Genomic DNA, 44708 nt, shown 5'->3' with positions numbered 1-44708 from the left:
CATGAGCGTTTAAAGTCTTAAAGACTTTGTTCCGAAGAACTTGGCAATTAACCTTCAAACGCCCACGCTTATCGGCTGTAAATTTTTAACGAACTCTTTACTCAACATCTTTTGCCGAGTAACTCGCTTTGCTGTGATCAGCGCAGCCTTAGATTATGCCATCGTTTTTTCACACCGGTCAACCATGGAGTGAAAAAAGTTTTCGGTATGCATCGTTGCCCACCGCGCCCCAAGTTCAGTGCCCCTCCGTATCGGCCAAGCGACCGAAAGGCGCACGTAATCAGGAGGCAGGCCGATTCAGCTCTATCGACATACCGTACAACGCCAGCATGCCGAGCGCGTGCCCAATCGCGACGCCCGGCTGACCCGATTCAATCCGTGCGATCGTCTGCACATGCACACCCAAACGAGCCGCGGCCACTGCCTGCGCTTCGCCGGACCTGATGCGTCCATCCTTCGCTGCGACCCCTATGTTCTTTATCGCCATGAGAGCGTCGTCGCTTATATCAACCGAGATTCGCTTGCCTTGAGCCATCGCCACATTGTCCCAGCATGCCGCAACCGTGCACTGAGAGGCAGTCGACGCGAAGCTCGCGTTCGCAAACCATGCTTTCTCTCGCGATGAGCCCTCTGACAACTGTCCGCTGGCGCGCGCTCGTCGGATGGCTATGGCCACATCACTGACCGGCCGATTTGGTGGAAGCTGCGCGGCATAATCGCATCGCAGCTGTCCGTAGCTCAGTTGGATAGAGCACCGACCTTCTAAGTCGGTTGTCGCAGGTTCGATCCCTGCCGGGCAGGCCATGCGGCACAGCGAGCAGCCGCTCCTGTTGTTGCCGTCACGGCTCACGACCAGAGAGCGACACCGTAGCGCGCTCACACTGCACGCACGCAACGTGGCAGTCCGACCGTCTCGCGGCCGCAAACGAATATGTTCGCGATATTTTTTGCAGAGCCGAGCGCTGCCCATCATGTTCGAAGGCTCCTCTCAGAAATCTCATGAAACATGCGATTCATCGACAGCCGTTCGGTCAAATCATGAACTTCCAGAACTACGTTTCGCCGATCGTTCGCGTCATACCCGGGCAGTACGCGGGCTTGCCGTCGCAGTTCGAAGGCCCGACCCGCGTCGCACGATCTGGCTCGCATCGAGCCGATCGAACGCACTGTGAGAGTCTTGCCCCGTTTGGCCTGCGGAGATCGATCTTCATGGGAACCCCCTCAAGTCTTTTTCGGCACAGCCGATATAGATAGTGGTTTCTCCATGGATCTCCTAACCAAAGATCTTTGAGCCCGCGTTGAGCGGGCTCTTTTTTTGGTCAACGCCGAAGCGACGCGGTCCGGCCAGTCGGGTCATGGCGTCGCGACGCCAGCGCGCTGTGCATCGAGGCGAGGTCAAGCGTTACGGTGGCGGACTCGCGGGCCCCGACGGGCTCCAGGAAGCGCAACCTGTAGTCACCAATCACCACGGTGTCGCCATGCTCGAGTCGGCAGCAGACCACTCGCTCGTCGTTGACGAAGGTGCCGTTGCTGCTGCCCAAGTCGCGCACCCACACTGAACTCCCTTCTTTGATCAGCACTGCGTGACGACGGCTCACACGGTTCGAGTCGATGACAACGACGTTGTCGGCATCGCGGCCCAATGTTGTTTTACCGGCGCGCAGCGATACCTGCTTGATGAGGCCGCGGTCGGACATGACGATCATTCGGGGCATGAAGACTCCTCAGGTTTTAATGCTTTGAAATGTAGGCGGCGATTCATCGAGTCAAACGACGAATAAGGCCCGATATTCACACCCAATTGCAATGAACCCAACTCCTGTTCTTCTCCGAAGCATGCATGCCCAGCCGTTGTTGGCGTCGTGCCTTCTGTTGACCGCGCTTATCGCCGGCTGCAGCGTGCCCGTCACAGGCGTCATCCGGCTCTACGACGGGTTGCTGAAGGCGCCAACTCAGCAAGAGGCCGAAGCCTTCTGCGCCAAAGACGGTGCGCCGTTTCGATTGGTCAAGCCCGAAGACGCCGCGCTGGACGCGCAGCAAGGCGTGCTGTTTCGCTGCGACTGAGCAGCGATCTGTCGGCCACGCGCCAGTCGATACCGACCCACAACGACGCATATTCCTACCCCCGCACCTTCACCAAACAGCAGCATGCAAATTCTCAAATCGGAAGGAGCAACCATGCCGAAGGGTGACAAGTCGTCGCATGCGAACAAGCAAAGGCGCCAAGCTGAACAGATCGAACAGGGCTAGGAAGATCGTAGTGAGCGAAACGCGCAGAAGCATTGATGGCAAAGATGGTCTGCACGGAACGTCCGGCTGCCCGCTCTGGTTGAATGCACGAGCGCGGCAAAGGCCCGCTCCACGTTCGACCCCGGAACCCGTATGCAAGTACAAGAAGCAGTCACCAGCCGCCGATCCATTCGCGCTTTTCTTCCCACCCCGGTGGCAGGCGAAGTCATTCGACGCGTAATCGAAATGGCGGGGCGATCGCCTTCCGGCGGAAATATCCAGCCGTGGCATATCGACATTCTGGCCGGCGAGCCGCTGGCCGAACTCAAAGCGACGATGCAGCGACGGCTGCTGGCGGAACATACGCAGACAGAACGGGTGTCCGACGCTGAAGCCCCGGCCTACGAGGTCTATCCGAAGTCGCTGCCTTCACCGTGGCGTGAAAGGCGCTTCGGCATCGGCGAAGCAATGTACGCCCGCCTGGGCATTCCGCGCGATGACAAGCCGGCGCGGCTGCGCTGGTTCGCCAACAACTTCGCTTTCTTCGGTGCGCCGATGGCGCTCTTTTGCTCGGTCGATCGTTTGATGGGACCACCGCAGTGGTCGGATCTGGGGATGTACCTGCAGACCGTGATGCTGCTTCTGCGAGAAGAAGGGCTCGATAGCTGCGCGCAAGAAGCCTGGTCGCTCTATCCGAAAACCGTGGGGCGCGCTTTGAACCTCCCCGCTGAGCGCATGCTATTCACCGGTATGGCGATCGGTTGGCGGGACTCGGCGCACCCTGTCAACGAGTTGGTAGCCGACCGCGCACCGCTGGACGAGTGGGCGCGATTCATCGGCGTGTGATGCTGGCAAGGTCCCACCTGAAGTCCTAGTAGCCTAGATGCCTATGAACGTCGGCGCCCGTCGCTCGATATTGGCCCGCACGGCTTCGCTCTGGTTCGCACTGCCGATCAGCGCCTTCTGCTCGACCGATTCGGCGAGCAGCATCTCGGCCGCGCTGTGGCTCAGTGACGCATTCAGCAGCCGCTTACCGGCGCGGATCGCATGCGGACTTTTGGCGGCGATGTCGTGGGCCATTTGCAGTGCATCGGCCAAAGGCTCCGCCGATAGACGCGTTGCAAAGCCGATTTTCAGCGCCTCTTCGCCACTGAAAATGCGGCCGGTGAACGTGAGCTCGCGCACCACGTCGGTCCGCGCCAGTTCGCGCATGAGCACCATTCCGGCCATGTCGGGCACCAGACCCCATTTGATTTCCATGACCGACATCTTCGTGTCGGGTGCGACGATGCGGATGTCGGCGCCCAGTGCCACCTGCAGTCCACCGCCGAAAGCAACGCCGTGTACCGCAGCGATGACAGGTATGGGTACATCGCGCCAGGTCATCGCCACCTGCTGCGCCGCATTCGAAAGCCCGTGCGTGCGCACCAGCAGATCGGCACCAGCGGCGCCCTCACCCAGCACGTTGACGCTGCCCTGGTCCATGCGCTCGAACGACTGCATGTCGAGCCCGGCACAAAAGGCCTTGCCGCGGCCGGAGATCACGACCGCGCGCGCCTCGGTGTCCTTGCGCAACCGTTCTCCAGCGTCGATGAGCGCGTCAAACATCGCGGAATCGAGCGCGTTCATCTTGTCGGCGCGGGCCAGTTGAAGTTCGACCACGCCATCTGGGTGGCGGGTCCATTCGATGCGTTCGCTCATCACTGTCTCCTTCTTTTGCGGTTGTGACTTTGCCTCAGAGTATCGCGCCGCAGCATTCGTCGGCACGCCCGACCTCGCTCGGCGATGATGTCGGTCCATGACTTTCGACCGCCGCCAATTCCTCCAGTCCGGCGCTGCCGCCGTTGTCGCCCTTCTCGGGCAAGGCTGCGCCCTCTCCGGCACGGCTTCTTCATCCGTGCTCGGCTTCACCTCCGTGCCCGCCACGTTGCACGATGCCGTCACCGTCCCGCCCGGCTACGTCGCGCAGGTCCTCTACCCGTGGGGCTCGCCCACCGGCGTTGCCGGCGCCATGCCCGCCTTTGCAAGAGATGCATCGAACAGCGCCGCTGAACAGGCCGTGCAGGCTGGCATGCATCACGACGGCATGCACTTCTTTCCGCTGGGATCCAGTGGCGACCGCGGCTTGTTGGTGATGAACCACGAGTACACCGACGAACAGTTGCTGCACACCGACGGCGTCACACAGTGGACCGCGGAAAAAGTGCGCAAGTCGCTGCATGCGATGGGCGTGTCGGTAATCGAGATCGAGCGGCGCCCTGAAGGCTGGCGCCAAGTCCTTCCCTCGCCCTACGCCCGCCGTGTGCACGGCAATACTGCCATGCGCATTGCCGGCCCGGCAGCAGGTTCACCACGGTTGCGCACGGCAGCCAACCCGGCCGGCGACCAGGTGTTCGGAACCTTCGCAAACTGCGCGATGGGCGTCACGCCGTGGGGCACCTACCTCACCTGCGAGGAAAACTTCCACGGCTATTTCGGCGGCCCCAAGGAAGCAGCGGCGCGCATCGACGCGGCGCAGCGGCGTTACGGCATCGTCCCGGGATCGCAGTGGGCAGAGTACTGGCGCTTCGACGAGCGCTTCGACATCACGAAGCATCCGAACGAATCGAACCGCTTCGGGTGGGTCGTGGAGATCGATCCGTTCGACCCGACCGCGGCACCCGTCAAGCGCACCGCACTCGGCCGCAAGCGGCAAGAGAGCGCGACCTGCACGACGACCAAAGACGGCCGCGTGGCCGTGTACATGGGCGACGACGCACGCTTCGAATACATCTACAAGTTCGTGAGCCGCGAGAAGATCCGGCAAGGCACCGACGCTGCATCGCGCGCAGCCAACCGCACGCTGCTGGACGACGGCACGCTGTACGTGGCGCGCTATGACGATGGCGGTCGCGGCCGATGGCTGGAACTTGCGCACGGCAAGAACGGAATCGACGCCGCCGCAGGCTTCGCATCGCCTGCCGACGTGCTGGTGCATGCGCGGCTCGCCGGCGACGTGGTCGGAGGCACGAAGATGGACCGACCCGAATGGATCGCGGTGCATCCGCAGTCCGGCGAGGTCTACGTCACCTTGACCAACAACAGCCAGCGCGGTACGCCGGGCCGTCCGCCGGTCGACGCCGCCAACCCGCGCGCAGTCAACATCTTTGGCGGCATCCTGCGCTGGCGCGAAGATGGCAATGACGCTGGCGCGACGTCGTTCGACTGGGACCACTTCGCACTGGCCGGCGACCCCGCCCTGCACGATGCCGAAACGCGTTACCCGAGCAAAGAAGCCGATGCCTTCGGCTCGCCCGACGGCCTGCACTTCGACAGTGGCGGCCTGCTGTGGATCCAGACCGACATCAGTGGGCAGGACATCGGCAAGGGCGCGATGACCGCGCTCGGAAACAACCAGATGCTGTGCGCTGACGTCGCGACCGGCCGAATCAAGCGATTTTTAGTCGGGCCAAACGGCTGCGAGATCACTGGCTGTACATCGACGCCCGACCGGCGCACGCTGTTCGTGAACATCCAGCATCCGGGCGAGCGGCGCGACGACGGCACGGGCGAACCCAGCAGCGCGTGGCCCGATGGCACGGTGCCGGGAACTGTTCGGCCGCGATCTGCAACCGTGGTGGTGCAGCGCGTTGACGACGGCTTTGTGGGAACGTAGTCGGCGCGGAGCGCTGCTGGCTGCACCGGACGTGGCAGGTGTCAGGCCTTGCGAACCATGGACAGCACCGACGCGGCGTCGAGCGACTTGGCCTTGTCGCGCATCTCCGGCAAGTAACGCGTCTGCAGGCCCTGCGCCTCCTGCACGACGTCGGCGTACGCGTCTTTGAGCAGCTGCGTCGACAGCGTGCGGCCGCCGGCGTAATAGCGCTTGGCAACATGGCCGAGCGCATGGGTCGTCGCGAAGCTCATGCCCGAGCTGACCGCCTGATTCGCAGTACCGCTCCAGTGCTTGACGTGGCGGCGGCAGTGGCGGCAGTGGTGGCGATCGGTGCCGAGGCCAGTTCGTCCGCTTGCTGAGTGAATTCGGCCACCGCGCGAGCCTCCAGGCCGAGAGAGCTCGCCAGGTCGGCGAGAAAAAAGCTGCTCGGCGTTGGACTGCGCACCATCGGCATCGCACACGCACACGCACACCACCATTGCAGAAGTTCTTGCGACGTGATGTTCATTCGTCTCTTCCCCTTATTCTTCCTTGCCGCCACCAATGCCCAGCAGTGCCAACACCGAGGAGAACACGTTATAGAGGCTCAGGTAGACGCCCAGCGTGGCGGTGATGTAGTTGGTTTCGATACCGTCCTTTACGCGCTTCAGGTCATGCAGGATGAAGGCCGAAAAGATACCGATCGCCAGCACCGACAGCGTGATCATCAACGCGCTCGACTGGATGAAAAAATTGGCAATGCCCGCGACCAGCAACATGATCACGCCGATGAAGAGCCACTTGCCCATCGAAGACAGGTCACGCTTGATGACCGACGACAGCGTCGCCATGCCGAAGAAGATCGCACCCGTGCCGGCGAAGGCCGTCATGACCAGGCCTGCGCCGTTTGCCAGGCCGAGCACCGTGCCCACCAGCCGCGCCAGCATCAGGCCCATGAAGAAGGTAAACCCGAGCAGTACCGGCACGCCGGCCGCCGAGTTCTTGGTCTTTTCGATCGCGAACATGAAGCCGAACGCGCCGACCAGAAAGACGACCAGGCCGATGCCCGGCGACATCGCGCGCGCAATGCCGGTTTCGATGCCAACCCATGCGCCCAGCACCGTCGGCACCATCGATAGCGCCAGCAGCCAGTAAGTGTTGCGCAGAACCTGATTGCGTTGATTGGTCGTCGACATTCCCGCTTGCGGGGCACCGAAGACTTGAATGTTTTCGTTCATGATTTTTCCTTGGTGGTTGAACAACGCGCTCTCGATAAAGATCGCGCGATGCAGCCACTCTAGGCGCGCGAAGCATTCGGGAAAAGTCGAATTTTTGACACGATCGTTTCGCTTTTTGCTTAACATGACCGATTGATTGCCCACTTCAAAATCGCCTCGCGTCATGAACTTCAAGCATCTCCACTACTTTTGGGCCGCGGCCAAGGCGGGCGGCATCGTGCGCGCCAGCGAGCAGCTGCACATCACGCCGCAAACGCTGTCGGGCCAAATCAAGCTGCTCGAAGAGCGGCTGGGCTGCCATCTGTTTCAAAAGAGCGGGCGCGGCGTCGAACTTACGCCTGAGGGGCACACCGCCCTGAGCTATGCCGACCAGATTTTTTCGCTCGGCGCCGAGCTGGAAAGCGCACTTGGCAATCGCGGCGAGAGCGGCCGGACGCTCAACTTCCGCGTGGGCATTGCCGATGCCGTACCCAAGTCGATCGCCTACCGCTTGCTGGAGCCGGCGCTCGCCATTCCGGAGCAGGTCCGCCTCATCTGCCACGAAGGCAACTTCCGCGATTTGCTCGGTCAGCTGTCGGTGCAGCGCCTCGACCTGGTAATTGCTGACGAAGCCATGGGCAAGCAAACAAGCGTCAAAGCTTTCAACCACACGCTGGGCACCACGGCGATGAGTTTCTTCGCATCGGGCGACCTCAAACGATCTCTCAAAGGAAAGTTCCCGCAGTGCATGGACGGTGCACCGATGCTGATCCAGGGCGCCTCGTCGGCGGTGCGGCAACGGCTGGACTTATGGCTGGCAGAGCACGGCTTGCGACCACGCCTCATCGGCGAGTTCGACGACGCGGCGCTGCTCAAAGCCTTCGGCGGCGAAGGCCGCGGCGTCTTCATGACACCGACCGTGCTCGAAGACGAAACCTGTGCACAGTACGGCGTCGAAGTGATCGGTCGCGCCGCGGAGCTGATCGAAGAGTTCTTTGCCATCTCGGTCGAGCGGCGCATCACGCATCCGTGCGTGGTGGCGATCACCAAGGCGGCACGGGTGAAGTTCTCGCGGAATTGAATACACGAAGGCTGAACAAGGTTCGCGCACGATCCTTGCAAGATGTCGAGCCTGATGATGATGAAAACCAAATTCGACCTTGTCGTGCGCAACGCGCGCGTCGTGACCGCCGCAGACACCTTCGACTGCGACATCGGCATTCATGCCGGACGCATCGTTCAACTGGGCGCCGACCTTGGACCTGCCGCGCGCGAGATCGACGCGGCAGGCCGCACTGTGACGCCCGGCGGTGTCGATGCGCACTGCCATCTCGACCAACCGATGCCGCCGCCGATGCGCAATGCCGACGGCTTCGATTCAGGCACACGCTCCGCGGCTTGCGGCGGCACCACCACCGTCATACCTTTCGCAGCGCAGCACAAGGGTCAATCGCTGCGCGCCGCCGTAGAAGACTATCGGGCACGCGCGGCAGGCAAGGCACACATCGACTATGCCTTCCACCTGATCGTCAGCGACCCGACGCCGACGGTGCTGAAAGAAGAGTTGCCCGAACTCATCCGCGAAGGCTTCACCTCGTTCAAGATCTACATGACCTACGACGACATGAAGCTCGACGACGGCCAGATCCTCGATGTGCTCGATGTTGCGCGCCAGCAGGGTGCGATGGCAATGATTCATGCCGAAAACGCCGACTGTATCGAATGGCTGACCAAGCGACTCGAAGCCGCCGGCCGCACGGCACCGCGCTTCCATGCGCACTCGCGACCCATGCTGGTCGAGCGCGAGGCCACGCACCGGGCCATCGCGCTGGCCGAGCTGGTCGACGTGCCGATCCTGATCGTGCATGTGTCGGGGCGCGAGGCGGTAGAGCAGATTCGCTGGGCGCGTGCGCATGGGCTCAACGTGTTCGCCGAGACCTGTCCACAGTACCTGTTCCTCACTGCCGAAGACCTTGGTATCGACGACAGCTACAAGGGCGCCAAGTGCGTCTGCAGCCCGCCGCCACGCGACAAGGCCAACCAGCAGGTGATCTGGGACGGGCTGAACGATGGGCTCTTCACGGTGTTCTCGTCAGACCATGCGCCCTTCAAGTACGACGCGCCGGAAGGCAAGAAGCCGAACGGCGAAGAGGTCGCGTTCCGCCACATCCCCAATGGCATTCCGGGGCTGGAAACACGCATGGCGCTGCTGTGGTCCGAAGGGGTTTTGGCCGGCCGCATGACCGCCAATCGCTTCGTCGAACTCACCGCCACCGGGCCGGCCAAGGCCTACGGCCTGCACCCACGCAAAGGCACGATCGCCATCGGCGCCGATGCCGATCTGGTGATCTGGGACGAGCGCGAGTTCACGCTGACCAACGCCCAACTGCATCATGAAGTCGACTACACGCCCTACGAAGGCATGCGCCTGAAGGCATGGCCCGGCATGACCTTAAGCCGTGGCGAGGTGGTGTGGGACGGCACCGAATTTCATCCGCGGCCGGGTCGTGGGGAGTTGCTGGTTTGCGGTGAGCCGACCTTGATGCCGAAGAGGCGGTAGCGCAGCAATCAGCTTCGTACGACTAAAGGCCTGCATTCGGCGCCGTTCGGCGGGGTGGCACGCCAATCGCTAAGGGAGAGGGCACGGCACCAAAGTCGTGCGCTCAACCTGAACATGTCACGACCCGACGACCCCTTCGATACCGCTCTGTTGCGCGTCTTCAGCATCCTGATGACGGAGCGGAGCATCGCGCGCACTGCCACGCGGCTCAACCAGTCTCAGCCGGCTGTCAACGCCTCGCTAAAGCGGCTGCGGGAGATCTTCGGCGACCCCCTGCTCACGCGCGACCATCAACTGCTGGTGCCGACCGAGCGCGCACTGCAACTGGAGTCTTCTGTGCGGATAGTGCTGGGCGAGCTCGATGCGTTGCTGGCGCCAGGCGACGCGTTCGACCCGGCTACCACGCAACAAACTTTCCGCATCGGCACGCCCGACTATCTGGCGCCACCGCTGATGGCCGCGGTGGTCAACTACCTGCGAACGACAGCCCCTGGCGCACGCCTCATCCTTCAGCCGCTCGGTGCCGAGTACGACTTCGACACCGCACTGGCCGAAGGCGAACTCGACGTCGTCATCGGCAACTGGCCGCAGCCACCGGAGCACCTGCGCACCACCCTGTTGCTCGAAGACGAGATCGTCTGCCTTATCGATCGCGACCACCCCGCCGCTGGCGACTTCAGTCTGGCCGACTATCTGCAGGGCGCGCACGTGCTGCCGCTGCTCTACAGCACCACGCAACGCGGCGTGGTCGAGACGTATCTTGCGTCGCAAGGCATGACGCGCACGCCGACCGTGACCGTCCCCTACTTCGCAATGGCGCCGCATCTGCTGCCCGGCACCGACTTGATTTTCACGACCAGCCGGCATTTCGCGCAGCACTTCGCGGCCATCCTGCCGCTGGTGGTGGTGCCGTCGCCCATCGACTTTCCGCCGATGCGCTTCTATCAGCTGTGGCATGGGCGCACGCAGCACGCACCGGGTCAGATCTGGTTCCGGTCGCTGCTGTCGGCAGTGGTGCGCACCGCCAGCGCGACCCGGCATTTGCGGACATCGCCCCAGCCGCCTCTTCCGCCGCTTCCGCCGCTTCCGGACCCGCAAGCAGCGGTTCGCGGCTGAGCGTGCCTGCGGGTTCGACTGCATGCCTCCATCGTCATCGGTCGCCGGTGCCCTGCCTGGACCTCGTCCGCTCCCGATCGTCTCGCTTCAGCGCGAGATAGGTCTCGATATCGACCTCGTGCAACTGGCGCGCATAGCGTTCAGCGCCGTTGTACCAGTGATGCAGCCGCCGCTCGAACTGCTGGCCCGGCGGCGCTGCGCGCTCGGCCAGATAAGCATCGAGCGTGAGGAAGTAGCGCATGGCGTTGCGCTCGACCAGGCCGCGCGTGCCGCGAATGTATTCGGGCTCAGACCCTGAGCCTTTGCCGACGATCGTGAAGCCGACCTTGTCACTGCCGAAGGTCGCCAAATAGGCCTGCGTGGCCAGGCGCGCCATCATGTTGTGGTCGTAGCTGTAGCTGAAATGCACGAATGTCTTGTGCTCGTCGATGGCCACGGCCTCGAGCGAGACGCGATAGTTGCTGGTGCCCAGAGGCCCGCTCGGCGCCGACATATCGACCTCGAGATGGTCGGCCTCCGAATGAACGACGCGGTAGGCGAACGGCAGCTCGAAGGCGCTTTCGGGCGCCTGGTCGTAGGCACGCACCACGCTCAACGTGAGCGTCCGGGCGCCGGCCGTGGCCCCGGTCGTTTCGCCGGTCGTCTTGCAGCGCCGATTGTTGATGTGCAGCAGCAGCAACTCACACCAGTGCGACGCGCTTTTCAGTGTTGCGCTCACGTCGGCGATCGGGTGATCGACCACCGCGTAGACGTCGCCCTTCAGCCCGTCCGCTGTCTCCGCCGAGTCAAGCTGCAGCGGTCGACCGAAAGCGTTGTGCGCGAGCTTCTCGCTCATGCGCTGGTAGGTCGCGAGCAAGGGAGGGGACCCCGTCTGCGCGGCTTCAGTCGATGTCGATGCCGATGCCGAAGCCGAGGTCGAAGGCGGCACCCATTCGGTCGGCGCCGCCGCAAGGCAAACCGTCATGCCCGCCGCCGTGCCGACCGCACAAGCCGCGATCCAGGCGTTGCAAATGCGGCGCGACAGGCTCATGCCCCAACCATACAACGTCGGCCGGTTCGATGCTCGGCCACACCGGGGCTCGAAAGAGGGAGAATTCCGGGCCACTTCCACCAGCGCCACAAATTCAATGAACCGACAAGGCACGCTCGTTCGATGGGAGAAAGACCGGCGCTTTGGCTTCATTCGATGCCCCGACATTTCTGCCGACGTCTTCGTGCACCTGCGCGATTTCCACGACCGCGGAGTGAACCCGGTGGTCGGCATGTCGTTGGTCTTCGAAGAGATTCACGTCGGCGGCAAGGGCCCTCGCGCCGTAGCGGTTAGAGCCGTCGGTGCGGCTGCCGTCCGCGCACACGGGGCGCACGACTTGGCGCCAAGGCATCCCGCTCGTCCGACCTCCCGTGCCCGCCCCGCTTCGCCTGCAACGCGCGGAAACCGTACCGGTAGCGGCCAGCGTCGCGGTGGCTCGGGATCGACTTCCTCTGCGCTGCCCGGCGCTGTGTTGATGGTCTGCTACGTGGCTTTGCTGGGCTTCGGCGTCTGGGCCGGACGCGTTCCACTCATCGCGGTCGGCGTGCTTGTGCTCATCAGCCTCTTCACATTTTTCGTTTACGGGTTCGACAAGAGTGCCGCGGAAAACGGACGATGGCGCACCGCCGAAAGCACGCTCCACCTGCTGGCATTGCTCGGCGGATGGCCGGGTGCCTGGTGTGCCCAGCGGCTGTTCCATCACAAGTCCCGCAAGACGAGTTTCATGGTCGGGTACTGGACCACAGTGGTGGCCCATTTCGCCGCGGCAACCGCATGGATCGTTCGGCTGCCGGCCGGGTGGCCCGTGCTCTGAACACTGCGCGTGAGCGCAGGGTGTGACTGGTCCGGTCAGCGCGGCCGGCGAATGCCGCGCGCCGATCGCGGCACCAGCGCGGAGCCGTTGTCGCGCGGCGGCAGGCCGGTGTGCTGCGTCAGCATGCGGCCGGGTGCCGGCTTGACGGCCAGCTTCACCGGTGCGGTGTTCTGCGTGCTCGTCGGCGCCGCACTCGAATTTTTCTTGCGCGCACTGGTGTAGCTGCCGTCGGTCAATGGCTGCCAAGTCGGGATCAGGTGGTGCTTGCCATTGCCGATGAGGTCAGCGCGGCCCATCGACTTCAGCGCCTCGCGCAGCAGCGGCCAGTTGTTGGCATCGTGGTAGCGCAAGAAGGCCTTGTGCAGCCGGCGTCGCTTGTCGCCACGCACGATGTCGACCGTTTCACTGTCACGCGTGATCTTGCGCAGCGGGTTGCGGTTGCTGTGGTACATCGCGGTCGCAGTGGCCATCGGCGAAGGATAGAAGGTCTGCACCTGGTCGGCCCTGAAGCCGTTCTTCTTCAGCCAGATCGCGAGGTTCATCATGTCCTCGTCGCTGGTGCCGGGGTGCGCTGCGATGAAGTACGGGATGAGGTATTGCTTCTTGCCCACCTCCGCCGAGAACTTCTCGAACATCTGCTTGAACTTGTCGTAGCTGCCGATGCCCGGCTTCATCATCTTGGTGAGCGGGCCCTGCTCGGTGTGCTCGGGCGCGATCTTCAGGTAGCCGCCGACGTGATGCTGCACCAGTTCCTTGACGTACTCCGGGCTCTGCACGGCCAGGTCGTAACGCAGGCCCGAACTGATCAGGATCTTCTTGATGCCGCGCAGCGAACGCGCGCGGCGGTAGATCTTGATGAGCGGATCGTGGTTGGTACCGAGGTTAGGGCAGATGCCGGGATACACGCAGCTCGGCTTGCGACACGCCTTCTCGATCTCGGGGCTCTTGCAGCCCAGCCGGTACATGTTGGCCGTAGGTCCGCCGAGGTCGGAGATCGTGCCGGTGAAGCCGGTGACCGAGTCGCGAATGGCCTCGACCTCCTTGATGATCGATTCTTCGGAACGGCTCTGGATGATGCGGCCCTCGTGCTCGGTGATCGAGCAGAAGGTGCACCCGCCGAAGCAGCCACGCATGATGTTCACGCTGAAGCGAATCATTTCCCACGCGGGAATCTTTGTGGCGCCATCGTGGCTGCCGGCTGCGTCGGCGTAGTTCGGATGCGGGCTGCGCGCATACGGCAGGTCGAACACGTGGTCCATCTCCGCCGTGGTCAGCGGGATCGGCGGCGGGTTGATCCACACATCGCGCGCCGTGGCGCCTTCACCGTGCGCCTGAACCAACGCACGGGCGTTGCCGGGGTTGGTTTCGAGATGCAGCACCCGATTGGCGTGGGCGTAAAGGATCGGATCGGCACGGACCTGCTCGTACGACGGCAGGCGAATCACCGAACGGTCGCGCGGCGGTACCTGGATCTTGACCCGCGCGACGAGCGCCGGGTTTGGCATGAATGTCAGCGGTCTGATGGCCGGATTGGCTTCTGCCGCTTTATTAGCTGTTTTGGCCACGGCGTCGGCTTCGTCTTCGCGCGCGCACGTGGCCCCGTTCGCCTTCGCCTGGTCCGACACCATCAAATACGGATTGACATGCGCCTCGACGCGACCCGGCTCATCGACGCTGGTCGAGTCGATCTCGAACCAGCCTTCAGGCGTCTCGCGACGAACGAAAGCGGTGCCGCGCACGTCGGTGATGTCATGCACCGGCTCCCGTGCTGCTAGGCGATGCGCGATCTCGACGATGGCGCGTTCGGCGTTGCCGTACAGCAGCAAGTCGCACTTCGAGTCTGTGACGATCGAGCGGCGCACTTTGTCCGACCAGTAGTCGTAGTGGGCGATGCGTCGCAGGCTTCCTTCGATGCCGCCGAGGATGATCGGCACGTCGTTCCAGGCTTCCTTGCAGCGCTGCGAGAAGACGATGGCCGCGCGGTCGGGACGCTTCCCGCCGATGTCGCCGGGGGTATAGGCGTCGTCGCTCCGGATCTTGCGGTCGGCGGTGTACCGATTGATCATCGAATCCATGTTGCCCGACGTCACGCCGAAGAACAGGTTTGGTTTGCCGAGCGCCTTGAACGGCTCGGCGCTTTGCCAGTCGGGCTGCGCGATGATGCCGACCCGAAAGCCCTGCGCCTCCAGCATGCGGCCGATGACCGCCATGCCGAAGCTCGGGTGGTCGACGTACGCGTCGCCGGTGACCATCACGATGTCGCAACTGTCCCAGCCTAGCGCTTCCATCTCCTTGCGCGACGTCGGCAAGAACTTGGCCGTGCCGAAGCGGGCCGCCCAGTACTTGCGGTAGCTGGTCAGCGGCTTGGCGGCGCGAGCGAAAAAGGAGACGTCGACGGGGGCGTTCATCAGGGGCAAAAAAACTGGGGGCCGGTGCGGCCGGCATGCGGATAGAGAGAAGGTCGCAAACTGCTCGGCGAGCGCCTCCGGGACTTGAGAGGTAGGCCTCAGGCAACCCACTATTGTAAGTCGGCACTCTCTTTTTGTCGCCCTTGGCAACCATAGTCCGGCATTCGGCGGGGCAATGCGCCCGCATCGCAACTACTTGCCTCAGTCAATCGATTTGTTGACAATGGCATGCATGTTCCAGACTTCGACCAGTGTGCCGACCGCCTCCGTCAAAGCCGTGCGACGCTTCAACCGCTTCTTCACCCGCCGCATCGGCGTGCTCGATCCCTATCTGGGCAGCGACCTGTCGCTCACCGATGTGAGGGTGCTCTACGAACTGGCGCACCGCGAAGCACCCGTCGCCAGCGAACTCGCGCGTGACCTAGGGCTGGACGGCGGCTATCTAAGCCGCATCTTGCGGCGCTTCGAACAGGCCGGCTGGCTCACACGCAGTGCCCACGCCAACGACGCGCGCCAAAGCGTGTTGACCATCACCGAAGCCGGCCGCACGGCTTTTGAACCCCTGCAGCAGAGGTCGCGCGACGAGGCGGCTGCGCTGCTGGCATCGCTCGATCCCGCACGCCAGCAGAAAGTGGTGACCGCCATGCAGCAGATCGAAGCCTTGCTGGAACCGCAGGCTGCCGATGCCATCAAGCCCCGCACTGCCCTGCTGCGCGACCCGATTCCCGGCGACATGGGCTGGGTCGTGCAACAGCACGGCGAGATCTACTGGCGCGAGTACGGCTGGAACAGCGAGTTCGAAGCGATGGTGGCCGACATCGCCGCGCAGTACATCCGCAAGTTCGACCCGCAATGGGAGAAGTGCTGGATCGCCGAGCTCGAAGGCGAGCGCGTCGGCGCAATCTTCGTTGTCCGCAAATCGGCCACCACCGCGCAACTACGTATGCTGCTGCTCACGCCCGGCGCCCGCGGGCTCGGTCTGGGCGCTCGGCTCACCGACGAATGCATCGCCTTCGCGCGCGCCAAGGGCTACAGGAAGATCGTGCTGTGGACCAACAGCTGCCTCGTTGCCGCTCGCGGCATCTACGCCAGACGCGGCTTCGAGCTGGTCAAGTCCGCGCCGTATGAAGGCTTCGGACAAAAGCTGGTGGGTGAGACCTGGTCTTTGAAGCTTTAAGCGACCTGCCTGACAGTTACTGCATGAACCAGCCGTGGCTGACGACCAAAGACTGTCCGGTCAACGCATTCGTCTTGAAGCCCGCGAACATCAGCGCTACCTGCGCCACGTCGTCGGTCGTTGTGAACTCGCCGTCGACGGTTTCCTTGAGCATCACGTTCTTGATGACTTCCGCCTCGGTGATGCCGAGCGTCTTCGCCTGTTCGGGAATCTGCTTTTCGACCAGCGGCGTGCGCACGAAGCCGGGGCAGATCACGTTGGCGCGGACGTTGTACTTGGCGCCTTCCTTGGCGACCGTTTTGCACAGGCCGATGAGGCCGTGCTTGGCGGTCACGTAAGGAGCCTTGAGCAGCGACGCTTCCTTCGAGTGGACCGAGCCCATGTAGATCACGCTGCCACCGCGCCCTTGCGCGTACATGTGCTTGAGGCACGCGCGCGTCGTCAGGAAAGCACCATCGAGGTGAATCGCGAGCATCTTCTTCCAATCGGCAAAACTGAACTCTTCGATGGGATGAACGATCTGGATGCCGGCGTTGCTGATGAGGATGTCGATGCCGCCGAAGACCGCAGCGGCTTCTTCGACGCCTGCGTTCACCTGGTCTTCGTTGGTGACGTCCATGCCGACACCAATGGCTTCGGCGCCCGTGGCCTTTAGCTCAGCTGCCGTGGCGTCCGCTGCTTCCTTGTTTAAGTCGGCGATGACGATCTTGGCGCCTTCCTTGGCGAACACGATGGCAATTTCCTTGCCGATGCCGCTGGCCGAGCCGGTGATGAACGCGACTTTGTTTTTGAGTTGCATGAGAATTCCTTAAATGAGTAAAAGTTTAAATGCGGGACGGGGCGGTCTTTGCACTTCGGGAGCTCACGTACTGCCGGAGCGGGCGGTGCCCGCACGCGTGTCCAGGCTGGGCTTGTGCACGCGCAATGCGTCGGGCTCGGTTAGGTCGTAGGTGGTCACGCCGTTCGCGCTGGTCGTCTTCAGCCAGTCCGGATGCGCAAGCGTGTTGTTCATGTCGCGCGCGCCGGCCTCCCAATGCTCGGTGACTGTCGTGCGAGAAAACTCATAGTCTTTCGAGTCGAGTTCATAAGGCCGGTTGCGGTAGATCAGATGAACGATGTCGATCGGCTTGTGCGTCATTTGTGCGCTCAGCGCTTCCACGCTCTTGTCATTGCGCAAGGCGGCAGGAAGCTTCTTGATGAGGTCGGCCAGTGCCTGTTGCAGGTTGACGTTGGCCGACACCGCATCGGTGTTCATCCGCGTGCGGCTCGAATAGATGATGTCTTTTTGCCGTTGCGACACTTCGGCCAGTGTCTGCGGCATGACGCCGCGTGCGCTGAACAGGTCGACCTGAAGCACCACCAACGGCTGCGTGCGCGGATGGACGTCAAGAACATATTGCAGCGGCGTGTTCGACACGATGCCGCCGTCCCAATAGTCTTCGCCATCGATGTGCACCGGCGGAAAACCGGGCGGCAGCGCGCCGCTCGCCATGATGTGTTCCGGAGTGATCTTCTGCGCAGCGTTGTCGAAGTAGATCGAGTTGCCGGTGCGCACATTCACCGCGCCCACGCTGATGCGCATGGCGTCTTTGCGGTTGATGCGGTCGAAGTCGACGAAGCGCTCGAGCGTCGACTTGAGATCCGTCGTGTCGCAGTAGCTGAGCACCGGCGCAGAGCTGCCCAGCAGCATGGCGGGGCCGATGCGCGGCTTGAAAAACCCCGGAATCCCGAAAAACACCGCTGACGCCGCGCTCCACTGATTGAGCATCATGCGGTCGCCAAGAACCGACGGCAGTTGCTGACCCGGTCCCGACGAGAGAAGGTCCCAGAATCCCTTGAGCTTGTCGATGCGTTCATTGGGCGCGTTACCCGCGATGATCGACGCGTTGATGGCACCGATAGAAACACCGGCCACCCAATCGAGAGATTGATAGCGCTCGAACAGTTCCTCGCAGACGCCTCCCTGATAGGCGCCCAGCGCGCCCCCGCCTTGCAGCACGAGCGCCTTGGTGGCCTGGCCCATGTCGGATGCGGGTGCCGGAGCAGACGAAAGCCCCGAGAGCGCTGCGCGGGGAGCGGGCGGATTGCGGGGCTTGGAAGTCTGGCGGGGCGCGGGAACGGGCGAAGGCTTGCTTGTGCTCATTCCCGCATTGGACACCGCGTTTCTGACAGCCGGCAGGCCGGCTCCGAGTTTTTACTTCGGCAACATCTGTCCGCGGATTTCGCCGCCGGGGTTGGCCGCGGTATGCACGTTGGCATACCACTTGCCAGCCATCAGATCTGCCGCTTGAGCCGGGGTGAGCGTTGCGGTTCCTTCGATAGGGGTGGCCGGGCTGGTGAAAGGCACAACCACACCGGCGTTGGCGCCAGCGACTGCGGGACCATGAAAGTGCGCCGCAGTGGCGGGGCCGCTCAGGCCCGAATAGGTGACCTTGTACTTCAGCACATTGGTGCCCTTGTCGAGGGTGGCTTCGGCCATGCCGCTGCCGCGCGTCATGTTCGGAGGCACTTCGCTGGATGCGTTCATGGCGCCGCTGAAGCTGGCAGTGTTGGAATTCATGCCCATCATTCCGCAGCCGGCGAGCGCCATGGTGGCGACGCCTGCGACGAAGGTTGCGCGCAAAAAGGTGCCGTATCGGTTCATTGGTTATCTCCTGGATTTAGTCGAAGTGACTTTCGAGCATAGGCAATTGCGGAGCCGGCGTCATGTCGGCAAAACGCGCGACTTGATCAGAAGGCGATGGACCCCTCAGCCGACTTTTGCCGACCCCAGCGCTTCGCCGCGCGTAGGTGATGGCCGGCCATCGGCCGGCCGCGCCGCTGCGTTCTTGAGCGAACCGAACGTGTGCGCATAGACCCAGGTGAACTCTGCCCCCAGCAAAAAGATCTGCGCCGAGTAGTAGACCCAGACCAGCACAACGACCAGCGAGCCCGCCGCGCCGTAGCCCGAGGCCACGCTGCTCTTGCCGATGTACAGGCCAATCAGGTGCTTGCCGATGGTGAAGAGCAGCGCCGTCACCGCCGCCCCCACCCACACGTCGCGCCACTGCACCCGCACGCGCGGCATGATCTTGTAGATCATCGCGAAGACGACCGTCACCATCACGAAGCTGAAGACGAAGTTGACCGCTTGCGCCAGCGTGGCCCAGCCGCCGAACAACGGTGACCACCATTTGCCCAGCGCGGCCAGTGCCGCGCTCGCCACCAGCGACACCATCAGCAAAAAGCCGATGCCCATGATCATGCTGAACGACAACAGCCGCACTCGAAGCAAGTTGAACAGACCCGTATTCTTGTCGCGCGCCGGCGCCCGCCAGATGCGATCGAGCGCATCCTGCAATTCACCGAAAACGGTGGTCGCACCGAGTACCAGCAGCGCGATGCCGATCACTGTCGCGACGATGCCTTCGGTCGGCTTGTTGACCGCCTCCAGCATGCCCTGCACCGCCATCGCTCCTTGCGGACCCATGAGCCCCGACAGCTGCGCAAAAATCTCTCCTCGGGCTGCATCGCGGCCGAAGACGAGCCCCGCCACCGAGATGACGATGAGCAGCAATGGCGCCACCGAAAACACCGTGTAGTAAGCGAGCGCGGCCCCCATGCTCGGGGCGTAGTCGTTTGCCCACGAGGCGAAGGCCCGCTTCGACAAGTCGAAGAGGGCACGAAGTTTTTCCGGGAGTTGCGGCAGTTGCATGCGCCGAGTATTACCCCCGGGTTAGGCAAAGCTGTCAGTCGTGCGCGCGGCCTGCTGACGGCCGTTTCGCCAACGATAATCTTCGACAAATGCAACCGGCTTCTTCCAACGTGGCGGCAGCGCCCGATCGCATGTCTCACCCCCTGCCCCAGTCGCCACGCGATCTTTTCGTGTCGTTCACCTGGCTCGCGCTGCAGGGTTTTGGAGGCGTCCTCGCCATCGTCCAGCGCGAGTTGGTCGAGAAAAAGAAGTGGCTGACACCCGACGAATTTCTCGAGGACTGGGCCGTGGCGCAGGTCATGCCCGGGCCCAACGTCATCAACCTCAGCCTGATGATCGGCGACCGGTACTTCGGCTTGCGTGGTGCCGTCGCAGCCGTGGCAGGCATGTTGGCGGTGCCACTGGTCATCATCCTGGCGCTCGCGATGGTCTACGCGCACTTCGCGACCAACCCGCAGGTCGCGGCCGCCCTGCGCGGCATGGGCGCGGTGTCGGGCGGCCTCATCGCTGCGACCGGCGTCAAGCTCATTCCGCAACTTCGCAAGCACCCGCTCGGCTTCGGCATTTGCATCGCGACCGTGGCACTCGTCTTCGTGCTGATCGGCGTGCTGCAGCTTCCGTTGGGCTGGGTGCTGCTGGTGGTGGGCGGTGCAGCGTGCGTCGCGACCTGGCGAAAGCTGACGCCATGACCGACCTGACGAATCTAACGATCGTCATGCACTGGCATGACTGGCTGGCGCTTTTCGGCCAGTACATGCTGCTGTCGCTGCTTTCGATCAGCGGCGCCATCACCACGGTGCCGGACATGCACCGCTACCTGGTCGACCAGCATCACTGGCTCACCGCCACGCAGCTCAATTCTTCGGTCGCCATCGCGCAAGCTGCACCCGGCCCCAACGTGCTGTTCGTGGCGTTGATGGGATGGAACGTCGGCCTCAACGCTGGCGGCGGCATCGGCGGTGGACCGCAGGCGTGGCTGCTCGGCCTTCTCGGCCTGACGATCACCATGGCCGGCATCATGCTGCCGAGCACCACGCTCACCTACATCGCCACGCGTTGGGCACGGCGCAACCGCACGCGGCGCGAAGTGCGCGCCTTCAAGCAAGGCATGGCTCCTGTGGTGGTCGGCTTGCTGATCGCGACCGGATGGATTTTGTCGAACACAAACCACGTGAGCGTCACGCCGGCTTGGCACGTGTGGGCCGTGACGGGCGTGGCCGGCTTGATCGTCTGGCGCACCCGCATTCATCTGCTGTGGATGCTCGGCGCCGGGGCCGCGTTGGGTGCGCTCGGCTTCGTTTAAATCCGGCTGCCAGCCCTGCACAGCAGTCCTTGTTACCTTCTCACCCACTCACCAGGAACACCCATGCAACTTCGTCCGCTCGGCCGCTCCGGCCTTCAGGTTTCTCCGATCGCTTTCGGCGGCAACGTCTTCGGCTGGACCGTCGATGAAGCCCTGTCGTTCCGCCTGCTCGATGCATGGCTCGACGCCGGCTTCAACTTCGTCGACACGGCCGACGTGTATTCGCGTTGGGTGCCGGGCCACACCGGCGGCGAGTCGGAAACGATCATCGGCAAGTGGCTGCGCCAGACCGGCAAGCGCAATCGCGTGGTGCTCGCCACCAAGGTCGGCAAGCCGATGGGGGAAGACAAGGTCGGCCTGTCGCCGGCCTACATCCGTAAGGCGGTCGAGGCCTCGCTGACGCGGCTCAAGACCGACCACATCGATCTCTACCAGTCGCACGACGACGACGCCGAGACACCGCTGGCAGATTCGCTCGGCGCCTTCGCCGACCTCATCAAGGCCGGCAAGGTGCGCGCCATCGGTGCGTCGAACTACACCGCGCCGCGTCTGGCCGAAGCACTCGACCTTTCGGACAAGCTCGGCCTGCCGCGCTACGAGTCGCTGCAGCCGCTCTACAACCTGTACGACCGCGCGGTGTTCGAAGACGATTTGGAACCGTTGTGCCTGCAGCGTGGCGTCGGCGTCATCAATTTCTATGCGCTGGCAGCCGGCTTCTTGACAGGCAAGTACCGCAGCGAAGCCGACGCAGCCAAGAGCAAGCGCGGTGAGAGCACGACCAAGAAGTACCTGAACGCGCGCGGCCTTCGCATCCTCGACGCGCTGGATGTGGCAGCGCGTAAGCACGACGCGACTCCCGGCCAGGTGGCGCTCGCATGGCAGATCGCGCGGCCGGCCATCACGGCACCGATTGCCAGCGCGACCTCGATCGAGCAACTCGACGATCTGGTCAAAGCGGCCGAACTGAAGCTGGATGCTGAAACGATCGCGGCGCTCGATGCAGCCAGTACGGAATCCAGTGCCGAAGCGGAGGCCGCCTGATCTGCCGACCGGCTGATCAGTAGGCAAGCTCCCACAGCGATTGGCGCCGCCTGCCATTGCGGCCATTGGCAGCGCTCTCGATACTTCGGCCATCGCAGTATTCGAGAGAGAGGATTCCCATGTCATTCGCGCTTTACATGATCGGCTTTTTAATTTTCCTGGCTGGCCTCGCCTGGGGCGCCTCGGTCGCAGGCGTGCCGACGCTCTACATCGGCATTGGCTCCCTCATCGTGCTGGGAATCGGCATCTTCAGTGCGGTGAGTCGCACCCGCGGCAAAGACCCGTCCTGAATCCTGTACCGCACAGCACCAAAGCCAGCACCGGCACCAGGCCGAAATTCGGGATCGCCTTCGGGATGATCCGATGGCAGGAAACGTCGCGCTTGCCTAAGCTGGCGCGATGACTTCGCCCAACACTCCAGCAGCCTTGTCCGGAGGCAACTCCAGCGTACTCGCCACTGCGATCGCAACACCCGCTCTCGATTTCTTTGCCGACCTTCGCGTCGACGTCGGCGTGCCTCAAGTGCTCGGCCACGGCCCGCGTGGTTTGCGCAGGGTTGTCCCCATCAACGGTGGCGAAGCACGCGGCGTCGACTGGCATGCACGCGTGCTGCCCGGCGGCAGCGACTTCCAACTCATCCTGAGCGACACGCTGTCTGAGCTCGACGCGCGCTATAGCCTCGAAACCGATGGCGGCGATCTGCTCTACGTGCAAAACCACGCGGTCCGCTCAGCGCCGGCCGACGTCATGGCCAAGTTATTGCGCGGTGAGCCGGCCGATCCTGCGCAGGTCTACTTTCGATGCAGCCCGCGCTTCGAGACATCGTCTCCGGCGCTCAAATGGGTCTGCGAGCGGATGTTCGTCGGTGCCGGCGTAAGGCACCCGACCCAGGTGGTGATGCGCTTCTTCACGCTCGCCTAAACCATCCGTGAAGGGGCCTCGATAAGACGAAAGCCCACAAGGGTAAGCACCGAAGTGCAATGCCCGCCACAGGACTATCTTGAAGTTGTCGATGCATCACGCAGGAGACAACCATGTTGATCGTTAGCAAGTTGGTTTTGGCAGGCGGCGTTGCCGCCGCCGCGATGGCGGGGCCGGCAACGCTGGGCACTACCTCCGAACAGAGCAGCGCACAAGCCGTCACCGTATCGAGCGCGACGCAAGCGGGCTCTCAGCAGCCTCCGGCCGCGGTACCCAGTCTTACCCGATGCCCCGGCAGTTGCGACCTTTGGCAGATGCTGGCGCTGCGCCACTGAAGCCGGAACGCTGAACCCTGCCTACACGGCGATGCGCTGACGCATCGCCTCGTATAAACATACGCCGCTCGCCACCGAGACATTCAGGCTTTCGACCGCGCCCGCCATCGGGATGCTGATCAATTCGTCGCAGGTTTTGCGAGTGAGCTGGCGCATGCCCTCGCCTTCGGCACCGAGCACCAGCGCCAGCGGCCGCTTCAGGTCGGTCTGGTAAAGCGTGCGGGGCGCGTCGTCGCTGGTACCGACGCACCAGATGCTGCGCTCCTTCAGTTCATTCAGCGTCCGCGACAGGTTGGTGACCATGAAGTACGGCATGGTATCGGCCGCACCGCTCGCCACCTTCGACACCGTAGCGTTGATGCCGGCAGCATGGTCCTTCGGCGCGATGACCGCGTGTGCACCGGCACCGTCGGCCACCCGCAGGCAGGCGCCCAGGTTGTGCGGATCGGTCACGCTGTCGAGCACCAGCAGCAATGGCACCGTGCCGGCGGCTTCCAGGCCTTCGAGCAGTTCGTCGATCGAATGCAATTGCGGCATAGCCTCGACGCGGGCGGCAATGCCCTGGTGGCCGTGACTGCCTGCGAGTTTGGCAATGCGCAACGAATCGGCCTCGACGAGACGCACTCCTGCATCTTGCGCGCGAGCGATGAATTGCTTCATGCGCGCGTCGCGACGGCTCGAGTCGAACAGCACTTCGAGCACCGACTTCGGCGCGGTTTTGATACGCACGCCCACGGCATGAAAGCCGAAGATCACTTTGGGGGAAGACATCCGGCGATTATCAAGGTCAGGCGTCGGCCGGGCGAATGCTCAGGCCAGGACTTCAGGCGCTCTTGTCGTCCGACGCCACGCGCCCGGCTTCGATGGTGATGCGGCGCTCGCAACGGTCGGCGATGCCGCGGTCGTGCGTCACCATCACGAGCGTGGTGCCTAGCTCGCGATTGAGATCGAACATCAACTTCATGACCTGCTCGCCGGTCGCGTGGTCGAGGCTGCCGGTCGGCTCGTCGGCCAGCAGCAAGGCTGGTTGAACGACGAAGGCGCGGGCCAGCGCCACGCGCTGCTGCTCTCCGCCCGACAGCACCTTCGGATAGTGGCCGAGGCGCTGGCTCAAGCCGACGCGGCCCAGCATCTCCGTCGCGGCCTTGCGCGCGTCCTTGCGGTTGGCGAGCTCCAGCGGCAGCATCACGTTTTCGAGGGCGCTCAGGTTGGCGAGCAACTGAAAGCTCTGGAATACGAAGCCGACCTTTTGGGCACGCAGCGCGGCGCGGTCGTCTTCGTCGATGGCGAACAGGTCTTCGCCACCGAGCCGCACCGTGCCGCGGGTCGGTGTGTCGAGGCCCGCGATGATCGACAGCAAAGTGCTCTTGCCGGAGCCCGACGCGCCGACGATGGCCGCGGTCTCCCGTGCACCGAGGGTGAAATGGATGTCCTGCAAAATGTCCAGCGTGCCGCTCGAATCGGTGACGGACTTGAAAACATGGTCGACGGCAACAATTTCAGTGGCAGTGGCTTGTGACAGTGCGGACATCAGGTACTTTGAAAGGCTTTGCGTGTTGAATCGACTTGTGGAACGGCGTTGGGAGCGACGTCACTTTATCTTGAGCGCCACGCTGGCCGGCGCAGCGGGGCTTCTGGGCGCAGGGGCTTCCTTCGCGCAGGCCGCGCCACAGACCATCCTCATCATGGGCGACTCGCTCAGCGCCGAATATGGCCTGAAGCGCGGTGAAGGCTGGGTCGCGTTGCTGCAAAAGCGGCTGGCGGAGCAGAAGATCGATGCCCGCGTGGTCAATGCGAGCATCAGCGGCGAGACCACGTCGGGTGGCCGCTCACGCATGGATGCGCTGCTCAAGCTCAACAAGCCCGACGTGATGGTGCTCGAACTCGGCGCCAACGACGCGTTGCGCGGGCTGGCCATCAAGGACTCCGAAGCCAACCTCACCGCGATGACGAAGGCGGCGCAGGCTGCCGGCGCCAAGGTGCTGCTGCTCGGCATGCAGGTGCCGCCGAACTACGGCATGGACTATCTGAATCGCTTCTCGCGGATGTTTACCGGCACAGGCAGCGCCACCGGTGCGCCGGTCGTTCCGTTCTTCTTGAAGGGCGTAGCCGACGCGCCCGACCCGATCAGGATGTTTCAGGCCGACCGCATCCATCCGGTGGCTGCCGCGCATCCGCAGATGCTCGACAACGTCTGGCCGCAACTGCGCAAGCTGTTGAAGTAAACGATCGATTCAAGCCGACGAGCCAACGAAAAAGCCGCCACTGCACGAAGCAGATGGCGGCTTTTTCACGAACGCTAAAAGTAGAGCGAAAAGAAGCTCGAGAGACGATCAGCCGTTCTTGGTCGGAAGGTCCGGCACGGTTGGCGGATCGCGTTCGAGCGAGGCCACGTCGCTTTCCGGATCTCCGGGTGCCAGGCCATCGCTGCTCGGGCTCAGCTTGCGATTGACTTTGTCGCGCAGCTTTTCTTCCTTTTTCTTCCTCTTGGCCAGTTCCTTCTGTCGCTTCTCGTATCCGTAATTGGGTGCGGCCACTGCGTCTCCTTGGTGCGGGGCAATCCGTGGGACTGCGATGCTTCCGACTGTACGCGATTACGAAAGACGGCTCAGAGCTTGCCCAGGGCTTGTTCCAGGTCGTCGCGCAGGTCGCCGACATCTTCCAGGCCGACCGAAAATCGCACCAGCGTCCCCTTGTACGACCAACGCGCAACAGTCGGGTCGCGCATCAGGCCGATGTCGTACGGCACCACCAAACTGACCGGGCCGCCCCACGAATAGCCGAGCCGGAAGAGCTTGAGGCTGTCGCAAAAGCGGTCGGCCTGCTCGCTGCTGAAGCGCTCGTCGAAAACGATCGAGAACAGGCCAGCGGCCAGATCTGTCTTGCCGCACAGGGCACGCCAGTGGTCATGGCCCGGTGAGCCTTCGAGGGCCGGGTGCAGTACTTGCGCGATCTCGTCGCGGGCCTGCAACCAGCGTGCAAGCTCTCTCGCCGCCCTGTCGTGCGCCGCATAGCGCAAGCCGATGCTCGGCAACGATCGCAGCACCAGTTCGACATCGTTCACCCCAACGCCGAAGCCCATGCGCATGTGCGTGAGCTTGAGCGCGTTGTGCAGGCGGTCATCGCGCGTGGTCACGCCGCCCATCAGCACGTCGCCGCCACCGCTCGGGTACTTGGTAAGCGCGTGCGCAACGATGTCGACACCCTGCCCTGTGCCGCTGCCGTCCAGATCGAACGGCGCAAAAGCCAGCCCGGCGCCCCAGGTGTTGTCGAGCGCGCACAGCACGTCGCGCGCACGGCAAACGGCGACCAGCGCCGGCAAATCCGGGAATTCCATCGTGACCGAGCCGGCCGCCTCGACCCACACCAGCCGCGTGCGGTCGGAAATCTTGGCCGCGAGATCAACCGGATTCATCGCGTCGTACAGCTTGTGGGTGATGCCGAAGTTAGCCAGTTCGCCTGTCGCCAGCGCCTTGCTCGGGCCGTAGACGTTGTCGGGCAGCAGCACCTCGTCGCCGGCCTTCAGAAAGGCGAAAGACACCAGCGTGATCGATGCGAGGCCGCTCGGCACCAACAACGCGGCCGTGCCGCCTTCGAGCGTGGCGAGCCGTTCTTCGAGCGTGAACGTGGTCGGCGTGCCGTGCAGGCCGTAGGTGTAGCCGGCCTTGGTTTTCCAGTCTCGCGCGCGCAGCGCGGCCACGTCGGCGAAGAACACGGTCGAGGCCTTGAACACACCGGGTTGCGGCGCGGCGAACCTGGCCGGCGGTACGTAGGGGTGATGGATGAGTTCGGTCGAAGGCTGGGTCATGACCCCTATTGTGGCGAAGGCCGAAGATGGAAGAATCGACCCCACATTCAGGGAGGCCACAGAACAACACGAATGGAAAACGAATGGACCACGAATGCCCCGCAGCCTGACCGACCGCGAAGCCTTTGCCAGCGTACTCACCACCCTCATCCTCGAACGCTGCATGGCGTCGCGCAGCACCGAAACCTCGCGCATCGAACTTCAGGAAAGCGTGCCCGGCAACGAGCGCTCCTATGTGCGGCGCGGACTCGACGCGCTGGTCGAGCATGGCGCCTTGGCGATGAGCGGCGACGACATTGGCTTCACGCACGAGGGCAGCGCCTTCCTCGCGTATGTCGCGAGTGTCGAGCGGGCGTCGGACGACCACAACGACAGCGATGATCCGGACGCGCATGCCGCCGTCGTGCCGCTGCTCACGCTCATCGCGCAAGACGCGCGGCTGGCGCCGCCCAAGCGCATCGAAGACATACAGACCCTGCCCGGCCGCCTCGAGGGCTATCGCGCGACGAAGCAGTCTGGCTTATTGAACCGCTGGACTTTGCTGCTCGCGATCGTGGTCGTGCTGGGCGTCGTCGTCTACACGCAGCTTCGGTAGTTCAGTTTCCGCAATCATTCGACGTAGTTCAACGCGGTCAGTAGTTCACCGTCACCGTGATGGTGTCGGCATAGGCACCGACCGAGACGTACTGGTTAGGTGGAATGCGCCCGTACACCCGATAGCTTTGCGTAAGCGAAGTACCGCCCAAGACAACCAGCACCGTGAAGCTGTCGCTTACGGAATCGGTGCCCCATACCTGGTCGTAGCTGCTGTTGGTGAAGAGGTTGTAGCCCAGCGGCGTCGCGGCGCTGCCGCCGATCATCTTGCGCTCGCCCACATTGCCGTTCAAGCCTTGACTCAAGCTGATGCTGTAGCCGATAGTCGTGACCAGACCGACGCCGCCGACGGCGGTCCCGGTCACAGTGATGATGCTCGATATGTCGCTGGCAGTGACGCGGTTCGGGTCGTAGTTACCGAAAGGCAGCAGGGTGGCGCTGGTCGTCACGCTGCAGGTCACGAGGCCGACCGCCGAGCAGGTGGCGTGGGCTGGCGCCGTCGCGAGGCCGATTGCAGCGATTCCGACCCCTGCGAGCCAATGTGTCGATCCGCGCTGCCGACGCATGACCGGGCGCGTGACGCAACTCAGGAAGTAGCTCATGGCCGCGACACCTCGATCGGCCGGCATTCGAAGGTGCCGAGCGACGGCAAAGGCTCTGCCGTATCGATCTTGCCCAGACCGAAGCCGCAGCGGCTGCCTCGCCACTGCGCTTCGAAGACTTCACCCGAAGCCGGCTGCTCGACGGACACCGTGCCGCCGTAGCCCGAAATGAAAGTTCGTTGCCGCGACTGGCTGCGCACCTCGATGCCGGGCGGCAAAAATTGACCGTCGGGCAATCGAACGATTACCGTCGCAGTGCTGCCGTGGCCGACGTCGAACTGCACTGCCGCGACGCCCCTGAAGCGCGGCACCACCTTGATCGCCTCTTTGCCGATCGTCGCTTCGATGGGCAAGTCACTGCTGTCGATGCTGAGCAGATTCGCCTCGTAGGCCCGAAGCCCCGGCACAACGGCGCGGCCCTGCGCATCGGTGGTGGCGAGATGCTGGTTCTCGCGATACACCTTGAGCCCGGACGAGCCGGGAACATCGACCAGCGCGAACGCATCGTCGGACTGGCGTGTGGCAAAAAGCAGTCCGCCCGCCAGCCCGACCGAGCCACTCGCACGCAATCGCAGGCCCGTGTCTCCGGCATAACTCGACGCCTCAGCCGTTGCCACGCCGTACCGCCCGAGCCAGCTCACATCCGCTTCCGTGCGCGCGCTGTTCCTGCCAGATCCGTTGTAGCCACCGCTGCCACCACGCGAAGCGAGCACGCGGTAAGCGACGCCGCCATCGATGTCGGAAGGCGCCGTGCGATTTAGTTCTGCGATGACCGACGAGCCGCCATCGCCGCGCTGCAAAGACAACGATGCCGTCTGCTGATCGCCGAGCGGCATCGTGAGCGTCAGCCCGACGGAGGTCGCGCCGACCGACCCCGACGGCACGTTGCGCGACTGCTCCGATCGGGATATGTACGCATTCAGCGAAGCACGGCCCGCTATCGCGATCGACCAGTTGGCCGACAGCACAGACACCGGCGCGCCGAAGTCGTAGCGCAGCACCGTGTAGCTTGCGCCGACTGAGCCGAGCGCACCGAGCGAACGGCCGGCGAACACCTGCGTTTGCGCCGCCACGTGCGCGCTGCCGTCCTGCCACGCGATCTGCGTGAAGTCGCGGCTCGCCACCTGGCGGCTGACAGAAAAGTTCCAGCGGTCGCTGAAGCGCGTGAACGAGGCGCGTGCCAGTCGACCGTTGCCCGTGTTGTCGCTGCGGCTGGCGGCGGCGCTCAGGGAGAACTCGCCGATGGGCGACCACACCCATGTCGCACCACCGCCCACCGTCTGGCTGCGGTTGCCGACTTCCGCATGCGCCTCGATCGTGGTGTTGTCGGTCCAGCCCTTGCGCCAGTTGCCGGAGGCGAAGGGCCTCCCGTAGGCGAAGCTGCGCTCGCCATAGAAAAGACGGTTCCAGCTGAACTCGACCGAATAGTCGGACAGCCCCGCGTGCAGCAGGTTCGAGCTCACGTAATACGGCGTGACGACGGTGCGCCGCACGCCCAGTGAATCGGTCACTGCAAAGCGCATGTCGCCAGCGCCGGTCAGCACGGGGATGTCCGACACGGTGAACGGACCGGCATCCGCTCGGCCTTGATAGCGCAGCGTGGCATTGACGAAGACTTCGACCGACGATGGCAGCGCAGAGCCGCCATGCAGTGACGGCGTCGGATAGCTGATGTAGCCCGGCTGCAGGCCGAACTGCGTGCCCCACTGCACCCCCCCGAAGCGCAGCGGCGTCGACCAGTTCGCGCTGCGCGTGATGCTGTCGCCAACGGTCAAGCGCGTCAGGCTCGACGGGTCTTCCCACCGGTAGGCGGTGTCGAGCCGCGTCACGCTATGGGATGTGTCGAAGGCCGTAGGGCCGGCAAGAAAGCTGCTCGACACGAGGCCCCAGGAGCCCGATGCCGACGCATCGAAAAAGCCGGAGGCGCGGGTTCCGGTGCGGTCTCGCTGCAGCGCGATGTCGTAGTTGAGAAACGCGCCGGTGGCCGATTGCGACAGCGCCAGACGACCGGCCGATCGGCTGCGCGCGACGCCTTCCCTAAAGCCTTCGGGCGGAACATCGAGTCGCACGGTCTGGCTCGCCTCGTCGACATCGACGGTGATGCCCGGCACCGCGGTCATGTCGAAGTAGTCATCGCCGTCGACGCTGAGCGCCGGCGTGGCGGGCACCAGCAACTGCCACGCAGCGATATCGCCGCGCTGGAACAGCACTCGGGCGCCGAGCCGCAGCATCGGCAGCACGGCGTCGTATGGCGTGCCGTTGATGCGCACGTCGAGGATGACGGGCAGGGCATCTCGCGAGCCAGGCGCTGGTCGCGCCGGCTGCACTTCATGCACTTCATGCACTTCATGCACTTGCACCAACTGCATCGGCAGGCTCCACAGCACAGCGAGGGCCGCAGCCAACGGCACCGCGGCATCGGTGCGACACATGGGACGACAAGGAAGCGGCCAGGACAAAGCGCCGACAAGCCGAATCAGCGAGAGTGACCGCGAATCATCGAGACGGCGCCTCGCCCGGCATCTGCAGCTGCGCGGGCGGCAAAGGCTGTGCGGCATCGCTCTGCACCTCGACACTGAACGGGCTGCCCGCCGGGAGCGATGGCAGATCCATCGGCAACGCGGTCGCCTGCCCGGCCAGCACGTAGTGCGACAGCGACTTTCTTGCGAACTCGTCGCCATTGCCATGACGCAGTACGACCTGAATGAGCTGGATGTGCTCGTCACCGCCGTTTCGGAAGTTCAGCCGATAGGGCGAAGGCAATTGCGAATTCCGCGTCAAAGTCGAAGACGGCACCGGGGTCGCGTCGCCGCGTTCGACACGCCACTGCACCTCGCGGCGCACCACCTTCGGCGGTACGAAGATCGGCACGCCGATGCGCAGCAAGGTCTGGACCTGGTTGCCGGCCGCGCCGTCCGCCGGCACAGCCCTGTCGCGCGGTAACTGCTGCAAAAAAATGCGGTAGCTCCTCTCACGCTCGCCGGCCGGCACGCGCAGCCCGACCCGTACGATCTGCTGCGCCTGCGCCGCCAGGCGGAAGATCGTCGGGTTGACCAGCACGTCGCGCGTCGGTTCATACACGTCCTTGCCGTCTACCTGCGACCACGCGAAGACTTCTGCCTGCACTGCGACCTCTGCGTCATCCGCGTTGCCGATGGTCATCGCAGCGACCGCGCGCCCTGGCGTGAGCACGATGCGCACCGGCGCGACCTGCAAACTGCCCCCCCATGCCGCTGGCGCGGAGACGATTACGGTGACGACCAACGCGACGACGGCTGTACCGACGTACGGCAACACGTACGCCATCGCCCTCAAGAAAGCTCTCGTTCTCATGCCGCCGCGGCGTCCATGTCAGTCTCGGCACGTCTCAGTAAGTGAGGGTGAGCGTCACGGTGTCTGCGTAGTTGACGGCAGGACCGGCGTTGTACTGCCCGATCGGAATCTGCCCGTAGATCGTGTAGGGCTGGATGACACCGTTGGCGACGTAGCCGGTACCCGTCACGCTGTTGTCCCAGCTGGTGGCGAAGGTACTTTCCTTAAAAAGCCCATAGGTCAGCAAATTGTTGCCCGCCGGCGCCGACGAGCTGGTCATCTTGCGGGCCGTCAGTGTCGCGCCGCTGCCCAGGCCCACGCTCAGCCCAACCGAATACGGCGTGCCGAAAGTGCAGACGACGGTGAACGACGTCGAGCCGGCAAGCGGCGTGTCGCTGGACGGGGTGTAGCTCCCGAAAGCAAGAGTGCCAGGGCCGACGACTGCACACGCCGTCAACACGGTGGCCGTCACCTGGAAAGTGGCTATTGCCGATGCGGCATTCGCGCGCGTTCCGTGGAGTGTGAGGCCGGCAATACAGAGCATTGCAGGCAAGACGAATAACCGGCGACTGATAGAGCTGGTCATTTGATTCCATGAATTGGTTGGGGCCGCCATCCAGCGGATTCGCAAAAGTCTAGGCATCTCATCGCAATGTCATTTCCGATGTTCACATTTTTATATATTTAGTGCAAGCATCGATAACCAAGCGAAGTTTTATGCAAAACCTACATACGGATCACTACTTCATCACGCATTCAAACCGGACTTGTAAGCAACGCATTAAATGTGCGGAAACCCGCATATAAATGTAAGCCAAAAGATCAAAAGTTCTTCCATCGACAACTTTCTTCTAAATTGAACAAATAGAACCATTAACGTATACATTTTTACCCAAAAATTTTGCGTAAGTCGACTAATTTAAGGATCTGCAACCATTCAGAAACATGTACTTCGGTATTAGACAATTCCAATTGATTCGTTTTTTTCCTGTCGCATGCAATCCGCAGTCCGGTCCGATTTTCAGGCGCAAGCGCCCCGCCACGTCGCCGAGCTGCCAATCCAATTCGAACGCTCTCCACGATTCGTTTCGCTCATCGGTGTCTCGGCTGCAGCTGCTGCCGTGCGCGGTATCGACAATGGCGGATCGACGAGCAGCAACACGGAAACCTGTGCTGCCAGCGTCGGCGCCTACGTGGAAGGCGGTGTCGGCACGCCGCCGGATGGTGACCGTCACAAAACGGGTAATCAGGGTCGCCCACGCGCCACGGGACCATGCTCTCACCTAAAGCCAAAGTCCTATTTGGCGGCCGAAGCTTTTTGGGGTGATGTCGTCAAGAGCACAGTCAATCGGCAGGCTTGGGATTGCATCTCGGTGACGACGAGGCAATAGGAGACAGCAATGCAACCTGGTTTCTGGACAGGCTTGGACGTCGTGGTTACAGCGCGAGCGCGATGGCTCGACACGCTGTTAAGCCTTCACCCGTATTCGATCGCGCGTTTCGCCCCGGCAACGATGCGACCCATGACGGGATCTATGTCTGCCTGAATTCCGGCCTGGAGTTCGTGGCCAAGGGCGGCGTGCCGCTGCCCAATGTGAAACAGCGCGAGCACCGCATCTTGTTCAGTGGCATCCAATGGCAGTTATCGGTGTCGATCAGCGCCAATTCCAGATCGCTGCTGCTCGGTGTCTTCGCGCTCTTTCGCTGTCGCTCACTCAAAACAGGTGAATCAGCCTCGCCTGCGCGGTGAGTTCCTCGCGAAAGTCCGGGTGCGCGATACCGATCAGTTCTTTCGCTCGCTGCTTGGCCGATTTGCCGCGCAACTGCGCCACGCCGTATTCGGTGACGACGTAGTTGATGTCGTTCTTGCTGGTGCTCACATGCGTGCCAGGCGACAGCACCGGAACGATGCGCGAAATGGTGTCGTTGCGGGCGGTAGAAGGCACGACGATGAACGCCTTGCCGCCTCGCGAGCGATTGGCTGCGCGCACGAAGTCGCTCTGGCCGCCGGTGCCCGAAAACGGCGCCGAGCCCAGACTCTCCGAGCCACACTGTCCCAGCAAATCGATCTGCAGCGTCGCGTTGATGGCGACCATGTTGTCGTTCAGGCCGGCCAGCGCGGGGTCGTTGGTGAAGTTGACCGGATGCATCTCCAGCATCGGGTTGCGCTCCATGAACCGATAGAGCTTTTTGGACCCGAGCGCGAAGGTCGCGATCATCTTCCCCGGAAGGTAGTTCTTACGGCGATTGGTCACGGCGCCGCATTCGACCAGCGACAGGATGCCGTCGCCGATCATCTCGGTGTGAATGCCGAGGTCGTGCTTGTGGGTGAGTTGCATCACCACCGCATCCGGGATGCCGCCGTAGCCGATCTGCAGCGTCGAGCCGTCTTCGATCATGTCGGCGACGTACTTGCCGATCGCCTCCTGCACCGGGCCAATCTTGGGCAGACCGACTTCGAGCACCGGCTCATCGCTCTCGATGAGCGAGGTGACCTGCGAGATGTGCACGCGACACTCGCCGAATGCGTAAGGCACGTTCGGGTTGACTTCGAGCACCACCGCGCGCGCTTTGGCCACAGCAGCCATCGTGTAGTCGACACCGAGGCTGAGCGCGAAAAAGCCTTCATCGTCCATCGGCGATGCCATGCTGAACACCACATCGGCTGCCATCTGGCCGCGTTCGATCTGCGCCGGGATCTCTGAAAAGTAGTTGGGAATGAAGTCGATCCAGCCGGCTTGTCCACCCGCCCGTGAGGCGCCGCCGTAGAAGAAAGCCACGTGCCGGACATGGTCGACCGTCTCGGGGTCGAGGTACGCGTATTTGCGCATCGCGAGGATTTGCCCGACCTTCACATCGAGGAAATCGCGCCGCTGGTCCGACAGTGCGGTGAGCAGCGCGGGTGGCTCCCCGACGCCCGTCGGCACGACGATGAAGTCGCCGTTCTTCACGTGCCGAATCGCCTCCGCGGCTGTCGTTCGCTTCTGCTGGTAAAGGTCGCGCATCTGCATTTCGAGGTCTCCTGCGGCACCGTATTGACGCCGTCACGGTCGAGTCTATGCTCGCTCTTTTTCAAGACCCTTGATCCATGGCACGTTCCAGCGTTTCTTCAACGCCCTGCATCCGGGTTTCAGCCAGCGGCGTGCACGGGCTCGGCGGATTTGCGACACGCGACCTGCCGGCCGACGCCTTTCTGGGCCTGTACGAAGGCCGGCGCTATTCGCCCGCGCAGATCGCAGCCAAGACGTGGGACGACAACCTCACCTATCTCTTCAAGCTGACGAACGACGAGACCATCGACGGTGCCAAGGGCGGGAACGCGACGCGCCACCTGAACCACTCGTGCGACCCCAACTGCGAAGCGGTCGAGGAGTACGACGAATCCGGCGAACTGGTGCTCAGGTTCCAGACCATCGTGGCAGTCGAGGCCGGCGACGAACTGTTCATCGACTATGGGCTGGCCGCAGACAACGACAAGGTGGCGGCGGACTTTCCGTGCCACTGCGGCTCGGCGAACTGCCGCGGGACCATGCTGGCTTCTACTTCGACCTGAAGACGATCTCTTTCATCCGCGCCAGCTTTGGCGAGACGATCGGCACCGTCAGCATGGTGCTGGCGACCGCCATCACCAGCAACGCGGTGAAGCTCTCGTTGGTGATGATCGCCTTGTCGAGCAGCACGTTGGCGAAGATGATCATGATCAAAGCCTTGGTCTGCAGCAGCCAGCCGACGAGCGAACTTTCGCCGGGTTGCCACTTCAGGATCTTGCCGGCGATGTGAATGCCGATCAGCTTGCCGGCGACCGAGGCAACCAGCAAGACCGCCGCCGCGATGAACACCGCAGCCCCGCCCACCTGCCAGTTGGTGCGCAAGCCAGTGCTCAGGAAAAACACCGGCATCAACACCAGCAGCACGTTGTGGCGCAGCCAGTCCATCTGCTTCTGGTCGAACCACGCCGAATCCATGACGGCCCCCGCGATGAAGGCGCCCACCATGTAGTGCAGCCCCGACCAGTCGGCGCCAAGGCCGCAGGCGGCCAGCCAGGTCAAGCTGCAATACCAGCGGTCGCGCTCCGGAATGCGAGCCATCAGCCAGCGATAGACCACGCTGGCAACGCCGAAGACCACCAGGAAGGCGACCTGCTTGCCGACGCGTTCCCAGTCCATCAGGATCAACGCGAGCACGCCCCATATCGCGATGTCGTCGACGCTCGCGTAACGCAGGATGCGCTGGCCGATCGGCTGCCGCAGGATCTGCAGCTTTTCCATCAGCAGGATGAGGATGGGCAGCGCAGTGACCGCGCACGCCATGCCGATGCCGAGCACGAACTGCCAGGTGAGCGCCTTGGCGCCGATCCAGCCCGGAAACATGAGCATGCCCATGGCAGCCGCACCACCGAACAGCAGCGGCACGCCGAGTGCCATTCCCGCGGTGATGCCGCTCTCGCGCCGGTGCGTCCAGGCCTGCTTCAAGTCGAGTTCGATGCCGGCGATGAAGACGAAGAGCATCACCGCCCACTGCGCGATGGCGTTGAGCGACAGGATCACCGGCGCGCTGAAGACAAATTTGTAGTAGTCGGGGAACAGCGTACCCAACACGCCGGGGCCGAGCAGGATGCCGGTGATGATCTGCACCACCACGGGCGGCGCGAAGTACTCCGTGCGCCCCAAACGCCAGATCAGATAGGGCGCGGTGAAGATGATCAACATCGCTATCAGGAAGATTTCTGACGTACTCATGGCGGTCATGACGGGCAGGCGCTCTCGTGTGGGTTGAACTGACGGGGCGGCAGAAGTTTGCCATGCCCTAGCGACCCGGAAATCGGGCGTCAGTGTCTCAATGCTTCAACGTCGAAGCAGCGGCCGGCACCGCATCACTGCCAAGCACCGAGTTGAACTCCGCACCCGCCATGCGGAAACCGTTGCGCCCACCCTTCTTGGCTTCGTACAGGGCCGCATCGGCACGTGCCAGGAGCGCCGGAATGTCTTCATCGTCGACGCCTGACAACGCGACGCCGATGCTGGTCGTCACACGCAACGCACCGCCCGGGATGCCGAAGACAGGCTTCAGTGCCATCAGAATTCTGCGCGCTGCGATGGCTGCAGCCTCTTCGTCAGCCACGTCTTCCAGCAGCAGCACGAACTCGTCGCCCGCATAGCGCGCCGCCATGTCGGTGGTGCGCACGCCGCGCTTGATGCGTCGCGCGAATTCCTTCAACACCGCATCGCCGCCGGCATGGCCGTGCGAGTCGTTGATGTGCTTGAAGTTGTCGACGTCGAGGTACATCAGGCACATAGGAGTGCGTGAACGGCGCGACCGCGCCATGGCATCGCACACGCGCTCTTCGAACGAGCGGCGATTGGGCAAACCGGTGAGTGCGTCTTCTCGGGCCAGCGCATCGAGCAGCAGTTGCTTTTGCTTGAGTTCGCTGATGTTCAGGTTGACGCCGACGATGCGCAGCGCGGCGCCGTCCAGCCCGCGCTCGACCACCTTGGCGCGGTTCTGAATCCACAGCCAGCGGCCGTCTTTGTGACGCACCCTAACTTCGCCCTCGTACATGGGCGTCTCGCCATTCACATGCCGCGCCAGCCCAGTGCGCGCCGCGTCGTAGTCCTCCGGATGAACCATGCTTTGCCACAACCCGTCGACGGCCTCGATCTCGCCGACCACGTAGCCGAACATGCCCCACCACTGCGCGTTGTAGGTCGCCCTGCCCGTGCGCAAGTCGAGGTCCCACAGGCCGATGTCGCCACCGCTCAGCGCCAGTTCAAGCCGCTCGCCGGTCTTGCGCCGCTCTTCTTCAGCCTGCCGCTGCGCAGTCACGTTAATGTGCGTGCCGACCACGCGCAGCGGACGGCCGTCGGCGCTGCGCTCGACGGCAACGCTCCGGCTCATGACCCAGATCCATTGCCCATCGCGGTGGCGCATGCGGTGCACGAACTCGCAGAACGGCGTGCGGCCCAGCAGATGGCTGTTGAACTCGGCCGCATAGGCACGCCAGTCGTCCGGGTGGATCAGCCCCTTCCAGTCGAGGCTGCCCGGCTGCGCTTCATCGGCGCTGTAGCCGAGCATGGTGCGCTCGCGTGTGTTGATCGTCCACCGGCCCGACGCCACATCGAGGTCCCACAGGCCCAGGTCGCCGCCGCGCAGCACCAGGTCGAGCAACTGGTCGCTGCGCTTTTGATGCAGATCGGCCTCGGTGGCGAGCCGGTCACGTTCCAGCGCCAGCGCTTCGGCTTCATGCGTGCGTGCGCGCAACGCCAGCAGCGATGCGGCCTGGCGTGCCAACATGGCCAAGGCATCGCGCTGCGCGTCGCTGATTTGTCTGGGGCGGGTGTCGATGACGCAGACGGTGCCCAGCGCGGCACCGGCCGCTGTCACGATGGGCGCAGCGGCGTAGAAGCGCAGGTGCGGAGCGGCCGTCACGAGCGGGTCGCTCGCGAACCGGACGTCGAGCGTGGCGTCTTCGATCACCAGCAGTGCGTCGGACACTTCGATGGCGTGCGCACAAAACGAATGCGCACGCGCTATGTCGGAGATCGTCAGGCCGACCGTGGCCTTGTTCCATTGCAGCTCCCGGTCGACGAACGACACCAATGCCACCGGCGTGCCGCAAATCTGCGCCGCGAGCGCTGCGATGTCGTCATAGGCCGCTTCGGCTTCGGAGTCGCGCACGCGCAGCTCGTCCAGCGCTTTGATGCGCGGTTCTTCGTTGGCTTGACTTTGCGGAACCGGCATGCAGCGACACTTTGAAACGTGGTCCCTGCATTTAAGCGGAGACGCGCGGCTTCAAAACGCGGAACTGCGGGTGTTTACAGGTGCTGATCGGCGCTCGGCGGCAATCGCCGCGCCCTCCGCGCCCAGGTCCCAGAACAAGCCAGCCATCAGCTGCAACGACTCGCGCGCCACGCTGCCGAGCATGTGCTCGTTGGGCGCGTGCTGCGCGCAGGCCGGGTACGAGTGCGGCACCCACAGCGTCGGCAAACCGAGCACGTGGGCGAAGACATCGTTGGGCAGCGTGCCGCCCAGGTTGGGCAACAGCGCGGGCACCTTGCCGGTGCTGCGCTCGATGGATGCCAGCGCCCAGCGAACCCATGGGTTGTCGGGGTCGAGCCGCGTGGCTTCCATCAACTCGCCGCTCTGCGTGACTTCGACATCGGTGTAGCCATGGGCGTCGAGATGCTCGCGCACATGCGCCAGAAAGTGCGTGCTGTCGCTGCCGACCACATAACGGATCTGGCAATGCGCGCTGGCGCGGCCGGGGATGGCGTTGACCGGCGCTTCCGGGTTGCCGGTCTTGAAAGCCAGCACCTCCAGCGTGTTCCAGCCGAAGACGCGCTCGGCCGGCGACAGGCCCGGCTCGCCCCAATCCGCATCGACTTGGGGGTCGTCCACGCCGCCGCCGACTTCGATGGACTTGAGCGCCTGGCGCACGTTGTCGGGCAAGGCATCAGGCAGCAGGCTCGGAACACGAATGCGGCCGCGCTCGTCGACCAGGCATGCGATGGCGTTCGCCAACCGGATGCCGGGGTTGCGCAGCAAGCCGCCCCAGTTGCCGGAGTGATGACCCGACGGCCGCAGCGCAATGCGCAAATCGAAGTTGAGGCCGCCGCGCGAGCCGAGAAATAGCGTCGGTCGAGCGGCGGCGACGCGTGGGCCGTCGGATGCGAGAAAGAGATCGGCGCGCAGCGCCTCGCTCTGCAGTTCGCACACCTCACGCAGGCCTGGCGACCCAGTCTCTTCGCCCATCTCCAGCAGCAGCTTCAGGTTGTAGCCGAGCCGACCTTCACGCGCGACCAGCACCTGCGACAAGGCTCCCAGATTGACCGAGTGCTGCCCCTTGTTGTCCGCAGTGCCGCGGCCGTACCAGCGGTCGCCCTCGATGGTCAATTGCCACGGATCGAGTCCTTGCCGCCACTGCGCCGCATGTCCGCGCACCACGTCGCCGTGGCCGTAGCTCAGCACGGTAAAAGACGCACCCGTCTCGGCGCGCTCGGCGAGGAGAAACGGACTGCCGCCGGCCATCGGGTTGGCAACGGTGCGGCAGACAAAGCCGAGCGCTTCGAGGTCCGGCACGATCTGCTGCGCAAGGTACTGTGCCAGCACCGCGTCGCGCGACGGCTCCTGGCTTTCGGTGGGGCACGCCACACGGCGCGCCAGCACTTGCTGGAAACGGCCGTCGTCGAAGTAGTTGGCGGCCAGGGTCAGGGCTCGAGTGCGGCTCATGGGATTCCTTTCGCGCCCATTCTGGCAGCGCTGTCCCGCCGCTGCCCGACCGCGAAGCGGCCTAGAACCGCGTGCCGAAGGCCGTCGCCAATTCTGCGGGTCGCGTGGCGTTGGCTGCCTGGTCGAGCTTCCAGGGCAGGATCTTGCAGGCTCGCATCGGCCGGGCGTAGAAAAATCCCTGCAGCTCGTCGCAGCCGAGCTTCAACACGATGTCGCGCTGTCCCAGTGTCTCGACGCCCTCCGCCACCACCGTCAGGTTCAATGCATGGGCGAGCTTGACCACCGCTTCGACGACAGCGCGCGCATCCGCCTTGGTCTCCAGGTCCTTGACGAAGCTGCGATCGATCTTGAGTTGCCGCGCCGGCAAATCGCGCAAGTGGCTCAGACTCGAATAGCCAGTGCCGAAGTCGTCGATCGACAGATGCACGCCCAGCCGCGAGAGGCCTTCGAAGGTGCGCTGCGTCACCTTCATGTCCTGCATCGCGACCGATTCGGTGATCTCGCACAGCAACTGCGAGCCGAGCACGCCGTGCTTGCGCAACGCCTCTTCTACTTTGTCGACCAACGTCGGCTCGCGCAGTTGGTTGGCAGAGAGGTTGATGGCGACCCGCATGTGCGTGCCCTCCTTGCTCCAGTCTGCGGCTTGGCGGCAAGCCTCGTTGAGCACCCAGTTGCCCAGCCGCACGATCAGCCCGTAGCGTTCGGCAAGCCCGATGAAGCTGTCGGGGCTCACGAGACCGAGCCGCGGATGGTTCCAGCGAACCAACGCCTCGACGCCGCTCATGCGATTGCGGCGGCCGTCGATCTTGGGCTGGTAGTACAGCTCGAACTGGTTGCTCTCCAGCGCCAGCCGGAGGTCGCTCTGCAACTGCAGCTTGTCGGCCGTGTCGACCGCCATCTGCGATTCGAAGAACGCATAACTGGAACCGCCGGCGCGCTTGGCCGCGTACATGGCCACGTCGGCGTTGGCGATCAGTTTGTCCGGCTCGCCTTGCAGCGGATGCATGACCACGCCGATGGAGCACGCAATCTGCAGGTGCTTGCCCATCATGTCGAAGGGCCGAGACAGCGCGTAGAGGATGCGGTCGATGATCTGCACGCAGTCTTCTTGCGCCTTCATGCCTTCGAGCAGCAGCAGGAACTCGTCGCCGCCGACGCGGGCCACGGTATCACCGGGACGCGACTGCTTGATGAGGCGCTCGGCGGTGATTTTCAGGATCTGGTCGCCGGCCGCGTGGCCGAAGGAGTCGTTGACCGGCTTGAAACCGTCGAGGTCGACGAAGAGCACGGCGAGTTGTTCGGCGGCACCCGACTGGTTGACCTGCTCCAGCCGCTGCACCGCGTGTCGCAAGCGGTCTTCGAACAGCAGCCGGTTCGGCAAGCCTGTCAGCGGGTCGGAGAAGGCGCGTTTGAGCAGCTCGTCGTTGGCGCTTTGCAAGCGGGCGTTCGACTCGGTCAGCGACTGCGACAGCTGCCGCGCGACGATCTGCAGCCGCGCCTCGAGCAGCGAAGCCAGCAGCGCGCCGACCAGCAGCATGCACGACGCAACGACGACGATGGCGGTCAGCCCGCTGCCGTTCAGCGCGTTGGCGCTCAGGCACACGGTGCCGACCGGAAACTGCGCCGCGGCCATGCCGGTGTAGTGCATGCCGGAAATCGCCAACCCCATGATGACGGCCGCGAGCAGTTGCATCGGAAAGCGCCGCTCCGCGCGTACTTGCAGCAGCATCCGGAAAATCAGCAGCGCCGCCGCCGACGCAGCGACAGCGATGACCGCGGAGGCCACCACGATCCTGTAGTCCCAGACGATGCCCGGCGTGACGCTCAGCGCCGCCATGCCGATGTAGTGCATGCCGCAGATGCCGACGCCCATCGCCAGCGAGGCCACGACGATCGACCGCGTGCTGTAGTCGGCGCTGCTGGCCACCCGCAGCGCAACGGCGGCAGCGGCCACTGCGGCCACCCATGACACCAGCGTAATGAAGGCGGTAAAGCCGATCTGAATCGGCAAGGTGTATGCCAGCATGCCGACAAAATGCATGGCCCAGATGCCCGTGCCCATGACCAGAGAACCGGTCATCCACCACGTGTTGCTCACGTCGCCGCTGGGCGAACGCACGCGCATCGACAGGTCGAGCGTGACGAAAGACGCGAGCGTCGCGATCACGACCGAAGCCGCGACGATCCACAGGTCGTGGTGCGAACTAAGAAACGGGGAATCGGCCATTCCTTCTCATATCGGCATGCGGGCGCAGAAGTTGAGGGTGAAGGTGCGCCTTGAGTGGCCCGGTCCGACGAACGGCGAGCGGGGCGCGCAGGCCAAACCTTTCACATGACGCAAACCGCACCCGAGCCGCTGCCACTCGATCAACGACCGGCAAGGCCGACTGTGAGCGTGTTTCACATCCACTGCACGGCGCCAGAGCCGAAAAAGTTGAGAGATTACGGTAGCGAACGAGGTTCGAATGTGGTCCGGTTGGCATGCCATTTTCTATTGACAAGCCGATGGATGACACGCTATCTAAAGTGGAAATCTTCGCCGCCAGATGGCCCTGTCGAAGTCACGCAGAATAAGCGCCGGTCAAATGACTTTCTGAGGGAACGACATGAGCGAACTGATCCTCGTCACCGGCGGCGCCGGGTTTATCGGCAGCCACACCTGCGTCGCGCTGGTGGCAGCCGGCTACACACCCGTGATCCTCGACAACCTCGGCAACAGCGACGTGCGTGTGCTTCGGCGGCTTGCCACGATCACCGGCAAAACCATCGAATTCATCGAAGGCGACGTGCGCGACCGCGCCCTGCTCGACCGCCTGTTCCGAGAACACGCCATTGCAGCCGTGATGCATTTCGCCGGCCTCAAAGCCGTAGGCGATTCCGTCGCAGACCCGCTGCACTACTACGACAACAATGTGAACGGCACACTGGTTCTCGCCGCGGCGATGCGAGCGGCAGGCGTCAAGACGCTGATCTTTTCGTCATCGGCCACCGTCTACGGCGAGCCGGAAAGTTCCCCCATACCCGAGAGCGCGCCATGTCGGCCAGAGAGCCCCTATGGACATTCGAAGCGTATGGTCGAGCAGATGCTGGCCGACTTGCATGTCGCACAGCCTGACTGGCGTATTGCATTGCTGCGGTATTTCAATCCGGTCGGCGCGCACCAAAGCGGACTCATCGGCGAACACCCGCAGGGCAAGCCAAACAACCTGATGCCCTATGTGTGCCAGGTCGCAGTGGGTCTGCGCGACCGTCTTGCAGTGCATGGCGGTGACTACCCGACACCCGATGGCACGGGTGTGCGCGACTACGTGCATGTGATGGACCTGGCCGAAGGGCATGTCGCCGCGTTAAGTCACGCGGCGCTTGCACCCGGCCTCGTGACAGTGAATCTCGGCACGGGTCAAGGGGCCTCGGTGCTCGATGTCGTCAAGGCCTTTGAGCTGGCGAGCGGCCAGCCCATTGCCTATGACATTGGGCCGCGCCGTGCAGGCGATGTGCCTGCTTATTGGGGCGACCCGTCACTCGCGCATTCAACACTTCGCTGGAAGGCACGTCGCGGACTGCAACAGATGTGCGAAGACAGTTGGCGCTGGCAAAAAAGTAACCCAAAGGGCTACGGAAACTGATGAGTTACCGGGAGCACCCACAGATTTCTCTGACTCTCCTTTCAGACGCTCTTGTATCGCAATGCAACGTTCTATTGATGACTCTCCATTGAGGGCCTGAGGCACGATTTCTGCTCTCTAATGCTGTTGGCGTCGGCCGAAAAATTGACCCCCGGTGGGGATGCGGCTAAAAACTTGGACTGTTTATGCCGTGAGGCCCAAGCTTCTTCGGTAGTCGACGGGACTGCGCGCGCCCAAGGACATCTTGATCCGCTTCTCGTTGTACCAGCGGATGTAAGAGTCCAAGGCTTGGACGAATTGCTCGACGGTCGAAGATTGCCAATTACCAGGATAGAACCATTCGGTCTTTAATCGACCGAAGAATCCCTCGCAAGCTGCATTGTCGGGCGAACAGCCTTTGCGAGACATCGAACGCGTCAGCTCGGCATCTGCGATGCGTGCCAGCCATCCAGGCCAACGGTAGTGGGCGCCGCGATCGGAGTGCACGACAGGCCGGCTGGCGCTGTCGATGGTTTCGATGGCGGCATCCAGCATCGCGTTGACGAGCTGCGCGTCCGGGCGCATGCCGATCGTCCAGCTGACCACCTTGCCATCGAAGCAGTCGATCACGGGCGACAGGTACACCTTGCCCGCCGGAATGTGGAACTCCGAGATGTCGGTGAGCCATTTCTCATTGGGAGCACCAGCGGTGAAGTCGCGGTTGACGAGGTTCTCTGCCGCTGGACTGATCTCGCCCAGATAGGAACCATACCGACGCCGCTTGGGCCTCGCAGCGACCAGGCGCTCCTGCTTCATCAAGCGCAGCACCACCTTCTCACAAATGTGCATGCACTGGCTGCTCAGTGACGCCCGCATCCGACGGTACCCGTAACAGCGGTGATTGCGCTCGAAGATGTCCGCCATGGTGCCGCGCACCTGGGAGTACTTGTCTGCGACTTGTGCCTGGGCGCGATGATAGAAGTACGAGCTTCTTGCCAGGCCGAGCGTTTCAAGGAGCTCAAGCACCGGGTAGATCTGTTTCAGGGCATCAACCAGCTGTGTCTTTTCCCGATTGCTCAGGC

The 44708-nt window shown here is 63.4% G+C and carries 44 protein-coding genes and 1 tRNA gene; 20 read left to right on the top strand and 25 right to left on the bottom strand.

Annotated elements, in window-relative coordinates; translation table 11 throughout:
- Nucleotides 1–280: 280 nt before the first annotated feature.
- Nucleotides 281–535, bottom strand: a complete 255-nt coding sequence (locus RCH10_RS24145) for a helix-turn-helix domain-containing protein (protein WP_409054384.1) — start codon at nt 533–535, stop codon at nt 281–283.
- Between the two features lie 192 nt (nt 536–727).
- Here RCH10_RS24145 and RCH10_RS24140 point away from each other — a divergent pair.
- A tRNA-Arg gene (locus RCH10_RS24140) sits at nt 728–804 on the top strand.
- Between the two features lie 515 nt (nt 805–1319).
- Here the strand turns inward: RCH10_RS24140 and RCH10_RS24135 are convergent.
- Nucleotides 1320–1715 (bottom strand): FHA domain-containing protein, encoded by a 396-nt coding sequence (locus RCH10_RS24135; protein ID WP_409054383.1) that lies wholly within the window; start codon nt 1713–1715, stop codon nt 1320–1322.
- A gap of 121 nt (nt 1716–1836) precedes the next feature.
- Here RCH10_RS24135 and RCH10_RS24130 point away from each other — a divergent pair, with 121 nt between their 5' ends.
- Both RCH10_RS24130 and RCH10_RS24125 read left to right on the top strand, forming a co-directional pair.
- Nucleotides 1837–2064, top strand: coding sequence for a hypothetical protein (locus tag RCH10_RS24130; RefSeq protein ID WP_409054382.1), 228 nt, complete (start codon nt 1837–1839; stop codon nt 2062–2064).
- A gap of 318 nt (nt 2065–2382) precedes the next feature.
- Nucleotides 2383–3075: a nitroreductase gene (locus RCH10_RS24125; RefSeq protein WP_409054381.1), complete on the top strand. Its 693-nt coding sequence runs from the start codon at nt 2383–2385 to the stop codon at nt 3073–3075.
- 33 nt (nt 3076–3108) lie between these two features.
- On the opposite strand, the gene RCH10_RS24120 is transcribed toward RCH10_RS24125, so the two are convergent.
- Entirely contained in the window at nt 3109–3930 is an 822-nt protein-coding gene (locus tag RCH10_RS24120; protein WP_409054380.1) for a crotonase/enoyl-CoA hydratase family protein, read from the bottom strand.
- 97 nt (nt 3931–4027) lie between these two features.
- On the opposite strand from RCH10_RS24120, the gene RCH10_RS24115 reads away from it, so the two are divergent.
- Nucleotides 4028–5884 carry a PhoX family protein gene (locus RCH10_RS24115; RefSeq protein ID WP_409054379.1) on the top strand — a complete coding sequence of 619 codons (1857 nt, stop codon included), beginning with the start codon at nt 4028–4030 and terminating at the stop codon, nt 5882–5884.
- Nucleotides 5885–5925: 41 nt separating this feature from the next.
- On the opposite strand, the gene RCH10_RS24110 is transcribed toward RCH10_RS24115, so the two are convergent.
- Nucleotides 5926–6135 (bottom strand): hypothetical protein, encoded by a 210-nt coding sequence (locus tag RCH10_RS24110; RefSeq protein WP_409054378.1) that lies wholly within the window; start codon nt 6133–6135, stop codon nt 5926–5928.
- 270 nt (nt 6136–6405) lie between these two features.
- The gene (locus RCH10_RS24105) at nt 6406–7101 is read right to left on the bottom strand and encodes a Bax inhibitor-1/YccA family protein (RefSeq protein ID WP_323498421.1); all 696 of its coding nucleotides are present in this window, start codon (nt 7099–7101) and stop codon (nt 6406–6408) included.
- 163 nt (nt 7102–7264) lie between these two features.
- Here RCH10_RS24105 and nhaR point away from each other — a divergent pair, with 163 nt between their 5' ends.
- The 3 genes from nhaR to RCH10_RS24090 all read left to right on the top strand — a co-directional run bounded on the left by nhaR (nt 7265) and on the right by RCH10_RS24090 (nt 10756).
- On the top strand, nt 7265–8161 hold the full coding sequence (gene nhaR / locus RCH10_RS24100) for a transcriptional activator NhaR (protein ID WP_187051662.1): 897 nt from the start codon (nt 7265–7267) through the stop codon (nt 8159–8161).
- Between the two features lie 57 nt (nt 8162–8218).
- A complete protein-coding gene (hydA, locus tag RCH10_RS24095; RefSeq protein WP_187055002.1) occupies nt 8219–9640 on the top strand; it encodes a dihydropyrimidinase in 1422 nt (473 codons plus the stop codon).
- A 114-nt stretch (nt 9641–9754) separates the two neighbouring features.
- Entirely contained in the window at nt 9755–10756 is a 1002-nt protein-coding gene (locus RCH10_RS24090; protein ID WP_409054377.1) for a LysR family transcriptional regulator, read from the top strand.
- A gap of 34 nt (nt 10757–10790) precedes the next feature.
- On the opposite strand, the gene RCH10_RS24085 is transcribed toward RCH10_RS24090, so the two are convergent.
- Nucleotides 10791–11786, bottom strand: a complete 996-nt coding sequence (locus RCH10_RS24085; RefSeq protein ID WP_409054376.1) for a hypothetical protein — start codon at nt 11784–11786, stop codon at nt 10791–10793.
- A gap of 97 nt (nt 11787–11883) precedes the next feature.
- On the opposite strand from RCH10_RS24085, the gene RCH10_RS24080 reads away from it, so the two are divergent.
- The gene (locus RCH10_RS24080; RefSeq protein WP_409054375.1) at nt 11884–12600 is read left to right on the top strand and encodes a DUF1294 domain-containing protein; all 717 of its coding nucleotides are present in this window, start codon (nt 11884–11886) and stop codon (nt 12598–12600) included.
- 35 nt (nt 12601–12635) lie between these two features.
- Here RCH10_RS24080 and RCH10_RS24075 read toward each other — a convergent pair whose 3' ends face one another.
- Entirely contained in the window at nt 12636–15008 is a 2373-nt protein-coding gene (locus tag RCH10_RS24075) for a YgiQ family radical SAM protein (RefSeq protein ID WP_409054374.1), read from the bottom strand.
- A gap of 223 nt (nt 15009–15231) precedes the next feature.
- On the opposite strand from RCH10_RS24075, the gene RCH10_RS24070 reads away from it, so the two are divergent.
- Nucleotides 15232–16185 carry a GNAT family N-acetyltransferase gene (locus tag RCH10_RS24070; protein WP_409054373.1) on the top strand — a complete coding sequence of 318 codons (954 nt, stop codon included), beginning with the start codon at nt 15232–15234 and terminating at the stop codon, nt 16183–16185.
- A 16-nt stretch (nt 16186–16201) separates the two neighbouring features.
- On the opposite strand, the gene RCH10_RS24065 is transcribed toward RCH10_RS24070, so the two are convergent.
- From RCH10_RS24065 to RCH10_RS24050, 4 genes are all read right to left on the bottom strand, one after another.
- Entirely contained in the window at nt 16202–16984 is a 783-nt protein-coding gene (locus RCH10_RS24065; protein WP_323498428.1) for a 3-hydroxybutyrate dehydrogenase, read from the bottom strand.
- A gap of 63 nt (nt 16985–17047) precedes the next feature.
- Complete coding sequence (locus tag RCH10_RS24060) at nt 17048–18328, bottom strand: patatin-like phospholipase family protein (protein WP_409054372.1); 1281 nt, start codon at nt 18326–18328, stop codon at nt 17048–17050.
- 51 nt (nt 18329–18379) lie between these two features.
- A complete protein-coding gene (locus RCH10_RS24055) occupies nt 18380–18829 on the bottom strand; it encodes a CHRD domain-containing protein (RefSeq protein WP_409054371.1) in 450 nt (149 codons plus the stop codon).
- 105 nt (nt 18830–18934) lie between these two features.
- A complete protein-coding gene (locus RCH10_RS24050; RefSeq protein WP_409054370.1) occupies nt 18935–19879 on the bottom strand; it encodes a YihY/virulence factor BrkB family protein in 945 nt (314 codons plus the stop codon).
- Nucleotides 19880–19968: 89 nt separating this feature from the next.
- Between RCH10_RS24050 and RCH10_RS24045 the strand changes: the two genes are divergently transcribed.
- From RCH10_RS24045 to RCH10_RS24020, 6 genes are all read left to right on the top strand, one after another.
- The gene (locus RCH10_RS24045; RefSeq protein WP_409054369.1) at nt 19969–20568 is read left to right on the top strand and encodes a chromate transporter; all 600 of its coding nucleotides are present in this window, start codon (nt 19969–19971) and stop codon (nt 20566–20568) included.
- On the top strand, nt 20565–21182 hold the full coding sequence (locus RCH10_RS24040) for a chromate transporter (protein ID WP_409054368.1): 618 nt from the start codon (nt 20565–20567) through the stop codon (nt 21180–21182). The genes RCH10_RS24045 and RCH10_RS24040 overlap by 4 nt, the downstream gene beginning before the upstream one ends.
- Nucleotides 21183–21245: 63 nt before the next feature.
- Nucleotides 21246–22223, top strand: coding sequence for an aldo/keto reductase (locus RCH10_RS24035; protein ID WP_409054367.1), 978 nt, complete (start codon nt 21246–21248; stop codon nt 22221–22223).
- A gap of 119 nt (nt 22224–22342) precedes the next feature.
- A complete protein-coding gene (locus RCH10_RS24030; RefSeq protein WP_187051650.1) occupies nt 22343–22513 on the top strand; it encodes a hypothetical protein in 171 nt (56 codons plus the stop codon).
- A gap of 109 nt (nt 22514–22622) precedes the next feature.
- The gene (locus tag RCH10_RS24025) at nt 22623–23144 is read left to right on the top strand and encodes a DUF3237 domain-containing protein (protein ID WP_409054366.1); all 522 of its coding nucleotides are present in this window, start codon (nt 22623–22625) and stop codon (nt 23142–23144) included.
- A gap of 113 nt (nt 23145–23257) precedes the next feature.
- Nucleotides 23258–23479 (top strand): hypothetical protein, encoded by a 222-nt coding sequence (locus RCH10_RS24020; protein WP_409054365.1) that lies wholly within the window; start codon nt 23258–23260, stop codon nt 23477–23479.
- Between the two features lie 21 nt (nt 23480–23500).
- Here the strand turns inward: RCH10_RS24020 and rlmB are convergent, their stop codons facing one another.
- Both rlmB and RCH10_RS24010 read right to left on the bottom strand, forming a co-directional pair.
- Nucleotides 23501–24250: a 23S rRNA (guanosine(2251)-2'-O)-methyltransferase RlmB gene (gene rlmB / locus RCH10_RS24015; RefSeq protein ID WP_323498437.1), complete on the bottom strand. Its 750-nt coding sequence runs from the start codon at nt 24248–24250 to the stop codon at nt 23501–23503.
- A gap of 52 nt (nt 24251–24302) precedes the next feature.
- Nucleotides 24303–25010: an ATP-binding cassette domain-containing protein gene (locus RCH10_RS24010; RefSeq protein ID WP_323501211.1), complete on the bottom strand. Its 708-nt coding sequence runs from the start codon at nt 25008–25010 to the stop codon at nt 24303–24305.
- 25 nt (nt 25011–25035) lie between these two features.
- Between RCH10_RS24010 and RCH10_RS24005 the strand changes: the two genes are divergently transcribed.
- A complete protein-coding gene (locus RCH10_RS24005) occupies nt 25036–25704 on the top strand; it encodes an arylesterase (protein ID WP_409054364.1) in 669 nt (222 codons plus the stop codon).
- Nucleotides 25705–25812: 108 nt separating this feature from the next.
- On the opposite strand, the gene RCH10_RS24000 is transcribed toward RCH10_RS24005, so the two are convergent.
- Nucleotides 25813–26016: a hypothetical protein gene (locus tag RCH10_RS24000; RefSeq protein ID WP_187051646.1), complete on the bottom strand. Its 204-nt coding sequence runs from the start codon at nt 26014–26016 to the stop codon at nt 25813–25815.
- 71 nt (nt 26017–26087) lie between these two features.
- Nucleotides 26088–27287, bottom strand: coding sequence for a PLP-dependent transferase (locus tag RCH10_RS23995; protein ID WP_409054363.1), 1200 nt, complete (start codon nt 27285–27287; stop codon nt 26088–26090).
- A 94-nt stretch (nt 27288–27381) separates the two neighbouring features.
- On the opposite strand from RCH10_RS23995, the gene RCH10_RS23990 reads away from it, so the two are divergent.
- Complete coding sequence (locus RCH10_RS23990) at nt 27382–27882, top strand: hypothetical protein (protein ID WP_409054362.1); 501 nt, start codon at nt 27382–27384, stop codon at nt 27880–27882.
- Nucleotides 27883–27919: 37 nt separating this feature from the next.
- Here the strand turns inward: RCH10_RS23990 and RCH10_RS23985 are convergent, their stop codons facing one another.
- From RCH10_RS23985 to RCH10_RS23970, 4 genes are all read right to left on the bottom strand, one after another.
- On the bottom strand, nt 27920–28483 hold the full coding sequence (locus tag RCH10_RS23985; RefSeq protein ID WP_409054361.1) for a spore coat U domain-containing protein: 564 nt from the start codon (nt 28481–28483) through the stop codon (nt 27920–27922).
- Nucleotides 28480–30915, bottom strand: coding sequence for a fimbria/pilus outer membrane usher protein (locus tag RCH10_RS23980; RefSeq protein ID WP_409054360.1), 2436 nt, complete (start codon nt 30913–30915; stop codon nt 28480–28482). Before RCH10_RS23980 ends, RCH10_RS23985 begins: the two co-directional genes overlap by 4 nt.
- A 64-nt stretch (nt 30916–30979) precedes the next feature.
- Nucleotides 30980–31816: a molecular chaperone gene (locus tag RCH10_RS23975; RefSeq protein WP_409054359.1), complete on the bottom strand. Its 837-nt coding sequence runs from the start codon at nt 31814–31816 to the stop codon at nt 30980–30982.
- 34 nt (nt 31817–31850) lie between these two features.
- On the bottom strand, nt 31851–32381 hold the full coding sequence (locus tag RCH10_RS23970) for a spore coat U domain-containing protein (RefSeq protein ID WP_409054358.1): 531 nt from the start codon (nt 32379–32381) through the stop codon (nt 31851–31853).
- Between the two features lie 771 nt (nt 32382–33152).
- Between RCH10_RS23970 and RCH10_RS23965 the strand changes: the two genes are divergently transcribed.
- Nucleotides 33153–33545, top strand: a complete 393-nt coding sequence (locus RCH10_RS23965) for a hypothetical protein (RefSeq protein WP_409054357.1) — start codon at nt 33153–33155, stop codon at nt 33543–33545.
- Here the strand turns inward: RCH10_RS23965 and RCH10_RS23960 are convergent.
- Entirely contained in the window at nt 33511–34806 is a 1296-nt protein-coding gene (locus RCH10_RS23960; protein ID WP_409054356.1) for an acetyl-CoA hydrolase/transferase family protein, read from the bottom strand. The genes RCH10_RS23965 and RCH10_RS23960 overlap by 35 nt on opposite strands.
- A gap of 77 nt (nt 34807–34883) precedes the next feature.
- Between RCH10_RS23960 and RCH10_RS23955 the strand changes: the two genes are divergently transcribed.
- Entirely contained in the window at nt 34884–35348 is a 465-nt protein-coding gene (locus RCH10_RS23955) for an SET domain-containing protein (RefSeq protein WP_187051642.1), read from the top strand.
- On the opposite strand, the gene RCH10_RS23950 is transcribed toward RCH10_RS23955, so the two are convergent.
- From RCH10_RS23950 to RCH10_RS23935, 4 genes are all read right to left on the bottom strand, one after another.
- The gene (locus RCH10_RS23950) at nt 35335–36534 is read right to left on the bottom strand and encodes a cation:proton antiporter (RefSeq protein ID WP_409054355.1); all 1200 of its coding nucleotides are present in this window, start codon (nt 36532–36534) and stop codon (nt 35335–35337) included. The two genes, RCH10_RS23955 and RCH10_RS23950, sit on opposite strands and share 14 nt — an antisense overlap.
- A 97-nt stretch (nt 36535–36631) precedes the next feature.
- A complete protein-coding gene (locus tag RCH10_RS23945; protein ID WP_409054354.1) occupies nt 36632–38533 on the bottom strand; it encodes a diguanylate cyclase domain-containing protein in 1902 nt (633 codons plus the stop codon).
- A 51-nt stretch (nt 38534–38584) separates the two neighbouring features.
- Nucleotides 38585–40021 carry a M20 family metallopeptidase gene (locus RCH10_RS23940; protein ID WP_409054353.1) on the bottom strand — a complete coding sequence of 479 codons (1437 nt, stop codon included), beginning with the start codon at nt 40019–40021 and terminating at the stop codon, nt 38585–38587.
- Between the two features lie 61 nt (nt 40022–40082).
- Nucleotides 40083–42248: a putative bifunctional diguanylate cyclase/phosphodiesterase gene (locus tag RCH10_RS23935; RefSeq protein WP_409054352.1), complete on the bottom strand. Its 2166-nt coding sequence runs from the start codon at nt 42246–42248 to the stop codon at nt 40083–40085.
- A gap of 379 nt (nt 42249–42627) precedes the next feature.
- On the opposite strand from RCH10_RS23935, the gene galE reads away from it, so the two are divergent.
- Entirely contained in the window at nt 42628–43647 is a 1020-nt protein-coding gene (galE, locus tag RCH10_RS23930; protein WP_409054351.1) for a UDP-glucose 4-epimerase GalE, read from the top strand.
- Nucleotides 43648–43830: 183 nt separating this feature from the next.
- On the opposite strand, the gene RCH10_RS23925 is transcribed toward galE, so the two are convergent.
- Nucleotides 43831–44708 (bottom strand): IS3 family transposase (locus tag RCH10_RS23925; protein WP_409054350.1); only part of this gene is annotated, 878 nt, incomplete at its 5' end.

This window comes from Variovorax sp. GrIS 2.14 (assembly GCF_046115955.1).
GTDB lineage: Bacteria > Pseudomonadota > Gammaproteobacteria > Burkholderiales > Burkholderiaceae_C > Variovorax.
Note: the sequence above shows the minus strand (reverse complement) of the source record. Positions and strands in the feature narration are given on the sequence as shown.

Excerpts from the sequence above, each read along its gene's own strand:
- RCH10_RS24145 (WP_409054384.1), bottom strand. The coding sequence starts at position 535 with ATGGCTCAAGGCAAGCGAATCTCGGTTGATATAAGCGACGACGCTCTC.
- RCH10_RS24135 (WP_409054383.1), bottom strand. The coding sequence starts at position 1,715 with ATGCCCCGAATGATCGTCATGTCCGACCGCGGCCTCATCAAGCAGGTA.
- RCH10_RS24130 (WP_409054382.1), top strand. The coding sequence starts at position 1,837 with ATGCATGCCCAGCCGTTGTTGGCGTCGTGCCTTCTGTTGACCGCGCTT.
- RCH10_RS24125 (WP_409054381.1), top strand. The coding sequence starts at position 2,383 with ATGCAAGTACAAGAAGCAGTCACCAGCCGCCGATCCATTCGCGCTTTT.
- RCH10_RS24120 (WP_409054380.1), bottom strand. The coding sequence starts at position 3,930 with ATGAGCGAACGCATCGAATGGACCCGCCACCCAGATGGCGTGGTCGAA.
- RCH10_RS24115 (WP_409054379.1), top strand. The coding sequence starts at position 4,028 with ATGACTTTCGACCGCCGCCAATTCCTCCAGTCCGGCGCTGCCGCCGTT.
- RCH10_RS24110 (WP_409054378.1), bottom strand. The coding sequence starts at position 6,135 with ATGAGCTTCGCGACGACCCATGCGCTCGGCCATGTTGCCAAGCGCTAT.
- RCH10_RS24105 (WP_323498421.1), bottom strand. The coding sequence starts at position 7,101 with ATGAACGAAAACATTCAAGTCTTCGGTGCCCCGCAAGCGGGAATGTCG.
- nhaR (WP_187051662.1), top strand. The coding sequence starts at position 7,265 with ATGAACTTCAAGCATCTCCACTACTTTTGGGCCGCGGCCAAGGCGGGC.
- hydA (WP_187055002.1), top strand. The coding sequence starts at position 8,219 with ATGATGAAAACCAAATTCGACCTTGTCGTGCGCAACGCGCGCGTCGTG.
- RCH10_RS24090 (WP_409054377.1), top strand. The coding sequence starts at position 9,755 with ATGTCACGACCCGACGACCCCTTCGATACCGCTCTGTTGCGCGTCTTC.
- RCH10_RS24085 (WP_409054376.1), bottom strand. The coding sequence starts at position 11,786 with ATGAGCCTGTCGCGCCGCATTTGCAACGCCTGGATCGCGGCTTGTGCG.
- RCH10_RS24080 (WP_409054375.1), top strand. The coding sequence starts at position 11,884 with ATGAACCGACAAGGCACGCTCGTTCGATGGGAGAAAGACCGGCGCTTT.
- RCH10_RS24075 (WP_409054374.1), bottom strand. The coding sequence starts at position 15,008 with ATGAACGCCCCCGTCGACGTCTCCTTTTTCGCTCGCGCCGCCAAGCCG.
- RCH10_RS24070 (WP_409054373.1), top strand. The coding sequence starts at position 15,232 with ATGGCATGCATGTTCCAGACTTCGACCAGTGTGCCGACCGCCTCCGTC.
- RCH10_RS24065 (WP_323498428.1), bottom strand. The coding sequence starts at position 16,984 with ATGCAACTCAAAAACAAAGTCGCGTTCATCACCGGCTCGGCCAGCGGC.
- RCH10_RS24060 (WP_409054372.1), bottom strand. The coding sequence starts at position 18,328 with ATGAGCACAAGCAAGCCTTCGCCCGTTCCCGCGCCCCGCCAGACTTCC.
- RCH10_RS24055 (WP_409054371.1), bottom strand. The coding sequence starts at position 18,829 with ATGAACCGATACGGCACCTTTTTGCGCGCAACCTTCGTCGCAGGCGTC.
- RCH10_RS24050 (WP_409054370.1), bottom strand. The coding sequence starts at position 19,879 with ATGCAACTGCCGCAACTCCCGGAAAAACTTCGTGCCCTCTTCGACTTG.
- RCH10_RS24045 (WP_409054369.1), top strand. The coding sequence starts at position 19,969 with ATGCAACCGGCTTCTTCCAACGTGGCGGCAGCGCCCGATCGCATGTCT.
- RCH10_RS24040 (WP_409054368.1), top strand. The coding sequence starts at position 20,565 with ATGACCGACCTGACGAATCTAACGATCGTCATGCACTGGCATGACTGG.
- RCH10_RS24035 (WP_409054367.1), top strand. The coding sequence starts at position 21,246 with ATGCAACTTCGTCCGCTCGGCCGCTCCGGCCTTCAGGTTTCTCCGATC.
- RCH10_RS24030 (WP_187051650.1), top strand. The coding sequence starts at position 22,343 with ATGTCATTCGCGCTTTACATGATCGGCTTTTTAATTTTCCTGGCTGGC.
- RCH10_RS24025 (WP_409054366.1), top strand. The coding sequence starts at position 22,623 with ATGACTTCGCCCAACACTCCAGCAGCCTTGTCCGGAGGCAACTCCAGC.
- RCH10_RS24020 (WP_409054365.1), top strand. The coding sequence starts at position 23,258 with ATGTTGATCGTTAGCAAGTTGGTTTTGGCAGGCGGCGTTGCCGCCGCC.
- rlmB (WP_323498437.1), bottom strand. The coding sequence starts at position 24,250 with ATGTCTTCCCCCAAAGTGATCTTCGGCTTTCATGCCGTGGGCGTGCGT.
- RCH10_RS24010 (WP_323501211.1), bottom strand. The coding sequence starts at position 25,010 with ATGTCCGCACTGTCACAAGCCACTGCCACTGAAATTGTTGCCGTCGAC.
- RCH10_RS23995 (WP_409054363.1), bottom strand. The coding sequence starts at position 27,287 with ATGACCCAGCCTTCGACCGAACTCATCCATCACCCCTACGTACCGCCG.
- RCH10_RS23990 (WP_409054362.1), top strand. The coding sequence starts at position 27,382 with ATGCCCCGCAGCCTGACCGACCGCGAAGCCTTTGCCAGCGTACTCACC.
- RCH10_RS23985 (WP_409054361.1), bottom strand. The coding sequence starts at position 28,483 with ATGAGCTACTTCCTGAGTTGCGTCACGCGCCCGGTCATGCGTCGGCAG.
- RCH10_RS23980 (WP_409054360.1), bottom strand. The coding sequence starts at position 30,915 with ATGTGTCGCACCGATGCCGCGGTGCCGTTGGCTGCGGCCCTCGCTGTG.
- RCH10_RS23975 (WP_409054359.1), bottom strand. The coding sequence starts at position 31,816 with ATGAGAACGAGAGCTTTCTTGAGGGCGATGGCGTACGTGTTGCCGTAC.
- RCH10_RS23970 (WP_409054358.1), bottom strand. The coding sequence starts at position 32,381 with ATGACCAGCTCTATCAGTCGCCGGTTATTCGTCTTGCCTGCAATGCTC.
- RCH10_RS23960 (WP_409054356.1), bottom strand. The coding sequence starts at position 34,806 with ATGCAGATGCGCGACCTTTACCAGCAGAAGCGAACGACAGCCGCGGAG.
- RCH10_RS23955 (WP_187051642.1), top strand. The coding sequence starts at position 34,884 with ATGGCACGTTCCAGCGTTTCTTCAACGCCCTGCATCCGGGTTTCAGCC.
- RCH10_RS23950 (WP_409054355.1), bottom strand. The coding sequence starts at position 36,534 with ATGAGTACGTCAGAAATCTTCCTGATAGCGATGTTGATCATCTTCACC.
- RCH10_RS23945 (WP_409054354.1), bottom strand. The coding sequence starts at position 38,533 with ATGCCGGTTCCGCAAAGTCAAGCCAACGAAGAACCGCGCATCAAAGCG.
- RCH10_RS23940 (WP_409054353.1), bottom strand. The coding sequence starts at position 40,021 with ATGAGCCGCACTCGAGCCCTGACCCTGGCCGCCAACTACTTCGACGAC.
- RCH10_RS23935 (WP_409054352.1), bottom strand. The coding sequence starts at position 42,248 with ATGGCCGATTCCCCGTTTCTTAGTTCGCACCACGACCTGTGGATCGTC.
- galE (WP_409054351.1), top strand. The coding sequence starts at position 42,628 with ATGAGCGAACTGATCCTCGTCACCGGCGGCGCCGGGTTTATCGGCAGC.